The organism is Maritimibacter sp. DP1N21-5, assembly GCF_019218295.1.
In the GTDB taxonomy this organism is placed as follows: domain Bacteria; phylum Pseudomonadota; class Alphaproteobacteria; order Rhodobacterales; family Rhodobacteraceae; genus Maritimibacter.
Genome location: NZ_JAHUZF010000001.1, coordinates 56,879 through 111,707 on the forward strand (window position 1 = coordinate 56,879; position 54,829 = coordinate 111,707).

Sequence of the window (54,829 nt, forward strand, 5' to 3'; positions counted from 1 at the left end):
CCGTGGTGTCGCAGCGCACGATGGACAAGCTCTCGGAGGAGGAACAGGCCATCGTCCGTGACAGCTGGGCGGAAATCGTCGGCTGGGCGGCGGACCATGCGGCCGAGGAACTGGCGCAGGCCCGGGCGGTTCTGGCGGAGAACGGCGTCACCGTCGTGGACGCCGACCCGGCGGAGGTCGCGACCAAACGCGAAGAGCTTCTGGGTCTTCAGAACCAGATCGTCACGGAAGGGGGCATGGACGCCGCTTTCATCGAGCGTGTGACCGCCGCACTCGACGGCAACAGCTGACACCCGACGCGCTGCTCTGTTTCGGCGGGGCAGCGCCAACCACAGGTTTGCCATGATCCCCCGAATCTTGAAGATCTGGTCTCGGGTCGAGGCCGTGCTGATCGGGCTTCTGCTCATCATCTCGCTGGCCATCTTCCTGGGCGGCGGCGCGCTGCGCGTGTTCGCGCCGTCGCTCGCCATCGACTGGGCGACCGAGGTCTCGCTCTACTTCATCATCTGGGCCACCACGATTGCCGGGGCGGCCATCGTCGCGGAAGGGCGGCACATCCACACCGAGGTCTTCGTGGCCACGCTGGCCCCGGGTCCGCGCCGGGTGCTGGCCTGGGCGATGACGATCCTGTCCATCGGCTTTGTCGCCGTCATGCTGATCTACGGCTGGCAGGCCTTCGACTTCGCGCTTCTGCTCGATGAACGGTCAGGCTCCTCGCTGCGCACGCCGCAGGGCTATGCGGTCTTCCTCGCGCTGCCTGTCGGCATGGCGCTCATGCTGATCCGGATCGCCCTGATGCTCCTGAACGGCCAGCAGCCGTTCGCGCATGAAACCGAATACCCGAGCCGCGGAGAATAACGACATGGACGCTTTCCTCGGCCTCTTGGGGATGCTTGTGCTCATGGCAATGGGCGCCCCGATCTTCGTTGCGCTCGGCGCCACGGCGATGCTGATGATCTTTCTTGAAGGCAGGCCGCTCCTGGATGCCGCCGCGCATACGGTTTCGGGGCTGAACTCGGCCACCTTTCTTGCGGTGCCGTTCTTCGTGCTCGCCGCGACCTTCATGCAGAAGGGCGGGATCGCGCGGATCATCATCGACGCGGCGGAAACCTGGGTTGGGCATTTCCGGGGCGGGCTCGCGCTTGTCGCCGTGATCGCCACGACGCTCTTCGCCGCGATCTCGGGGTCGTCCGTCGTCACTGCGATGGCGATGGGGACCTTCCTGATCCCGGCGATGGTCGCGCGCAACTACGACCGACCCTTCGCGCTGGGTCTGGTGGGCGCGTCCGGTACGATGGGGATCCTGATCCCGCCGTCGCTGTCGATGATCCTCTACGGCCTCATCTCGGAACAAAGCGTGCCGCGCCTGTTTATCGCGGGCGTCATTCCGGGGCTCATTCAGGCGCTGCTGCTGGGGGCCTGGGTCGTCTTCTATTCGCGGCGAAAGGGCTATGCCTCGGGCGTGCGGGCGACGCGGGAGGAGTTCATCCGCAAGAACCTTCGCGCGGTGCCCGCCATTGCGATCCCGGCCTTCGTCTTCATCGGGATCTACACCGGCTATACCACCGTCACGGAAAGCGCCGGTGTCGCCGCCATCGCGAGCGTGCTGATCGCGGTCTTCGTCTATCGCGAGGTCAGCCTGCGCGAGATCATGTCGATGACGGCCGAAGGGATGAAGTCGGCTTCGGCCGTGACCTTCATCGTCATGTTCGCGCTGCTCTTCGCGCATTGGATCACCGGCTCGGGCGTGCCGACGAAGATCGTGGAGTTTGCCATCGAGGCGGACCTGAAGCCCTGGCAGTTCCTGCTTGCGCTCAACATCCTGATGCTGATCCTCGGCATGTTCCTCGATGCCATCGCCGTCATGCTGATCGTGACGCCCATCGTGCTGCCGGTGCTCGCGCCCTTGGGGATCGACCCGGTTCACTTCGGGATCGTCCTGATCGTGAACATGGAGATCGCCTTCCTCACCCCGCCGATCGGTCTGAACCTCTTCGTCCTGTCGTCCATCGCCAAGGCGCCCATGTCCGAGGCGATGCGCGGCATGGTCCCCTTCGTCCTGATCATGGCGGCGTTTCTCATCCTTATTACCTATGTTCCAGAGATCACTCTATGGCTACCGAACAGATTGATGAACTGAGGTCCGTGTGGGATCCCCACGATCCCGAAACCATCGAGACCTATCCCGCCGTCTGGCGCGCGCTGCGCGAAAGCCACCCGGTCGCATGGAGCGACAAGTGGGGCGGATTCTTTACCGTCATGCGATATGACGACATCCTGACGGTCGAGAAGGACCACGAGACCTTCACCGCGACGAAGCTGTCCATCGTGCCGGCCTCGCCCAAGCTGGGTCTGCCGCGGCTGCCCCTGCAAAAGGACCCGCCGGATAGCGAACGGTATCGCAAGGCGATGAACCCCTCGTTCAAGGCGAACAAGGTGCGCACCTTCGAGCCGCAGCTGTGCGCGCTGGTGGATCGGCTGTTCGAGGACGCCAAGGCGAGGGACGCGGCCAACGTGGATTTCCCGGTCCAGATCGGCGAGCCCATGAGCCAGGGCTCTCTGGGTCTTCTGGTTGGGTTCGACACGGAGGAGTCGCTCGAGATTGGGCGGCTGTCGGCGACCTATGTCCATGCCATTCAGGACCGCGACATGGGCACCGCCGCGCGGATGTCGAAGGGGGTCGATGCCTTCGCGATCAAGCTCGCGCAAAGCCGTCTGGCCGAGCCGCGCGATCCCGAGAGCGACATGGTCTCCTCGATCCTCGCGCATCCGGCCAAGGGCGAGCCCTTCACCGAGACCGAGCTTGCGGGGATGGTGCGGCTGCTGCTCGTCGGCGGGCATATCGCGTCACGCTGCCTGATGAATTCGCTCGCGTTCCATCTGGCGACGCACCCCGATCACGCGCAGCTTCTGCGCGACGAACCCGAGGTTGGGGCGACCTTCCGCGATGAAATCCTGCGCTTCTACCCGGCGAACCAGAGCCTTGCCCGCGTCGCCGCGAAGGACACGGTTCTGGGCGGCACCTTCATCAAGAAGGGCACGCCGGTCGCGATGAACTATGGCTCGGCCAACCGCGACCCGCGCGTCTTCGACGACCCCGAGACGTTCGACCCGCGCCGCAGCCCGAACCGGCACCTGACCTTCGGCTATTCGACCCACATGTGCATGGGGCAGGCGATGGCCAAGCTTCAACTCGAAGTGATGACCGACGCGCTACTTGCCCAGCCGGGCCTGACCATCGTCGGCACGCCGACCTGGGGGCGCTGGACGGAGTTCGGCATCAACACCCTGACACTCGACCTGCGAGGTAAGGCATGACGCACAAGGCAGATTTCACCGTCCCCGAAACCGAGGATTTCGACAGTCCACACGCACTCTTCGCCGAGTTGCGCAGCCACTGCCCGGTGGCCTGGTCGGACGACATGGGCGGGTTCTGGGCGGTGACGAAACATGCCGACGCGCGGCAGGTTCTCGAGGACTGGGAGATGTTCACGACGACCGTGCAGAACGTCGTGCCGCGTGTCGCCACGACCCAGCGCCGACCGCCCCTGCACCTCGATCCGCCACACAACAAGCCCTATCGCAACGCGATCCAGCGGCACCTCACGCCCGGCAAGCTTGCCACGTGGGAAGCCGATCTGGAGCGGATGGTGGCCCGGTTTCTCGATCCCTGGATCGAGGCGGGTGGTGGCGACATCTGCAAGGACTTTTCCTTCCACCTGCCCATCGCCATGCTCGCACAGTTCTTCAACCTTGCGCCCGACAAGGCCGAATTGATCCGCGAAGTCGGCGCCGAGTTCAACATGGCCCTGCAACGGATGGACTTCGACCTGCTGCGCGCCAAGTCGGACGAACTTTATGACATCGCCGCCGACCTGATCGCGGACCGCCACGCCAATCCGCGCGACCCGGAAACCGATCCGACGGCGAGCCTTCTGGCCGTGCGGGTCGAGGGCGAGCCGTTGCCCGACGACATGATCCTTGGCGCGCTTCGACAGTTCCTTCTGGTGGGGATCATCGCGCCCACGACATTCATCGGGTCGATGGCGGTGCACCTTGCGCGGCACCCGGAGCATCACGCGGAGCTGACCGCGACCCCGGATCTCGTGCCCGATGCGCTCGAAGAGCTTCTGCGCCTTTACACGCCCTATCGCGGGTTTGCCCGCACGGCGCGGGAGGACACCGAGATCGGGGGGTGCCCGATTGCCAAGGGCGACCCCGTGGCGATCGTCTTTACCTCGGCCAACCGGGACGCGGAGGTGTTTCCCGACCCCGACAGCTACCGGCTCGACCGCGAGGCGCGCGATCTCCTGACCTTCGGGCGCGGCCCGCACATGTGCCCCGGCGCACCGCTGGCACGGGTCCTCTTGCGCGAGACGTTGAAGCAGATCACGCAGAAGACCAAACGCCTGGTGCAGGTAGGCGAGATCGAGATGACCAACTGGCCGGAATACGGGCCGCTCAGCGTGTCCTTCGAGGTGGTGAAACGGTAGGCGCGCGGCTCTCGCCCTGTTGAGCGGCTCCGTCCGTTTCTGCCTTGTCAGGGCAACGAAACCGATGGCCTCTCTGCCAGCGCGCTTGCCGCGTCCTTCACCCGCGCGACCAGCCAGCTTGTTCGACTTGAAGGCTTGGCGCGGCAGTCTGTGGCACGAAGGTCAGGTGAATGCCCGGCGCGCGCGTTGCGACACGGGCGTTCAGTTCCAGCATCACTGACATGAGGCTGTAGCCCGAAAGCATCAGGACAAATCTGGGGGTCGAAGTCGGCCGGTTCCTTCACCGTGGCCTCGACCAGATCGCGATGACCAACTTGCGATACCTCAGGCGGGTTCACCTACAAGTTCTGATGATACATGGCATCATGACATAAAATTTTTTGATAGTAATCAGAACCCTTGAGTTGCGTGGACGACCAATGAGCAGGGATTCGTGTTTCAGTAATTTCCGACCAATTACGTATGGGAACTGTCCGTGAACCTGCCGATCCGCAAGGAGGAAGGATTTGAACCCGCGGCGATGGAGCCGGCACAGGATTTTCAGACCGCGATCTCCCCGGTCTCGGTCGGCGTGGGGATCAGCGTCGTGCCGCAAAGCGTTTCGCAGACCACGCGTCCGGGCGTGATCTATCGCGAATGCACCCGGCGCGGACCCCGGCACCGCGCTGGGGGTGATGATATTTTTTAATGCCGCACCCGGTCTTGACGGCGCGCCGATCTCCATCGCACGCTAGTCACCACTGCCTGTTCAATACCGCTCCAGGATCGCTCGGGCCCCTTGGCCCACGGCGGCGTGCAGGAGCACGGTCAGGATCGCCAGCACGATCAGCGCCGCGAACATCAGGTCCGTCTTGGCGCGGCCATTGGCCAGGAGCATCAGGTAGCCCAGGCCTTCGGATGCCCCCACCCATTCGCCGATGATCGCCCCGATGGGCGCATAGACGGCCGCGAGGCGCAGCCCGCTGGCCAGACCGGGCAAGGCGGCGGGAATGCGGATGTGCCACATGATCCGCGTGCGGCTGGCCCCCATCAACCGGGCAAGACCCTCCCAGTCGCGATTGGGACGCAGCAGCGCATCCAGAAACGACGAGGTGACCGGAAAGTAGATGATGATCAGCGCCATCACGATCTTCGAGCCCTGCCCATAACCGAACCAGAGCGTCAGGATCGGCGCCAAGGCAAAGACCGGGATCGCCTGGCTGAAGACCAGAAGCGGGCGCACCAGTTGACGGGCGAAGGACGAAGCAGCCAGCGCGATGGCCGACAGCGACCCCAGAAGCGTGCCCAGAACGAGGCCGACCAGCACCTCTTCAAATGTCACCAATGCGTGTTGGGCCAGCAGCATGCGGCTTTCCCACATCGTCTCGGCCACCAGCAGGGGACCCGGCAAGATGAAGCGCGGCAGGCCGGTGGCCCAGACCACAGCTTGCCAGAGCGCAAGACCCAGCATCGCCGAGAAGAGCAGCGTGCGCGTGCCGCTCATCGTGCCACGCCGAACCCGGCCCAGGCGGCGTCGAAGAAGTCACGCTCCAGCGCCACGGCTCGGTGAAACAGCGCTTCGGCGCGTGCCTGCTCGTCCGGGGACAGGCCGGGCCAGATCCGGTCGAGTTGGTCGCGAAGGTAGGCAACGACCCCGGCAAAGCCTTCGCCGGTGTGCAGGGTGATCCATTCCCCGTGCCAGAAAGGAAGGGACGCGGCGCGCTCGGAAAAGGGCGTGGCCCAATCGAGATAGCTCCACTCGGCCACGACCAGGACGGCCAGCATGCATTCGTAGCGGCCGGTCTCGCGAGCCTCGGCCATGAGGTCCTGAAAGGCGCGGGTCACGGGCGCGGGACGGGCGTCAGGGGATACGCCCAAAGCGTCGAAACTGCGCAGGAAGTAGGTGTTCTCCGGCCCGGCAACTACCGCCAGGAACTGCGCGGCGGGCACCGAGTCGGCGAGGCTTGGCGCCCGCGCTATGGCCGAAGCCAGAAGCCGCACGAAACCGTCGATGAAAAGGAAATCCTGTTGCAGGTAGCCGGCCATTTTCTCCGGCGGCAGGGTGCCCTCCGCCAGCGCACGGGTGAAAGGGTGGTCGGTCGCGGCGGTCCAGTCCGCCTCGGCGCCGGATTTCAGCAGGTCGGTGGGACGCAAGTTTCGTCCTTTCTCAATTCATCGAGCAGCCGGGCCTGCACCTTCAGGGTTTCGGGATCGCCCGACGCGCGCGGCACGCGGCCCGGTGGCGGGGGCAGGTCGTGCATCCCGCTTTCGGTCATCACCACGATCCTGTGGCCGAGGCGCGCAGCCTCGCCCGGGTCGTGGGTGACCAAAAGCACGGTGCGGCCCGCGAGGCTCTCGACCGTCAGTTCCTGTATCCGGGCGCGGGTGCGGGCGTCGAGGGCCGAGAACGGCTCGTCCAGCAGCACCACGGCGCGGTCTTCCATCAGCGTGCGGGCGAGTGCAGCGCGTTGGCGCTGGCCGCCGGAAAGCTCGGCAGGACGGCGCGCGGCCAAGGCCGCCATCCCGACCTGTTCAAGGACGCGCCGCAGTCGAGCGGGATCGGCGCTCTCACCGCGCAGCCGCGCGCCGAGGGTCGCATTCTCCATGACGGTCAGCCACGGGAGCAGCAGGTCGTCCTGCGCCATCAAGGCCACGCGCCCGGCCAGTGGCGCGCCGTCATCCGCGCCGATCCGGCCCGAGAACGCCACCCCCTCTGCCAGGCCCGCAAAGAGCCGCAGGATGGTGGACTTGCCGATGCCCGACGGGCCCAGCAGGCAAGTCCATTGACCCGCGGGCACCTCCAGCGACACCGTGTCGAAGAGGGGTGTTCCGGCAAAGGCGGCACTGCCCTCGATGTTGAGTGAAGGCGCGGGCGTCAAGGGGTCAGACCCATGTTCCAGAAGCCGACCTCCAGCCGTGTCGCGGTGGTGAAGCGCTGGCAAAGCGCGTCCCAGCGCGGGGTCGCCTCCGGAGTCTCGCCCAACCGCAGCGCCATGGCGCCGTCGATCAGGGCGCCCACGCTGTGACAGACCTCCTGATACGCTGCGCCCCCATAAAGAGCGATCCACTCGGCATAGGGTCCGCCGCCGCCCGCCGCCAGAAGCCGCGCGCCGATCTCGCCGTAGCCCAGCACGCAGGGGGCCAGCGCCGCGAGCAGGTCGAGGAAGTCGCCCGAATGACCGGCATCCAGCACGTAGCGCGTGTAGGCGATGTTCTCGGCCCGCTCCTCGGCATCAAGAAGCTGCGCCTCGTCAATAACCTCGCGGGCGCAGAGCGCGACATGCAGCGCGATCTCGTCATTGATCAGCGCGTTCACCGTGGCGGCGCAGTGGCGCATCTCGTCGACCGTTGCGGCCTTGGTGACGCCAAGCGCCCAGGCACGGCTGAAGTGGATGAGGAACAGGTAGTCCTGCACGAGGTAGTGCAGGAAGGTGGGGTGGGGCAGGGTGCCATCCGCCAGCCCCTGCACGAAGGCGTGGCCGGTATAGGCGGGCCAAGTCTCGCCCGCTGCAGCCCGCCAGAGCGGGAATGTCCTGCCGTAAGTCATTGGGCCCCCAGGTCGATGGCAAGCGCGGAGACCGGGCGGGTGCCTTCGACGAGACCGGCCTCGGCCAGGAAGGCCTCGAAACGCGCATAGCGGCCTTCGTCCAGTGCTTCGGGGCGCAGCGCGAAGCGGGGCAGGGTGTCGGCCCAGGCCATCTCGTTCAGATCGTCCTGCAGTTCTGGCGAGCTGGCAGAGAAGAGCTCCCAGCTTTCCTCCGGATGGTTGACGATATATTGCGTGGCCAGCTCAGTGGCGCGCAGGAAGCGGCGGATCAGGCCGGGCTCCATGGTCTCGGGGTTGGCGACATAGACCAGTTCGTCATAGGTCGGCACGCCCTCTTCCTCGATGTAGAAGCACCTGCCTTCGACGCCCTCGATCGTCATCTGGTTCAGCTCGAAATTGCGGTAGGCGCCCAGCACCGCGTCCACCTGTCCCGACATCAGCGAAGGCGAGAGCGACCAGTTCACGTTGACCAGCTCGACGTCGTCCAGCGTCAAACCATGGGTGTCGAGGACGGTGCCCAGGAGCGCCTCCTCCACGCCGGCGACCGAGAACCCCACCTTGCCGCCCTTCAGGTCCGCGACCTGCCGCACCGGACCGTCGGCCAGCACAAGAAGACAGTTGAGCGGCGTGGCGACCAGCGTGCCCACCCGGATCAACGGCAGGCCTTCGGCCACGTGCAGATGGAGTTGCGGCTGATACGAGATGGCAAGGTCGGCCTGACCGGCGGCGACCATCTTGGGCGGGTCCGAAGGATCGGCCGGGGCGATGATCTCGACCTCCAGTCCCTGATCGGCGAAGAACCCCTTTTCCTGCGCCACGATGATCGGGCCGTGATCGGGGTTCACGAACCAATCCAGCATCAGTGTCATCTGGTCCTGCGCGAAGGCAGGAGGGGCGGCCAGGATCAGAGCCGACAAGAGCAGTTTCTTCATTCCGGGGTCTCCTTTCTTGGGGTGTCCGTATCGCCGAGCGCGAGGAGCAGGATGTCGCCCGGCCAATAGGTCCGCAGCCGTTCCGCCGCTTGCCAGGCGCGCAGGCCCGAGCGACAGGCGAAAACGGCGCGCTGACCGGGGGCGGGACGGGGGCCCTGCGGCCCGAACGCGGCGACCTCGTGTCGCGCGGCGCCGGACAGGGCAGGGCCCGGTTCACCGGCACTGCGCAGGTCGACGACGAAATCGGCGTCTGTCAGCTCGGCCAGCGTAATGAAACGGGCGCCGCGCTCCGGCTCTGGTGCGCCGTCGAAGCGGAAGCCACCGAAGCGCATCGTGGCCGCGTCATAGGTTACGATCCGGCCTAGCGGTGAGGGGGTGGCACCGGTCAGCACGGCGATGGACATCTGCGCTTGCAACGCGCCGATGACGCCCACCGAGGGGCCAAGAACGCCGTCCGCGTCGCAGCTTCCCAGCCGCTCGGGCAAGTCGGGAAAGACGGCGCGGAGCGAAGGAGCCGGGCCGCAGAAGCCGCCCGCGTAACCCGCCATCCCCACGACCGAGGCCGAGATGAGGGGCAGGCCCATCTCGTGACAGGTGTCGCTGGCGGTATAGCTGGCGGCGAAGCTGTCGGCGCAATCGAGCACCAGCGTCACACCCGCGCAGGACCGCGCCGCAGTGGCGGGGTCGAAGCGCTCTTCGATGGGTTCCACCCGCGTTTCCGGGTTGAGCGCCGCCATGTGGCGCGCGGCGGCGGCGACTTTCGGCATGCCGGTGTCGGTCTCGCGGAAAAGAGTCTGACGATGCAGGTTCGACAGGGAAACCCGGTCCGGGTCCATCAGCCGGACAGCACCCACGCCCGCGCCCACGAGGTATTGCAGCACCGGCGCGGCCAGACCGCCCGCGCCGATCACCAGCACGCGGGCATCGCGCAGCGCCGCCTGTCCCGAAAGGCCGAAGTCCGGCACCGCGATCTGGCGGGCGTAACGGCTCATGCCGTGACCTCCAGCCACTGCCGCACCCGCGCCTCCGGGTCGTCGTTCAGGGTTATGTCGGTCACGGCGGACACCACGTCTGCCCCGGCAGCAAAGGCCCCCGGCGCGCGGTCCACCGACATGCCGCCGATGGCGACCAGGGGGATGGCACCAATCCGGGCCTTCCACTCGGACAGTTTTTCCACCCCCTGCCGGTGCCATTTCATCGTCTTAAGGATGGTCGGATAGACCGGCCCAAGGGCGATGTAATCGGGGTGCAGCGCCAGCGCCCGGGCCAGTTCCCTGTCGTCATGGGTCGATATCCCCAGCCGCAGGCCCGCCGCCCGGATTGCCTCCAGGTCGGCGATGTCCAGATCCTCTTGCCCCAGATGCAGCCAGTCGCAGCCCAGTTCGATCGCCAGTTGCCAGTGGTCGTTGACCACCAGATGCGCGCCATGATCACGGCAGAGGTCACGCGCTTCTGCGATCTGGGCGCGCAGCGCGTCTTCGGGCAGATCCTTGATCCGCAGTTGCACGAACGTCACCCCCAGTGGCAGCATCCGGCGCAGCCACCGCACGTCGTCGAAGATCGGATAGAAACGCGGCAAGCTCATTCCAGGAACGCCTTTCCCAGAACCGGGGTCGAGGGGGCCGCCATGTCGCGCGGCGGCATCGGGTCGGACCGGTTCGCGAGCGCGCCGGCGGCGACGGCTCCGGCAAAGGCCTCGGCCATGCCCGCCGGGTCGCCCGCCCTGGCGACGGCGGTGTTCAGAAGCACGGCGTCGAAGCCCAGTTCCATCGCATGGGCCGCCTGGCTGGGCAGGCCGAGGCCCGCGTCGATCACGAGAGGCACCTCGGGGAAATGCGCCCGAAGCGAACGCAGCCCATAGACGTTGTTCAGACCAAGCCCGGTGCCGATCGGTGCGCCCCATGGCATCAGAACCTGACAGCCAGCGCCCAGCAGCCGGTCGCAGAGCACGAGATCCTCGGTGCAGTAAGGGAAGACCTCGAAGCCGTCGTCGGTCAGCAGGCGCGCGGCTTCCACCAGCCCGAAGGGATCCGGCTGGAGCGTGTCGGCATGGCCGATCACCTCCAGCTTGATCCAGTTGGTGCCAAAGAGCTCGCGGGCCATCTGCGCCGTGGTCACCGCCTCGCGCACGGAATGGCAGCCGGCAGTGTTGGGCAGCAGGGCCACGCCCAATTGCTCGACAAGCGACCAAAACCTCTGGCCCTGTCCGCCATCCCCCGCCTCGCGCCGGACCGAAACAGTGGCGATCCCCGCGCCGGATCGGCGGAAGGCCTCTTCCAGCACGGCGGGGGAGGGGTATTGCGCGGTGCCCAGCATCAGGCGCGAGGCGATCTCGGTTCCATAAAAGGTCGGCATCTCAGCCGCCCTGCCTTGGGGCGACGATCTCGACCCTGTCTTGCGGATTGAGATAGGTTTCGGCGCGCAGCGTTGCGGGCACGAAGACCTCGTTCACCGCGGTGGCAACCTTGGCCCTGCTTTGGCCGGTCTCTTCCAGAAGGTCGGCCAAGGTAGGGCCCGTTATGGTGCGGGGTTCGCCGTTAAGCGCGATGATCATGCCAAAGCTCCGGTTTTTCCTGGCCGTCCAGCACCGCCGCCGCCATCCGCGCCATCGCGGGGGCGAGCAGGAAACCGTGCCGGAACAGGCCGTTTACATAAAGAACGCCGCCTGCCTCGGTGAGGCGCGGCAGGTGATCGGGAAATGCGGGGCGCGCGTCGGCGCCGATCTCGGCCAGCTCCGCCTCTGCGAATGCGGGGTCGAGCGCGTAGGCCGCCGACAGCAACTCCATGACCGAGCGCACCGTGGCGCGGCCCCGTTCGGCGCTTTCGATCTGGGTCGCGCCCAGCATGAAAACCCCGTCGCCGCGCGGCACGACATAAAGCGGAAACCGCGGGTGCAGCAGACGCACCGGCCGCTTGAGGTGGACGCCGGGCGCGCGCAGCACGACCATTTCCCCTTTCACGCCCCGGAGGTCGGAAAGCGCTTCGGAGGCGGCCAGCCCGGTGCAATCGACTACGCGATCGGCCGGCGTGGCTTCGGTCGTGAAGCGGACGCCTCGCGCGGCCAGCCGGTCGCGCAAAGAAAGCAGCGCGGCGCGCGGGTCCAGGTGCGCCTCTTTGGTCATCAGCAGGGCGCGGTCGAAACGTCCGGCGAGCTGCGGTTCCGCACTGGCGATGCCCTCGCGGTCCAGCCAGCGGTGGTTCGCGGTGCGGCGGGCGAAGATATCGAGTTCGCGCCGATCGCGTCCAAGGGTCACGACCAGCGTGCCCTCGCGATGCACTTCGGCCCCCTGTGCCTGCCACCAGTCGGCGGCGGCGCGACCCAGCCGGAACACCGGTTCCTCGGCCGAGAACCCTTCGCAATCCGGTGCCAGCATGCCACCGGCCCACCACGAACAGGACTGTGCGCCGGGTCCGCCGGCGGGGTCCGTCACCGTGATGCTGTGGCCGCGCCCTGCGAGTTCCGCCGCAACGCATAGCCCGGCGACGCCGCTGCCCCGGATCGTGACCCTCATGACCAGACCTCATGGAAGTGATGCACCGGGCCGTGGCCCCCGCCGATTTGCAGCCCCTCCGCCGCGCGGATCGCGCCCTGGAGCCAGACGTGCGCGCGCCCGACTGCCTGTGACAGGGGCAGGCCCCGTGCCAGCCCGGCGGCAATGGCCGAGGACAGGGTGCAACCGGTGCCGTGGGTGTTCTGGGTGGCGATGCGGTCGGCCTTGAAGGCTTTCGTGCCCGCTGCGGTGACCAGCCAGTCGGTGCAGGTCTCGCCCCTGCGGTGGCCGCCCTTCATCAGCACCGCCCCCGCGCCCATCGCCAACAACCGCCGCCCCTGCTCCTGCATGTCTTCGTCCGTGTCGGCGTGGACTGCGTTCAACAGGCGGGCGGCTTCCGGTAGGTTGGGGGTCAGGACCGTGGCGCGCGGCAGCATGTGGCGGCAGAGCGCCAACACCGCGGTATCTGGCAGGAGCGCATCGCCGGATTTGGCCACCATCACCGGGTCCAGCACCACGGCCCCGGGAAATCCCGAGATGGCCCCGGCCACGCATTCCACCAGGTCGGGTGTGCCCAGCATCCCGACCTTGATCGCGTGAACCTCGATGTCCTCCAGCACTGTCGCGACCTGCGCTTCGATCACCTCGAGCGGGACCGGGTGCACGGCGCGCACCGCTCGGGTGTTCTGCGCGGTGATCGCTGTAATGACGCTGGCACCGTAGACACCCAGGGCCGAAAAGGTCTTCAGGTCCGCCTGGATCCCGGCGCCGCCGCCGCTGTCGGACCCGGCAATGGTGAGAACTGTGGCTGTCACGTCCGTCCATCCGCTTGTCAGGGTCAGGGCGCGACAGGACATCAAGGGTGACCATGGGTCTTCGGACGGTCACGATGACTGTTTCCTACGCCGGTCCTAACCGGTTCAGGTTCAATGGGTTCGCGTGAAAGCGTCTCAGCCCCGAGGGGCACCCCAACAGATCTGCCTACTGTGTAGGAAGGAATGGCCGCAGGGTCAAGGAACGACCATTTTGCGCCTCGCGGCCCGCAAGGGTTCGCTTCGCCGACCGGTCTTGCAGGCTTTTTCAGGCAATCAGGTCTGGCTTGCGACGCGCTGCACCTGACAGTGCGATGCATTGTCGATGGGGCAAGAGGCGGACGCGGCGCCGTGGTCCCGCGACACCCGAACGGTGAAACGCGAGGGGGCCCGGCGTCGGGTGCCGGCAAGGCTCGTCATGAAAACGTCGCGGCGCAGGTGGGACGGTGCGACTGCACGGGTCCGGATCAGTTGGCCCTTGCCGAAAGCGGGGGCAAGTTTCCAAGCATTGCGGAGAAGGAAGCCACGAGAGCGCCTTTCGGCGTGAAACTCGGTAACATCCAGTCTGTGACCGCACCGATGAGACGTGAAACCATCGAAGCCTTCGCCAGACTCCGGATCTTTTCTCAAGGCTACCAAGGGCAATGCGGCACGAGCAAATCCCCGGATCCGACCAGATAAGTGTTCAATCAGCCAGATCGTATGAAGTGCCTAGATGCTCTTGTAGCCCGTGGGTATCGATCCATGACCAGCCATGGTGCAAGTATCTTCGAGCACGACACTCGAGACAGATGGGCTTTGCCTTGCACGCGGCGCAGAACATATCGCCGGACAGCGCGGCTACGCCGGCTTGGTTGCCGCCGGCAACTCGAGCCGAAAGCGCGTTCCACGATCGACGTTCTCCAAGCGTACCTTGCCATTGTTCTTGCGGATCACCTGTTCGACGATTGCCAGCCCCAGACCCGTTCCTTCGCCGTGACGCAGCTGGGAAAACCGGCGGAACGCTGTTTCTTCCTCTTCCGGCGGAATTCCGATGCCATCGTCTTCGACGGTGACGACGATGGTGTCGCCGTCTCGGGCGGTGCTGACTGAGATTCTCCCCATCGTGGGACCACCGTGTTTGAGGGCGTTCTCCACAAGATTGGTCAGCGCCTCGCCGATCAGGACGGGATCGCCCTCGATCTCGAGACGCTCGTCGGCCGGGTCAAGTGAAAATCTCAGATCGCGGGACAGGACGGAGGGGGCGATGCCACGGCAGACTTCTTCGACGATTGTGTTCAGGTCAAACCGCGTCACCGATCCGCCGTAGCCGTAGCGCAGACGTTCAAGCTGGAGCAACTGGCTTGTCAGCCGGGCCGCGGCGCGGGCGGCCGAGATCAGCTCGGCCTGACGGACGGAGCGTTCGGTGTCGTCGCGGACATCCGGCAGGGTTTCCGCGAGTGCCAGCAGCGCTGCGGTCGGGTTGCGCAGCTGATGAGCGGCATCGGAAATGAAGGCTTGATGTGCCTCGATACTGTCGCGGACCTGCCCGAAGAGGCGGTTCAGCGTCGAGACCACCCCGGCGACCTCGGTTGGCACGGGTCTGCGAATCCGACCGAGATCGTCGGGCGATCTTTTCTGGATCGCTTCCTGCAGGTCGTTGAGCGGGCGAAGCCCGACCTGCACCCCGAACCAAACCACGAGGGCCAAGGCGACCATCAGGCCTGCCATGACGGTTATTGCGCGCAGAGCCAATTCCTGGGCGAACGCCTGACGGTCGCTCACCCGCTGCCAGACAGTCACGACCGTTTCGCCGGAGAGATTGTCGATCGTGCTTGCCTCGGTCATACGCAGCACCCGCATGTCTTCACCGCGATAGTTGGCAATGTAGTAGCCGGGTTCGGATTGCGGCATGTGCTGGTCGGGCCGCGGCGGATAGGCATATCCGGTGACATAGTAGCCCCCCGGCCCGGTCACATGATAAAAAACCTCGCCGCCGCCCGCGTCCGAGATGAAATTGCGCGTGCTGGGGGACAGCGCATCGCCGCCCGAGATTGCCACATCGCGGGAAATGGCCAGTGCTGCCGCCAGCAGGCTACGATCGAAAAGGTCTTCGGACGTGCGCTTTGCGGCCTCGAACCGCCACAGGCCCAACAGGACCGACACCACCAGCAGAGGCGGAAGGATGACCAGAAACAGCCGCAGGCGCAGCGACATCGGCCGGTGCCTGACCGGCCTGCGGGTTCTAGCCATTCTCTACTTCCAGCATGTATCCCAGACCGCGCGCTGTCTTGATCCTAATGCCATATGGCTCCAGTCGCTTTCGCAGGCGGGAGATATGCGGCTCGATCGCGCTTTCCTCGGCGTCCGATCCGATCCCGTAGACGTGATTCATGAGTTGGCCTTTTGACACCAGCCGCCCGCGACGTTCCAGAAGGCATTCGAGCGTGGCGATTTCCTTCCGCGGAATGTCAAAGGGCTGTTCGTCGAGAAGAAGCTGCCGCCCGGTGCGGTCAAAGACCAAAGGACCCAGCATGTCCCGTTCGGAAAATTCGAGGTTCTTGCGGCGGGCCATCGCGCGCAGTCGCGCTTCCAGTTCGTCCATATCGAAGGGCTTGGTCAGGTAATCGTCGGCACCCGCATCCAGGCCCGCGACGCGTTCCGCCGTTTCGGAGCGCGCGGTCAGCAGGATCACGGGCGTCCCGTCGCCACGCCGCCGCATCGCACGCAGTACCGCCAGCCCGTCCATCTGCGGAAGGTTGAGATCGAGCACGATCAGATCGGCGCCTTCCCGTCGGAGAAAGGCATCGGCTTCGGCGCCGTCGTGAAGCAGGTCAACCGAATGGCCCCTGTCGCGCAGACGGAAAGCGATTCCGTGGGCCAGCGCCTCGTTATCTTCTATGACTGCAATACGCATGGTCACGCATTTGTCACGATGCGCAAGTTTCACGCAAGCTTGGAACGGCATTGTGCCGGGGTTGGAGGAGGGAATCATTCCCTTGAACGGCTAAAATAGCGCGCCGCGCTCCTGCTCGGCGCCCACAGGGTCTATGGGAGGAAACCAATGACCATCAAGCATCTCGCCAGCTCTGCTGCGGTTCTCGCGATAATGACTGGCACGGCATTCGCCGAGGTCGATTTCGAAGGCAAGACGATCGAATGGGTGATCCCGTTCTCGGAAACCGGCGGGTCGGCCAAATGGGCAAACTTTTTCGCGCCGCTACTCTCTCAGGAATTGCCTGGCCAGCCCACGGTCGTCGTGAAGTTCATGCCGGGCGCCGGATCGACCAAGGGCGCAAACTGGTTTCAGGAACAAGAACACAAGGATGGCACCTTGCTGTTCGGGTCCTCGGGTTCGACACAGTTCCCTTATCTTCTGAACGACCCCCGCGTTCGCTACGAATATGGTGACTGGATTCCAGTTATGGCCACGGGCACCGGTGGCGTCGCCTATCTCAACCCCGAGGATGGTGCGAAATTCGACGGTTCGGCCGATGGCCTGAAGGATGTGAGCCTGATTTTCGGGTCGCAAGGTGCCACGGGTCTTGACCTCGTACCGCTCCTTGCGTGGAAGATGCTCGGCATGAACGTCGAGCCGGTATTCGGCATCAAGGGCCGTGGGGATGGCCGCCTGATGTTCGAGCGCGGCGAAGCGACGATCGACTACCAGACTTCCTCGGGCTATCTGTCGGGTGGCGCGGAACTGGTCGAGGCTGGCACAGCCGTTCCGATGATGTCCTGGGGCGCGCTGGACGAAGACGGCAACATCGTGCGCGATCCGACCTTCCCCGACATGCCGTCCTTCAAGGAAGTCTGCGCGGCCACCGAGGGCTGCGAGACCGAGGGGGTCGCATGGGACGCCTGGAAGGCCTTCTTCATCTCCGGCTACCCGTCGCAGAAGATCGCCTTCCTTCCCAAAGGCACCCCGCAGGATGTCGTCGACACCTATGTGGCCGCCTTCGAGGCGGTTCGGGCGCATCCCGACTTTGCCGACATCTCGTCCAACGAGGTGGGTGAATACCCGATGTTCGTCGGTGAAGGCGCCGAGAATGCGGCCAAGGAAGCCACGACGGTGACCCCCGAGGCGAAAGCCTATGTCATCGACTGGCTCAAAGAGTCCTACGGCGTGACGATCGAGTAATCGTCCGCCCGGCAGGTCCTGCTTCTCCCTGCAGGGCCTGCCACCCCCGCCTCTTAAATCCTCAACAGAAAGAACGGTGCGATGGATCTCTTCGCGACCGCCCTGCCGGCGCTTGCCGATGCCTGGGCTCTCATTCTGCAACCTGTCGTCCTGGGTCATCTCGTTCTGGGCGTCGTCATGGGTCTCGCCGTCGGCGTGTTCCCCGGGCTGGGCGGCATCGCAGGCCTGTCCCTGCTTCTGCCCTTCATGTTCGGCATGGATCCGGTTCTGGGTCTCGCGCTGATGATCGGCATGGTGGCGGTGGTGCCGACATCGGACACGTTCTCGTCGGTGCTCATGGGCATCCCGGGGTCATCAGCGTCACAGGCGACAGTTCTTGACGGTTTCCCGCTGGCGCGCAAGGGACAGGCGGCGCGGGCGCTGGCGGCGGCCTTTACCGCTTCGCTGTTCGGAGGCCTGGTCGGGGCGGTGTTCCTGACGCTCTTCATCGTCGTCGCGCGTCCGCTCGTGCTGGCCTTCGGCCTGCCCGAGATGCTCATGATTTCCATTCTCGGCCTGTCCATGGTCGCCGTCCTCGCAGGTCGGGTCGCGCTCAAGGGTCTGGCAGCCGCCGGGCTCGGTATGCTGATCGGCACCATCGGCGTCGCCGATGCGGGAGGGTCGCTGCGCATGGCGAGCTACGATTTCCCCTATCTGACGGACGGTCTGCAACTGGTCATCGTTGGTCTTGGCATCTTTGCGGTGCCCGAGATCGTCTCGCTCCTGCGGCAGGACCGGTCAATTGCCAAGAACGCCTCGCTCGGTGCCGGTTGGATGGACGGGGTGCGAGACTGGTTCGAGAACAAGTGGCTGTCGGTGCGCTGTTCGCTGATCGGTGTTCTGGTCGGCGTGATCCCCGGCCTTGGCGGCTCTGTCGTCGACTGGATCGCCTATGGTCACGCTGTCCAGACCACCAAGGACAAGTCGCAATTCGGCAAGGGCGAGATCCGCGGCGTGATCGGGCCGGAAAGCTCGAACAACGCCAAGGAAGGCGGCGGGTTGGTTCCGACGCTGCTGTTCGGCATCCCCGGATCGGGCTCGATGGCGATCTTCATCGGGGCGATTGCCCTGCTCGGGTCGGGTGACATCGAGGTCGGCCCCGCCATGCTGCGCGACAACCTCGACATCACCTATTCCATCGTCTGGTTGCTGGCGCTGGCCAATGTCGTGGGCACGCTTCTGTGCATCGGCGTGTCGGGCGGGATCGCGCGGCTCACCACGATCCGCTTCACCTATCTCGCGCCGTTCCTGTTCATGCTGATCGCCTTTGCGGCTTTCCAGTCGGGCCAGAACTTCGAAGACATCCTGGCGCTTTTTGCTATCGGTCTGATCGGCATCTTCCTGCGCCGCTTCGACTGGTCGCGTCCGGCGTTCCTGATCGGCTTCGTGCTGTCCAACCCGGTCGAGAAATTCTCGAACCAGGCTTTCCAGATTGCGTCGTTCCGTTTCCGCAAGTCCTTTGAGGAGGGCATCGATTACATCTTCTCACCGATCGTGATTGTGCTTCTGATCGTGACGGTGGTCTCGGTGGTTCTGGGTCTTCGTCAGGCCAAGACCATCATGGCCGAGGGCGACGTGCAGTCGGGTTCCAAACGGGCGCCGGTCATCTTTCTCTTCGTCATCATGGCCTATGTCGTGGTCGCGCTCATCAATGCGAGCCTGATCCCGAACTACAATATGACTGACAAGATCGTGCCGCTTCTGATCGGTGGGATCACGCTGGTCGCGTTGCTCATCCTGCTCGGGCAGATGATCCGTCGGCCCGAGACGGACGCGATCTTCGCCGACAAGGAATCCTCGGGCGAGGATGCCGATGCGCCCTATGGGCTCTGGGGCACGCTTGCGTGGTTCTCTGGGCTCATTGCGGCGACCTACGTGCTCGGCTTCATCCTCGCGCTCGCACTTTTCCTCGTGACTTTCCTCAGGGTTCGGGCACAGGCGGCATGGCCCAAGACCTTCATCCTCACAGCAGCTGGACTTGCCCTGATGTGTGTGATGGCGGGCGCCTTGAACCGTGATTTCCCGCCGGGGCTCTTGCAGGACGCCATCGATTTGCCCTGGCCGCTGAACTGATGCGCGGAGACATGGACATGACACAGACAGGCATTCCCTACGTCTTCATGCGCGGCGGCACCTCGCGCGGACCCTACTTCAACATGAAGGACCTGCCCCACGACCGTGAAACGCTGGCCGAGGTGCTGCTCGCCGTGATCGGCGCGGGGCACGGGATCAACATCGACGGGATCGGCGGCGGTGTCGCCGTGACCACCAAGGTGGCCATGCTGTCGCCCTCGGAGGACGACTGGGCGGACGTGGACTATTTCTTCGCCCAGGTCTCGGTCGAGGACCGGATCGTGGACTTCAGGCCGACCTGCGGCAACATCCTCTCGGGCGTCGGTCCAGCCGCCGTCGAGATGGGGCTGGTTGCGCCCACCGGCGACGAGACCGAAGTGAAGATCCGCGCCGTCAACACCGGCGCGCGGGTGCTGGCCCGGGTTCAGACTCCGGGCGGCGCGATGCGCTATGACGGCGATGTGGCGATCGCGGGGGTGCCCGGCACGGCGGCCCCCATCGCGCTCAATTTCATGGGCGTCGTCGGCTCCTCTACCGGGGCCTTCCTGCCCACGGGGAACCTGCGCGACAGTTTCGACGGGATTGAAGTCACCTGCATGGATGTCGCGATGCCCATGACCATCGCCCGCGCCGCCGATTTCGGCCTCACGGGATACGAAACCGTGCAGGAGCTTGACGACAACCGTGACTTTTTTGCCCGGATGGAAAGCGTCCGGCGTCAGGCGGGCGCGGCGATGGGGCTTGGGGACGTCTCCCAATCCGTAACGCCGAAATTCGGGCTTCTCTCTCCGGCCCGGAACGGCGGTACCATTGCGACCCGGTATTTCATGCCCTGGACGACACATCCCTCCATGGCGGTGACCGGGTCGCAGTGCCTTGCCTCCTGCGCGCTGACGCCGGGCACTGTGGCGGACGGGCTGCTCGAGCGCCCAGTGACCAGCCCGGCCAATGTGGTGCTGGAACATCCCTCGGGCACCATCGAGGTTCTCGTGGACTTCGAGATGAACAACCACTTCACGCTGAACTCCGCCGGACTGCTGCGGACGGCGCGCAAGCTGGCGGACGGGCGCGTCTATGTCCCCGCTGCCGTATGGAAGGGACTTTGACATGCCGGTGATGAACCTTCTCGTGGCCTTCAACGGGTCCGACGGATCGGTCGCGGCGCTGCGCTACGCAGCCTCGCTCGCCAATCGGTTCGGGGGCCATGTCAACGCCATGTTGGCCCACAGCACCCATGAGGTGATCGACAAGCGCACGCGCTGGATCCCGAAAGAGGCCCGCGTCCTTCTGGACGAAGCGAATGCCCGTATCCTGCGCGAGATCGAGGCGCGGTTCGAGACCGAGCGCGCCGCGCTGGGTCTGCCCGAGGGCCTGCGGTTGCAAGAGGTCTCGGGCCGTGTCGATCAGGTCCTGTCCGAAGCCGCGCGGCATTACGACGTGATGATCGTGGGTGCCCGGTCGGAGGCCGACGACGAACACGTCACGCTGCACCCGGACCGGATCGCGCTCTTGTCCGGTCGCCCGATCATCGTTGTGCCTGCGGGCTATGACGCCGGGGCCGGGCACAGCCACGCGGCGCTCGCCTGGGACGGGGGACGTGCCGCCGCGCGGGCGCTTTCTGACAGCCTGAGGCTGCTCGAGGACGAGGGCCGCGTCAGCGTGCTGACTGTCGGCCCGCGCAACCCCTGGCCGATCAGCGACCTGATGGCGCATCTGTCGCGCCACGGGGTCGAGGCGACGCACGAGGATTTTCCGACGTCCGATCCCGTTGCGGAAACGCTGCTCGGGTGGTGCGATGCGCATAGCCCCTCGCTTCTCGTCATTGGCGCCTACGAACATTCCAAGTTTCGCGAGGATTTCTTCGGCGGTGCGACCACCCACATCCTGTCGCGCACCAGAATCCCCGTTCTGCTGTCTCACTGAGGACCCCACCATGAGTGATTTCGAAAAACTCGCCCGCGCCCGCCGCGATCTCGAGGAAACGCGCAACGACCTGTCCAAGCGGATCGCAGAGGATGCCCCGGACAAGGCCGATCTCGTCGTCTTGCACGAAAGGGTCTGCCGCGCGATCAAGGCGCTCTACGGCAACACCTGAGACGCATCCCATGAAGGTCCACATACTCGACGACTGGTTCGACACGCTGCGGGGTCTGCCCTGTTTCGATCTGCTGGCGGACCATGAGGTCACCGTCTGGACCGACCATGAGCCCGATCCGGCGGCACTGGCCGCGCGGCTGGCCGATGCGGAGGCCCTGGTTCTGTTTCGCGAACGCACGAAGGTCACCCGCGACCTGCTCGCACGGCTGCCCAACCTGCGGCTCATCTCGCAGCGCGGGGTCTGGCCGCATGTGGACGTCGAGGCCTGCACCGAGGCGGGTGTGCTCCTGTGTTCGAACAAAGGCGCCGATGGCGCGAATTATGCGGCGGCCGAGCTGACCTTTGCGCTCATCCTCGCGGCGATGCGCCAGTTGCCCCAGCAGATGGCGAGCGCCAAGGCGGGCCGATGGCAAATGGGCGTGGGCCGGACCCTGCGCGGGCGGCGGCTGGGGCTTTATGGCTATGGCCGGCTCGGGCGCGTGGTGGCCGACTATGCCCGTGCCTTTGGCATGGAGGTGGTCTGGTGGGCCTCCGAGGCGGGGCGGGACCGGGCGATGGCGGCGGGCGAGGCTGTGGCCGAGAGCCGCGCGACGTTCTTTGCCGACAGCGATGTCGTGTCGCTCCACCTCAGGCTCACGCCCGAGACGCGGGGCATCGTCACGACGAAGGATCTTGCCGCCATGGGGCCAAGGTCCGTGCTCGTGAACACCTCGCGCGCGGGGCTCATCGCGCCGGGGGCGCTGCTCGCAGGGCTCGACGCGGGCCGCCCCGGCACGGCCGCGGTCGATGTGTTTGACAGCGAGCCCCTCACCGATCCCGCCGATCCGCTGCTTGCCCATCCGAACCTGATCGCGACGCCCCATATCGGCTTTGTCACCGAGGACGAGTTTGACAAGCAGTTCGCCGATATCTTCGCCCAGGTGAATGCCTATGCCGCGGGCGCGCCGATCCACATGGTCAATCCCGCTGCCCACGGGCGATGATCGCCGCCAGCACGGGAGCGCCGACGATGACGATCACGATGCGCGTCAGGTGATGGGTGATGACAAAGCCAAGATCGGCCCCGGTCACGATGGCCAGCACCGTCATTTCTGCCTGACCGCCGGGGGCGAAGGCCAGGAAGGACGCGACCGGAGTGCCGAGGCCCAGTGCCGTTACCAGCCCCGAAAAGAACGCCGCGAGCATGGCGAGCACGACGACATAGGCGATGCCCGCCGCAACGACGCGGGTCAATTCCTTCCAGGTCACGCCAAGAAATTGCACTCCGATCCCGCAGCCAATCAGAAACTGCGCGGCGAGGATCGCCTCGGCGGGGGGGCGGACGTGGACGATGCCCGACAGCGAAAGCGCGGCGGTCACGGTCAACGGCCCGAGTATCGAGGCTCCGAAAAGCCCGATGCGCTCGCCACCCTTCCAGCCAATCCATGCCGCGGCGACCATGATCAGCAATTCATGGACCGGAAGGTCGGTCACCGGCGCGCCGATCGGATTGGACAGAGGCACACCGTAGAAATGGCTCAGGATGAATGGCGCGAGCGTCACGATGATGAGCACCCGCGTTCCGTGGACGAGCGACAGGATACGCGGGTTGGCGCCTGCCTCGGCTCCGAAAATCACCATGTCCTGTAGGCCGCCGGGCATTGCCGCGTAATAGGCCGTGGGGGCGTCGAATCCCCAGATCCGTCGAAAGAACGGTACGCCCACCAGTGCAATGAGCGCGATGAAGACTGGAATCAGGGCAACCGACAGCGCCATGCGGGGCAATTGGGCCACGACTTCTGGAGTTATCGAGGCGCCAACCGCAACTCCAAGGATCGTGCGTGCTGCGACCGTGACCTGCCCGAACCCCTTGAGGGGCAGGTGAACGAGCGCACCCACGAGGCAGAAGGTCATCGGCCCGAAGAGAAAGGGCAGGGGGAGACCGCAGATCCAGAACAGAGCCGTCCCGGCAGTCGCGAGCAGGAAGGTCAGGCCGCGCTGGCCCGAGACGGGGATGATGAACTGTTTGCGCAAACGGGCCTCCGGGGAACTTGACGCCTTATGGATACACTTGTATCCAACTGCATACAATATGAAACCGGAGGCCCGGATGACCACCGAAGACGAAAGCACACCGCAGGGGAATGTGGCCTATGCCCGGCTGTTGACCGAACTGCGCGAAGGTCGGCTCAACCCCGGCGACCGCCTGCGGGAAACCGAGCTTGCCGAGCGTCTTGGCATGTCGCGCACGCCGGTGCGCGAGGCGATCCGCCTGCTCGAAGCCGATGACATCGTCACCCATATGCCGCGGCAGGGGGCCAGCGTGCGCACGCTTGATTACGCCGAGGTAATGGAGCTTTACGAAATGCGCGCCGTGCTCGAAGGCACTGCCGCGCGGCTCGCGGCGCGGGCGGCGTCGGAGATCGAGCTTGAAGAGCTTTACGAGATGAACCGCCAGATGGCGGCGCTGGGAAACGGGGCCGAGGCGTTCATCCTCAACCGCCAGTTCCACGGCGCGATGCTCGATGCCGCACGCAACCGGTTTCTCGCGCGGTCGATCCGGTCCCTGCAAAAGACCCTGATGATTCTGGGGCCGACGACGCTGACCGAACCCGACCGGGCCGAAAAGGCGGTCGAGGAACATTTTGGCGTGCTGGATGCGATCAAGGCCCGCGACGGGTCCCTAGCCGAAGCCGCCATGCGCGCCCATATCGCGGCGGCGCAGCGTGTGCGGGTGCGCGCCCTGCGCGCCCAGCCTGACCGCACCAGCGGTCATGACGGAGACCTCCTGTGACCCAGACCTCACCCAACCCCGACATCGCCATCATCGGCGGCGGCAACGCGGCGCTCTGCGCGGCGATCACGGCGGCCGAGGCGGGCGCGCGCGTGCTCATCCTCGAGACCGCGCCGAAACCCTATCGCGGCGGCAACTCCCGCCACACCCGCAACTTTCGCTGCATGCACCACGGTCCGCTCGGCCCGCTCGTGGACAGCTATTCCGAGGACGAATATCTGGCCGACCTGATGAAGGTCACCGGCGGCAAGACCGACGAGACGCTCGCGCGGCTGGCCATCCGCACCTCGGAGGAATGCCTGCCGTGGATGGAGGCGCATGGCGTGCGCTTCCAGCCGTCGCTGTCGGGCACCCTGTCGCTCGCGCGGACCAACGCCTTTTTCCTCGGCGGCGGCAAGAGCCTCGTCAATGCCTATTACCGCACGGCCGAGGCGCTTGGCGTGGCGGTGGAATACGAGGCCGCCGTTACCCATCTGGAACTGGACGGCGACCGGGTGGTCCGGGTGGATTACACGCAGAACGGCGAGACGCAGAGCATCACGCCGAAATCCGTGGTCGTCGCCTCTGGCGGGTTTCAGGCCGACACCGACTGGCTCGCCCGTGCCTGGGGACCGGCAGCCAGGAACTTTCTCATCCGGGGCACGCCCTACAACCGCGGCGTTGTGCTGGCCGACCTCCTGGATCAGGGCGTCGAGCAGGTGGGCGACCCCACGCAATGCCATGCCGTCGCCATCGACGGGCGCGCGCCGAAATTCGACGGGGGCATCGTCACCCGGCTGGACTGCGTGCCCTTTTCCATCGTGGTGAACAAGGACGCGCAGCGCTTTTATGACGAGGGCGAGGATGTCTGGCCCAAACGCTACGCCATCTGGGGCCGCCTCGTCGCCGCCCAGCCCGATCAGGTGGGCTATGTCATCATCGACGCCAAGTCGCTGGAGCTGTTCATGCCCTCGGTGTTTCCGCCGATCAAGGCGGACACGCTCGAAGATCTGGCGGCCAAGATGGGCCTGCCTGCGGACGCGCTGGTCGAGACCGTGACGCGCTTCAATGCGGCCTGCGGCGATACCTCGGGCTTTCACCCGACCGAGCTTGACGGCGTGGCGACCACGGGCCTTGAGCCGCCCAAGACGAACTGGGCGCGCCCGATCACCGAGCCTCCGTTCTACGGCTATTCGCTGCGCACCGGGGTCACCTTTACCTATCTCGGGCTAAAGGTGGACGAGCGCGCGCAATGCACCATCGCGGGCCGCAGGGTCCAGAACCTCTGGGCCGCGGGCGAAACCATGGCCGGGTCGATCCTTGGCCAGGGCTATCTCGCCGGGTTCGGCATGACCATCGGAACCGTTTTCGGACGTATCGCAGGCAAGGAGGCCGCCGCCCATGCAAATGCAAACTGATCTGCTGGAAGAGGCCCGGCGTCAGGCCGAGATCTGCAACGCCTGCCGCTACTGCGAGGGCTATTGCTCGGTCTTCCCGGCGCTCCACGCCGAACGCGCCTTCAGCGACGGGAACCTCACGCAGCTTGCCAACCTCTGCCACAACTGCCGGGGCTGTTCCTATGCCTGCCAATATACCGCCCCGCATGAGTTCAACCTGAACCTGCCGCAGGCGCTGGCCAATGTGCGGCAGGACAGTTGGGAGAGCTTCGCCTTCCCCCGCGCCGCCGGCACCGCGTTCCAGAAGCACGGCCTGCGGATCGCGGTGGCGACCGTCATCGGCTTTGCGCTGCTGTTCTGGGTGATCCGCGCGCTGCCCACGGCGGGGGGCGACGGGTTCTATGCCGCCCTGTCGCACAACGCGATGGTGGCGATCTTTCTGCCCGCCTTCCTGTTCCCGCTGGCGAGCATCGCGATCAGCCTGCGCCGCTACTGGCGGCACATCGGGGCGGGTCCGTTTCGCCCTGCCCATCTGGTCGCGGCCTTCAGGCAGGTGGCCAACATGCGAAACCTCAAGGGCGGACATGGCGACGGCTGCAATTTCGAGGATGAAGACCGCTTTTCCCATGCCCGGCGCCGGGCGCATCAGGCGGTGATGTATGGCTTTCTGCTGTGCTTTGCCTCGACCAGCGCCGGGACGATCCTGCACTACATCTTCGACTTGCCCGCGCCCTACGGGTTCTGGTCGCTGCCCAAGCTGCTTGGCGTCTCGGGCGGGCTCTTGCTGGTCGTGGGCTGTGCGGAGATGATCCGGCTCAAGCTGCGCGCCGATCCCGACCTTGGTGCCACCGGTGCCTTCGGCGGCGAGGTCGCCTTTGTCGGACTTCTGGGCTTCGTCGGCCTGAGTGGGCTTGTGCTCTATGCGCTGGGACAGACGGCCATGATGCCCGCGCTGCTGGCGATCCACCTTGGAGCGGTGCTGGCGTTCTTCCTGCTCACGCCCTTCACCAAGATGGCGCATGGGTTTTACCGTCTGGCCGCCCTGACAGCTGATGCGCAAAGGAAAGGATAGGTTACCAAGCCGCTGACTCGGCGCTCGCATTAGGGCCTCGTCGATCTGAACCTCTTGCAGACCATGCTCAGGCATGGCCGTGAGGCGTTGGTATGCGCGTGTCTTACCTCGACTCTGTAGGACTAGCCTTTGGAACTGGTGCTTCAGACGCTGGTAGAAGAAATTGGGGAACTGTGGTATCTTGGCAGTTGTCGTTCACTTTCCAAGCTGTCTCTCTCAGCAGGGTCGTGATGCGGCGATAGCCATAGCGGCCGTATTGGCGGGCCTGCTCGCTGGATCATTTCCGCCACCGGCCGTTCTTCATCAGTGCGTCGCTCAGAGAGTGCGAATGTGCCGCTCAAGAAGCCGTGGGCCGAGCAAGAAGCTGAGTCTCGCAGATTTGGTGACGCCCGCTGTTATGCGCGAGGCGATCGTGCATCTTGTCGGGGCGGATCGCACGGGTGGTCCGCTACAACGCGCGGCGTACGCCGGACATCGAGCGCCGTGAGCAGTTGCGGGCGCTGGCCAACGAGCGCCGACCGCACACGGCACCGTCATCACCTCGACCCGTCACGCCGGATGGATCGCCCGCGGGCTTTCGTCCATCTGGCCGATCATCCGGTCCAGAAGCCGCCGGGTCAGACTGGCCTGAACCTCGGCATAGGCCGGATCGTCCCACTTGTTGTCGATGTTCTCGGGGTCGGCCTTGCGGTCATAAAGTTCGCCCCAACCTTCCCCGCCCGGCACGACCAGCGTCCAGTCCTCGGTGACCAGCGACCTGATCCGGGCAGGTGCCTGATAGCCCTGCCGCGCGTTGGCGTCGTTGTATTCCACCATGATCTCGGTCCGTTCGCCTTCTGCGCCCTCCAGCACAGGCAGGAACGATTGCCCCTGCACGCCATTATAGGGCGTCAGCCCGGCCCGCGCGAGGATCGTGGGCGCGATGTCGACGGTCGAGGTCAGGGCAGCACACCGCGCGGGCTGATCCGCGACGGCAGGATCGCTCCAGACCAGCGGCACCTTGTTGATCGACTCGCGCATCCACGGCCCCTTGAGCAAGAGATCGCTGTCGCCAAGGTAATCGCCGTGGTCCGAGGTAAAGATCACGACCGTGTTCCCGGCCCGGCCCGAAGCCTCCAGGGCATCGAGAATCTCGCCCACCGCGTCGTCGATCATCGTGATCATCCCGGCGGTCAGCGCCATCGCCTCTTTCAGGTGCTGTTCGTCGGCCATGAAGGAAAAGGTCCGCGCGGCGGGCGGCGTGCCTGCCTCGTAGTCGCGTCGCAGATGCGCGAGCGGCACCGGCGGAGCTTTGTGGTCGGCGTAGCGGGCGCCGATCGAGCTGATCCACGCCCTGATCGACCATGGCGCGAAACACCTTACCGTGGTGAACAACAACGCGGGCAACGGCCATGTGGGTCTCGCCGCGCTCATCGAACAGGGACAGGTGGACAAGCTGATCTGTTCCTTCCCGCGCTCGGCCGATCCCACCGTCTTTGTCGAGGCCTACACGGCCGGCAAGATCGCGCTCGAGATCGTCCCCCAGGGCACGCTGGCCGAACGGATCCGGGCCGGAGGCGCGGGCATCCCGGCGTTCTACACACCGACCGCCTTCGGCACCGACGTGGCCGAGGGCAAGCCGGTCGAGGTCTTTGACGGCCGGTCCTATGTGCAGGAGCGCTGGCTCAAGGCCGATTATGCGCTCGTCAAGGGCGAGCTTGGCGACCCGCACGGCAACTTGACCTACCGGATGGCCGGACGGAACTTCAATCCGGTGATGGCCATGGCCGCCAACGTGACCATCGCGCAGGTGTCGAAGATCGTCCCCCTGGGCGGGATCGACCCTGAACATGTGATCACGCCGGGCATCTTCGTGCAGAGGCTGGTCGAGGTCGCGAACGCGGCGCAGGAAGAAGACCTGAACCGGGCGGAGGCCGTCTATCCATGACCGATCTTGACGCCAAAAAGCTTTCCAACGCCCAGATCGCCTGGCGCGCGGCACAGGACATCGAGGACGGCGCTTATGTCAACCTCGGCATCGGCTTTCCCGAAATGGTCGCCCGCTTTCAGCCGCTGGGTAAACAGGCAATTTTCCACACCGAGAACGGCGTTCTCGACTTCGGCGAGGCTCCGGCCCCCGGCGCGGAAGACTGGGACCTGATCAACGCCGGGAAAAAGGCGATCACCCTGAAACCCGGCACCTCCTTTTTCCACCATGCCGACAGCTTCGCCATGGTGCGCGGCGGCCACCTCGACGTCGCGATCCTCGGTGCCTACGAGGTCGCGCAGAATGGCGACCTCGCGAACTGGTCGACCGGCAAGGGCGGCATTCCCGCCGTCGGCGGGGCGATGGACCTGGTGCAATCCGCCAGACGCATCGCCGTGCTGACCGACCACGTGACGAAAAGGGGCGACCCCAAGCTGGTCACGGCCTGCTCCCTCCCCTTGACCGGCGTCGCCTGCGTCACGCGCATCTACACGTCGCTCGCCGTGGTGGATGTGCAGGACGGGCATTTCGTCCTGCGTGAAAAGGTCCCCGCCGTCTCCATGGACACCCTGCAATCCCTGACCGGCGCGCCTTTGCACACCGATGGCAACGTGGCCGACCTGATCTGTCCCGAGGACCTGGCATGACCGACGTCTTTATCTGCGACTATATCCGAACCCCCATCGGCCGCTTCGGTGGCGCCCTCGCCCCGGTGCGCACCGACGATCTGGGCGCGGTCCCCATCACCGCGCTCATGGGCCGCAACACGGGTGTGGACTGGGCCGCGGTGGACGAGGTCTTCTACGGCTGCGCCAACCAGGCGGGGGAGGACAACCGCAACGTCGCGCGCATGTCGGCACTGCTCGCCGGCCTGCCCGACGCAGTGCCCGGCACGACGATGAACCGGCTCTGCGGCTCCGGCATGGATGCTGTCATCACCGCGGCACGGGCGATCCGCGCGGGCGAGATCGACCTCGCCATCGCGGGCGGCGTCGAAAGCATGTCGCGCGCGCCCTTCGTCATGCCCAAGGCGGAAAGCGCCTATTCCCGCGCGAACGCGGTCCATGACACCACTATCGGCTGGCGGTTCATCAACCCGGTGATGAAGGCGCAGTACGGCGTCGAGTCCATGCCCGAAACGGCCGAGAACGTGGCCGATGACTTTGGCGTCAGCCGCGCCGACCAGGACGCCTTCGCGCTCCGGTCACAGGACAAGGCGGCAGCGGCCCAGGCCTCGGGTCGGCTCGCGCGCGAGATCGTTCCGGTGACGATCAAGTCCCGCAAGGGCGATACCGTGGTCGATACCGATGAACACCCCCGCGCCACCTCGCTCGACAAACTCGCAGCGCTCAAACCCATCGTGCGCGCGGATGGCACCGTGACCGCCGGCAATGCCTCGGGCGTGAACGACGGGGCGGCGGCGCTGATCCTCGCCTCGGAGGCGGCGGCGCAAACGCATGGCCTTAGCCCCATCGCCCGGGTTCTGGGCGGCGCGACGGCCGGGGTCGCGCCTCGCATCATGGGGTTCGGACCGGCACCCGCGTCAAAGAAACTGATGGCGCGGCTCGGGCTCACCGCCGACGACTTCGCCGTGATCGAACTGAACGAGGCGTTCGCCTCTCAGGGTCTCGCCACGCTGCGCGATCTCGGCATCGCCCACGACGACCCCCGCGTGAACCCCAATGGCGGTGCAATCGCGCTCGGCCATCCGCTCGGGATGTCGGGCGCGCGGATCACCGGCTCGGCCATGCTCGACCTGAAGCCCGGCGAGATCTCGCTCTCGACCATGTGCATCGGCGTCGGTCAGGGCATTGCCATCGCGCTCGAACGGCTCTGACAGCTTCAGCTGATCCCCGACACCAACAGACCTCCCTCACGTCTCTTCGCCGACGATCCCGCTGATCAGGTTCTCGCGCATCAGGCGTTCAGACAGGGACCCGCGCGGCGTCGCGATCCGGTCCATCGCATCTTTGCGCCGCAGCGCCACGCGCCTGCTTTCGGCAATGGCCTCCTGCGGGGTCACGGGCTTGAAACGCAGTTTCTGGCCCGGCCGGGCCTGCGCCAGTCGGTCGGTATGGTGCATGGGGATCGTCGCGATCTTGGGATAGCCCCCCGTGGTCTGGTGATCCGCCAGCAGCACGCTCGCCACCCCATCGCCCGCGACCTGCACCGCGCCCCGCAGCGCGGGTTCCGAAGGGATCGACAGCGCGTCGGCCAGGTCGAGCGCGGGGCCGTCGAGCCGCATCCCCATCCGGTCGAATACCGGAGTGACCCCGAATGGCCCGGTCACGAAGGCCTCGAGCGCATCGGGCGCGAAGGCCGCTTCCTGCGGGCCCATGACGACGGGGACCTCCACCGGATCCCGGCCAAGACCATCGCTCAGTTCCGTTGCGATAACGCCCTCCCGCTCGGGCACCGTCCGGGCATCGTCAATCGTGATCACGCTGCCGCTCGTCACCACCCCACCCCCTAGGCCCGACGCCGCATGGGTGGCGCCATGACCCAGCCAGCGCTCGGTGCGAAGGCTCCCGGCAAAGGCAAGCGTGCACCAATTGCCAAAGCCTCCGGGCCGGATCGTCAGCCGACCGCCCTCGGTCAGCCGCCCCACCGTCCATGAGCCGGCGCGCTGCCCGTCGACCTCGACGGTGAAACCGCCGCCACAGACCGCGAAAGCCACTTCGCCCCTCTGGCAGGTCAGCAATAGGCCCCCCATCGACACCTCGATGGCCGTCGCATCGGCACTCAGTCCCAACGCGGCGAGCGCGGCATCATGTGCGAAGCGGTCCATCGGCCCGGAGGCCGGAACCCCGAAGCGCAGGTATCCCACGCGACCCCGGTCCTGATAGGACACATGCGGCCCGGCCTGAGTGACCTTCAGCACCGCCTCAACCATGGCCCTCACCCATCCGCACCTCATACTCCGCGCGTGAAATCCGGCGAAACCGGACCGGGTCGCCGACGTCGAACAGGAAAGGTCGCTCGGAACCCCGCGACAGGACCTTCGTCGGCGAGCGGCCGATGATCGACCATCCCGTCGGCATCGTCAGCGTGGTGACGAGGCATTGTTCGCCCGCGATGATCACGCTGCCCGCGGGCACATCGCGCACCGCGGCGGACTTGCGCGGCACGCGGATCGCCTCGGGCACGCCGGACATGTAGGCGTAGCCCGGCGCGAAGCCGTACATGCGCACCCGGAAATCGCCGTTAAGAAACCGCTCGCAGACCGCCTCTTCCGACAGGGATTTGGCCGTGGCCACCGCCCGCAGATCGGGCGCGAAATCGTCGTCGAAGCAGACCTCCACCACCCGCTCCGTTCCGGCCAGATCGTCCGTCGCCGCGTCACGGGCAAGCGCGCGGACAGACTCCGTCAGGCTGTCATGATCCGTCACGAGCGGATCGAACACCACGAGGAGATTGACCATCGCAGGCACGACCTCGCAAACGCCGGGGGGCGGCGCTTCTGCGATCCTGCGGTCGAGGGTGAGGATTTGCTGCGCGACGGCGTCAGAAGATACGGTGCCGTATGTAACTAGCAGCCCGCAATCTCCGACCGCGCGAAAGCTGGGGAAATCCTCCTGTTCTGGGGGCGCTTGCGTCATCCCTCCACCGCCACGAAGGGCGCGACACTCACGCCCGCCCCTTCAAGCGCGCGGCGAAGAACGCCGGCCGTGTCTAGAGCACCCGGCGTGTCGCCATGGAGACAGATCGAGTCGGCCGCCAGCCGGATCCGCCCGCCTCCCAGCACCGGCATCTCGCCGCTTTCGAGCATCGACAACATCCGCGCAACGATCTCGTCCGTGTCGTGCAGCACCGCGCCGGGGGTGCCGCGCGGCACGAGCTGACCGTCGGCTTGATAGGCCCGGTCGGCGAAAACCTCGGAAAAGGTCGGATGCCCCGCCTCCCGCGACAGCCTGTCCAGCACGGTCCCCGAAATCGCAAGGATCGGAAGCGCGGTGTCAATGGCCCTCACGGCACCAAGGATCGCGCCCGCCACCTCCCGGTCGGCCGCCGCCAGATTGGCCAGCGCGCCATGCGGTTTGACATAGCGCACCTGGCCCTGCGTCAGGCCCGCCGCCCCCTTCAGCGCCCCGATCTGGACCGCGACCATCGCCGCGATCTGATCCGGCGTCATCGGGATCACCCGGCGGCCGAACCCGGAAAGGTCCGCATAGCCCGGATGCGCCCCGATCACGACGCCCTTCTCCCGCGCGACACGGGTCGCTGTGGCCATCGTGTCCGGATCGCCCGCATGGCCGCCACAGGCGATATTGGCGCTGGTCACGATGTCGAACATCGCGGCGTCCTCCGCCATCGCCCAGGCCCCGAAGCCTTCGCCAAGGTCGGCGTTGAGGTCGATCTTCATCGGTTCTGTCCGCCTTTTTCCAGTCCTGCCTCACAGCCCGAGTAAAGACCGCGACCGGAGCAAGGGCAAGCCGGCGTCGCCCGACCCCTCAGGCGTCCATGGGGACCCGCTTCGCCTCGGTATAGGTCAGATAGGCGGCGAACCCTCCGCCGGACAGGGCAAGCGGTTCGAGGATCGGCCCCTCCGGCGCCAGAAGATCGGCGGCCCCCGCGCCAAGGGGCAATTCGGCAAAGAGGAACCAGCCGGGAACCTCGCCCTTCTCTTCGGCGGCATCGGGGGTGTCGATGCGGCCCACGGTGCGTTCGCCGTGACAGGCAACCACCTGCCCGATCCGGGCGAGAGCCGTCTCGACCGCGACGTCCTCTGCTTCTGACACATGGGCCACGACCCGGCGCAGGCTCGGTGCCTGGCTGTCCTCCTGGCGGACCGACCAGCACCCGAGCCGGTTCGACAGGAACCGCGCCTCGTCGGCCCGAAGCTCCGCAACCCGGTCCCAGCCCTCGATCTTGTCAAGGATCCCCGCGCTCACGCCATAGGCGATCTCGGCGATCCCGTCGCAGGTCGAGTTTATGCCCGGACTGGACGCAAGTGGCCGGATCACGTGGTTCTGGATATACCAGACGAGGTCCGGCAGCTCCCGCGCGATGTCGGCATGAGGTCCGGACCAATGCGCGTGGAAGGCGGCGGGCGTCATGTCGTCCCTGCGCCAGATGATCGTGTTTCGCTTGTTGGGCTGGGTCACGTCACGCCTCCTCGAACGCCGCAGCCATCGCGATGCGGGCCATCCGGATCGCCTCCGCCGCCTTTTGCGCGGGCGTCCATCCGGCGAGGCGCGGATGCGAACAGGGCGCTTCGATGTCGATGCGCACATCGTCGGGCAGGCCACGCAGAAACCGGATCACGTCAAACTCGCCGTCTCCCGGATAACGCCGGTCCGCCACCGCCTCGTGCAGCCATTCATCCTCGGGCCGGGACAGGGGGCCGTCGCAGAGCTGGCCGTGCCCGATAGGTGCGCGGCGCGGCGCATAAAGCGACTCGAGCCCGCCCTCGTTGCGGTAGAAATGCAGGATGTCGGCGGAAATCGTCGCCGGGTAGTCGATCGACAGCAGGAAATCCTCGGCCTGCGGCAAGGTGTTGATCAGCCCAAAGGCGTGGAACTCCAGATGCGGTTCGATCCCGCGGTCCTTGGCGCGCAGGGCAAAGGCATCGAAGGTGTCGCGCGCGCGGCTCAGGTCCTGCTTTTCCAAGGTGACCGTGATGCGCTTGCCGCCAAGGATCGCGGCCACGTCGAGGTTCGCGTCGAACATGTCGGGGGTGTAGCTGTCGGGCAGCGAGAATACGTCCATCCCATAGAACTCGACGCCCAGCCGATCCGCCTGCGCGCGCAGGGCCTTGGCTTGTGTCTCGGTCTCGACAAAGGGGCTGCCTGAACGAGCCGAGCGTGTCACGAAGAGCGACACGGCAGGCACGCCGTTCTGTGCGGCGATGTCCACAAGCTCTTCCGGCTGGCTCCCCGCGGCGGCAAGCTGGTGAAGGCAAAGTCGGTCCATGTTTCTCTCCATGATTTTGCGCCATCCTCGCAGTTTTGCATATTTATAACCACCAATTTGTATTATTGAGAGTGGATTAAGATGATTGGACAGGAGGAACCAGATGAGTGACGAGAACGACATTCGCCGGCGGATCGAACTCTATTGTGACGCGGTGAACCGGCGTGGCGGGGCGGCTTGGATCGACTGCTGGTGGCCCGACGCTCTCTGGACGATCTACGACCGCAGGATCGAGGGCGCGCAGGAGATCCTGACGACGTGGGAAGGGGCCATGGCGGGCTATTCCCAGATCCATTTCTTCGCGCAGGTCGGGACGATGGACATCGACGGCGACCGGGCACGGCTCCGCGTCTATACGACCGAATATCTCACGACGATCGAGGGTGCGCAGCGTCTTCAGGTCGGGGAATACGATGACCTGATGGACAAGCGTGACGGCCACTGGCGTTTCGCGCACCGCGCCTACAGGGTGCGCGAGCAACGCCATGTGCCATCAGGCGAGCGCGGGTAACTCCTGCCGCGCCGCCCAGTCTTCCAGCGAGGTGAGCGTCACCGGCAATTCGGCCAACACAGGCCCCATGTCGACCGAAAAGGGCTTCGCCACCGGGTCATTGTACCAGGTGTATTTCTTCGTCATCTCGCGGGCGAGCGTGTCGCGCTCGAGCGTCGCGGTCTGCGAGAACACGTTCGCCATGACCTCGCCGCAGGTTTCGACCGGCATCGACTTGAACCGAAGCGGCATGTCCCAGACCCGGCCCAGACGGCGTGCAAGGTCCGGTCCCCGGATCGCCTCCGGCCCGCCGACCGGGAAAATCCGCCCGGCCAGGTGCGGGCGCTCGGCAGCCGCGATCATCAGTTTTGCCAGATCGTCATGGCAGATCCAGCAGACGTCGAGGTCTTCGCGGTGTGGATAATGGATCAGGTGATCCCCCGCGATCTCGGGCCAGGCCCAGGCCTTCAGCAGGTTGTCGAGATAGACGACCGGCTGGATCGTCACCGCAGGCACTCCCGCCCCCATCACGATATGGCGCATCTCGAGCCGCGCATCCTGCGCCTTGATGTCCATCATCTCGTCGGGCAGCGGCATCGAGGTGTTGAAGACGAGCATCTTCACCGTAGGGTTCTCGGAAGCCGCCTTCGCGATCACCTCGGTCGCGGCCAAAAGCGGCTCGGCGGCTTGAAACGAGGTCGAAGGCAGGTTCAGAAGGACGGCATCCGCCCCCTCCATCGCCGCGACGAGGCTCTTGTGATCGTCGTAATTCACCGCGCGCGGCACCGCGCCCTCGGGCAGACCGGCGCCCGCCGGATTGCGCGCGATGGCGATGGGCGTGTGACCGGCGGCGAGCGCGGCCTTGACCTGCGCCAGCCCCTGATCCCCGGTGGCGGAAAATATGGCGAGCTTCATGGTCTCTCCTCCTCAATTCATCAGGTTCGGCAGGAACAGCACGACACCCGGCACCGCGATGATGAAAAAGAGCACCACGATATCGGCAATCAGGAACCGCGTCGTGCCCTTGAAGATCGCGCCCAGCGAAATCCGCTTGTCCACCACGTTCTTGAGCACGAAGACGTTGAGCCCGATGGGCGGCGTGATCATTCCGACCTCGAGCAGCTTGGCAAGGAAGATGCCCAGCCACAGCTCATGCACGCCCAGCGACGCGGCGACCGGCAGCACGATGGGCAGCGTGATGATCATCGCCCCGGTGGGCTCCAGGAACATGCCGAGGATCAGGTAGACCACCATCAACGCCATGAGGAACAGGAAGGGCGACGAGGACACCGCGCTCACCACGTCCGAGATGTAGCCATCCACACCGGAGAGCGCCACGAAGCGCGCCAGAAGGTTCGCGCCGATCACGATGAACAGAAGCGCCGCGGTGGTGATGAAGCTCTCGCCCACCGACAGCCGGAACGTCCGCCATGTCAGCTTGCGCTGCGCCAGCGCGATGAGCGTGCAGAGCGCGGCCCCCACGGCCCCGGCCTCGGTCGGGGTGAAGAGCCCGGCGAAGAGACCGCCAAAGACCAGAAGCGCCAGAAGGAGCGCAGGTGTCACACCGGCCAGCATGCGGAATTTCTCGCGCATGGTGAAGGCCTCGGTCGCGCGCGGGGCGACGCCGGGAACCATCCAGGCCCAGCCCACGACCACGATGACATAGGACAGCGCCGACAAGAGCCCGATGCCGACTCCCCCAAGGAACAGAAGGTTGATCGGCACCTCGGCGATGATGCCGTAGAGGATGAGCAGGATCGACGGTGGAATGAGCGCCCCGATGGTGCCCGAAGCCGCAACCGTGCCGGTGGCAAGTCGCGGATCATACCCGTGGCGCAGCATCTCCGGCACCGCGATCTTGCCCATGGCCGCAGCCGTGGCGACCGACGATCCGGTCACGGCCGCGAAACCCGACGCGCCAAAGATCGACGCGACAGCAAGACCGGCAGGAAGCCGTGACAACCACGCCCGCGCCGCCTCGAAAAGCCCTGCCGTGATCCCCGTGTGATAGGCGAGATACCCCATGAGCAGGAACATCGGGATCGACGACAGCTCCCAGCTTGCCGCGAAGTCGTAGGGGATCGTCTTGAGCGCCCCGATGGCCGGCCGCCAGCCGAACATCGCGTAGATGCCCGCGAAAGGCACGAGGAACAGCGATACAGCGATCGGAACGCGCAGAAGGATCAGCAGAAAAAGGACACCCAGCCCGATCAGGCCGATGTCGACATTGGTCAGTTCGGTCATTGCGCCTCTCCGATCTCTTCCGAGAAGGCACGAAGTCTCTGACCACCATCCTGCGCATTGGCGCCGAAGAGATAGGCGATGAACTTGAGCGCGAAGAGGAGCGACAGGAACCCGTATCCCAGCGGCGCAGAGAAGCGGACCGGCCAGGTGATGATCTTCTGGCCGCGCTCGATCTCGAACGTGCCCGCCGCGTATTTCGACAGCGCCTCGTCCCAGACGGCATAGGCGATAAAGCCGGTGACGATCATGCAGACGAGAAAGATCCAGCCATAAAGATGCTTCTGCACGCCGCCCGGAAAGGCGGCCGTGAGCACCTCGACCGACACGTGCTTGTCGATCCGTTCGACAAAAGCCAGCGGCAGGAACGTGATGAGAGGCATGTAGTAGTTGGACACGAGCGTGAGCGTGGCGGGCACCGGGGCGTTGAAGAGGTTCTTCATCACCACGTCCGCCGTCACCTGCACCATCATGACGATGACCGCGATGGCCGCCACCCAGCTCATGACGAGCGTGGCCGCGTCGATTATTCTTAGAACTGCGCGCATGGTCCGCCCGTCTTCCTGGTCTTGTCTAGGAACGATGCGGGCCGGGGACTTGCCCCGACCCGAAACGGATGTGCCTTATTCGACGCCGTAGGTGGCGACATCGACCTTGGAGTAGATCTCGTCGATGTAGAGCTGACGAAGGGCTTCGATGCTGCCATCGGTCTCGTTCGTGAGGCCTTTCCACTTCTCGATCAGGTCGGTGATCGTGGCGATCTTCTCGTCCACGTTTTCAAGCCCGTACTGGTTCACGTATTGCTCACGCACGACCGGCTGGTCCAGCGCCACGAACTCGGTGATCAGGGCCTTGTCCTCGTCGGTCGCACGGAAGACCGTCTTGCCGGCTTCCTCGAAGGCCTGAACACCCGCGGCATTGCGCTCCACGTTCAGCTTCCACGAGGTCAGAGCCAGCGTGCCACCCGCATGCATCACGGCGCGCCGCTGGTCTTCGCTCAGGTTGGCCCACGTGTCCCGGTTGACGTTGGCCGTGCCTAGACCGGCGAACATACTGCCCGGAATACCGTCGAGGAAGTAATCGGCAATCTCGATGTAGCGAAGCCCGACAAGGTTCTCGGCCGCATTGGCGGAACAATCGACGTTGCCGGTCGAAAGCGCGTCATAGATTTCGTTGCCCGACAGCGCCACACGGGTGCCGCCAAAATGCTCGACGAACCGCCCCGCATCGGCCGCACCGGTGCGCACCTTCATGCCAGACAGATCGGCGATGGTCGCCACCGGCTTGTTGCAGACGAAGCCGTAGTCGATCGCAGCACCACCCGACAGGTAGACCGTGTTCAGCCCCTTGAGCTGTTCCTGGCAGTCCGGACAGTTGAGCATGATGTATTCCATCGACGCCCCGATCATGGCCGGGCCGGCATAGGTGGCCTGCGTCCCGGAAGTGGCCAGCATGCCAAGATCCGCGGCGAGGTTCAGTTCCGAAAACTCCGCCGGAAAATAGGGGAAGAGCGTATAGCCCACATCCGCGAGCCCGTCCCGCACGCCGCCCAGCATCTCGCCCAGCGAGAGGAGCGACATGGAGAAGACCTTCACGTCCATATCGGCCGTTTCCTTGAGCTCCTCGGCAAAGGCGAGCGCCCCGTCATAGTTGTAGCTGCTTTCCGGAAGTCCGACCGCGTAGCGCAGATCCTGTGCAACGAGCGGCGTGGTCATCGCGACGGCGGTAAACCCGAAGGCGCCGAGGCGCAGGGCTGTCTTGACAGATTTCATGTGAGTTCCTCCCTTGTGAAACGCCGATCCACCCCTCTCTCCCCGAAGGTCTACGGATCAGCCTTGTGCATTCTGCCCGGAGCGCCGACCGTGCGGCTGTCAGAGCGAATACGGAATGCTGCGACATCGTCTAAAAATACACAGCATATGTAAATTGTATACGCAAGTGTTTTCTGCAATCTCCGATATTGCTTCACAAGCGCGCCGGACCTGCCTATCGCGCGAGATCACCGACCAACGGATCGCGGCCCCAAGCGGCGAGTAAACGGCTTGAATGGCACAATTTGTTTGGACCGATCGCCGCAGTGTCGTTTTGGCCAAATCGGGTCCCGTGCTTCATAGAGGGTGCGCGAGAACGCGCGATACAAGCCTTTAACTACTGAATCTCGAGCCTATCGTCGCAGCACTGGCGCGACCGCAGAGGTGCAATATGACCCATTGACGAAACCTCTACCCAATCGACCGACGCTGTCGGGACGGATCGGACCTCCACTCGAATCCGGGACCTCGAGTTTTGTATACGCGATGCCACCAAAGATACGCGCAGCGCGTCAGGAATGCCGCCTCACCCGCCCCGCAACGCTGAAATTGTCGTGCGGGTCGAGATCCGGTCGGGGTCCGTCATCAGTTCGATCACCGTCGGCCCGTCATGGTCGAACGCGGCCAGAAGCGCGGGCTTGAAGGCTTCGGTCGTCGTCACCCTCGTATGTGCGGCACCCAGCCCCGTCGCGATCTGCCCGATGTCCGTGGTCATGATCCTTGTGCCCGACACCCGGCCGGGATGCTCGCGCTCCTGATGCATGCGGATCGTCCCATAGGTCCCGTTGTTGAAGACCAGCACGATAGGTCGCGCGCCGTGTTGGACCGCGGTCGCGATCTCCATCCCCGACATCATGAAACCGCCGTCGCCGACAAAGGCCACGACCTGCCGCGAAGGGTCTGCGAGCGACGCAGCCACGGCCGCCGGAACCGCATAGCCCATCGAGCCACAAGTCGAGCCGATCTGCCGCCCGGGCCGCCCGAAACGCAGGAACCGCTGAGGCCAACCGGTGTGGTTGCCCGCGTCCAGCGTGATGACCGCATCCGCCGGGATCAGATCGCGCACCTCCGCCATGGCCTGCCCCATGTCGAGCGGGAAGTCATGCGGCGGAGGATCAATGTCGGCAAGGTGCTCGCCGCGCAGCGTCTCCCTCCATACGCCATCGGATGGTCGCGGTGCCTGCGCCCTCAACGCCTCCACCGCGGCTTCCGGCCCGGACACGACCCCAAGGTCCGGGGCATAGACCCGCCCGATCTCGTTCGCATCGACATGGATATGGATAAGCCTCTGCGCCGGGTTGGGCACCGAGAGCGTCGAATAAGTTCGTGTCGTGATCTCCCCCAGCCGCGCCCCGATGACCAGAAGCAGGTCCGCCTCGGCCACCCGGCGGATGAGTGCAGGCGCGACCCCGGTCCCGAACTCGCCGACGTAATGATCCGACCGGTTGTCGATCACGTCCTGCCGCCGGAAGCTCGTCGCGACCGGCAGGTCATTGGCCCGCGCGAAGTCCAGAAGCGCCGCCGTGCCGGCATCGCTCCACCCCGACCCGCCCGCGATCACCAGCGGCCGCGCGGCACCGGCGAGCGTGTCCATGACCGCCTCCGCCTCGCCCGCCGTCATCCCCGGCACGCTCGGCGTAAAGGGCCGGGCATCCGCGACGCGCACCACCTCGGTCAGCATGTCCTCGGGAAGCGCCAACACCACCGGACCCGGCCGGCCCGAGGTCGCCATCCGAAAAGCCCGCGCCATGTATTCCGGGATCCGCTCGGCCCGGTCGATCTGCGCAGCCCATTTCGCGACCGGGGCGAACATCTGGCGATAGTCGATCTCCTGGAAACTCTCCCGGTCCATCGTGTCGCGCCCGACCTGCCCCACGAGCAGGATCATCGGCGTCGAATCCTGAAAGGCGATATGGACCCCCACCGCCGCATGACAGGCCCCCGGCCCCCGCGTCACCATGCAAATCCCGGGCCGTCCGGTCAGCTTGCCATAGGCCTCGGCCATGTCTGCCGCCCCGGCCTCGTGCCGCGCATTGTAAAGCGTGAAGCGGTCCTTCACGTCATGCAGCGCGTCCAGCACCTCGAGGTAGCTCTCCCCCGGCACGCAGTAGGCACAGTCGGCCCCATGGATCAGAAGCTGATCCACCAGCACCTTGCCGCCGGTCCGTTCCTGAATGTCCGTCATGGGACCCTCCCGTTTTTCGCCATGCCGCACGATCCGGCCCCGATTGTCCAGTGCCCCGGGGGGAGAGGCCTCTGGACAGGCGTGGGCCCATGGCCGACCTTGCCCGCCAGAAGACCGCTCAAGGAGACCCCGCATGGACACGCTGCCGATGAGCCTCTGGCTCGACCTTCTGGGCACCTTCGTCTTCGGTCTCTCCGGCGGCATGCTCGCGGTGCGCCGCAACCTCGATCTCTTCGGGATCGCGGTGCTCGCCGGGGCGGCGGCGCTCTTCGGCGGAGTGATCCGTGACGTCACGCTGGGCGCGACGCCGCCCGCCGCGCTCTCCGACAGCCGCTATGTGCTGGCGGCCCTCGCCGCCGCCGCGCTCGCCTTCTTCGCCCATCCCCTGATCGACTGGGTGGCCAAGCCCGTCATGGTCCTCGATGCGATGGGGCTGGGGCTCTTCGCCGTCGTCGGTTGCCGCAAGGCGCTCGATCTCGGCGTAGGTCCGCTGCCCGCGATGCTCCTCGGCGTGGTCTCTGCCGTCGGTGGCGGGGTGATCCGCGACCTCCTCGTCACCGAAGTGCCCCGCGTCCTGCGCGAGGAAATCTACGCCCTCGCCGCGATGCTCGGCGCCGGTATCGTGGTCCTCGGACAGCTTCTCGACCTGCCTCAGGGCCCCACCGCGCTTGCCGCCGCAACGCTCACCGCGCTTTTCCGCATGGTCAGCGTCTGGCGCGGCTGGCACCTGCCCCGCGCGGGGAGCTGATCCCCGACCGGACCCGGTCCGCGCATCCTGCGCCCGAGCGCCCGACCCACCTTTGCATTCCCCCCGATCCGGCCTATTGAGGTGGGGATATTGACTCGCAGTCAACAAACCACTCAACAGACCACTGGCCCGGAGCCCCACATGCGGATGCGCGACACCTTCCTCAAACCGATGCACCCCGAAGGGCGCCGGTTCGTCGCGATCTTCGCCGCCGTCACACTCGTCCTATTCGTCCTGTCCGAGTATCTGGGCTGGATCGGCGTCGGCCTGACCGTCTGGTGCTACTACTTCTTCCGCGACCCCGAGCGCGTGACCCCGGAGCGCGAGGGCCTCATCGTGAGCCCTGCCGACGGCATCGTGTCGCTCATCGAACTCGCCGTCCCGCCCGCTGAACTGGGTATGTCCGACCAGCCGCTTACCCGCGTGAGCGTCTTCATGAGCGTCTTCAACTGCCACGTGAACCGCGCCCCCATCGCGGGCGAGGTCATGGCCATCGCCTACCGCCCCGGCAAATTCTTCAACGCCTCGCTCGACAAGGCGAGCGTGGACAACGAGCGCAATTCCCTGCGCATCCGCACGGCGCAGGGCGTGGACATCGCCGTGGTCCAGATCGCGGGCCTCGTCGCCCGCCGCATCGTCTGTTTCGTGAGCGAGGGCGACAGCCTGTCCACCGGCGAACGCTTCGGCCTCATCCGCTTCGGCTCCCGGCTCGACGTCTACCTCCCCGAAGGCACCGCCCCCATGGTCCAGATCGGCCAGACCATGATCGCGGGCGAAACCCCCATCGCCCGCCTCGGCAGGGCGGACTGACCATGGCGAATGTCTCCGGCAAGCTCCCGACAGAGTTCCCGCTGATCCAGCTTCTGCCCAACATGCTGACCATCACCGCGATATGCGCCGGTCTCTCGGCCATGCGCGAAGGTTATCAGGGCGATTTCGTCACCGCCGTGCAGCTGATCCTCGCCGCCGCCATCCTCGACGGCCTCGACGGGCGCATCGCCCGGCTTCTGGGCAGCGACAGCCGCCTCGGGGCCGAACTGGACTCGCTCGCCGATTTCCTGAACTTCGGGGTCGCGCCGGGGCTGGTGCTCTATTTCTGGGTGCTTCAGGACCTGCCAAGCGCGGCCTGGCTCGCCGTGCTGGCCTATGCCGTCTGCTGCGTCATGCGCCTCGCCCGGTTCAACGTGACGGACAAGATCCCCGACAGCCTCGACGACACGGATCCCGACCGGCCCTGCCCCCAGAACGCCTATTTCACCGGTGTCCCCGCCCCGGCCGGCGCCATGCTTGTGATGCTCCCCATGTTCCTGTCCTTCGCCTTTTCCGACGCGCCGATCCTGCCCGGCATCGTGATCTGCTTCTACATGATCGCCGTCGGCCTCCTGATGATCAGCCGGATCCCCACCTGGTCCTTCAAGAAGACCACCATCTCGCGCGCCAACGTGAAGCCCTTTCTCGTCGTCTTCGGCGTGGTCGCGGCGGCGGTCATGATCCAGCCCTGGAGCACGCTGGCCTTTCTCTGCCTCGCCTATGTGGGCATGGTCATCTGGGGTCTCGTCTCGCGGGGCCGGGACGCAAGGACCAAAAGGATCTGACGATGGACATCAAGGCGGTTCAGACATCCTATGCCCGCTGGGCGCCGGTCTATGACCGGACCTTCGGGGCGGTGACCAACACCGGACGCCGGCGCGCCGTGGCCCATATCAGCACGCGGTCCGGCACCGTACTCGAGGTGGGCGTCGGCACCGGCCTGTCACTGGCCCATTACAAGCCCGACCTCTCCGTCACCGGCATCGACTTCTCGGAAGAGATGCTGGGCAAGGCCCGCCAGAAGGTCGAGGACCAGAACCTCACCCACGTAAAGAGCCTGCGCCAGATGGACGCGCGCACTCTCGACTTCCCCGACGCGAGCTTCGACACCGTCGCCGCCATGCACGTGCTCTCCGTCGTCCCCGAACCCGAGCGTGTCATGTCCGAAATCGCCCGCGTCCTGAAACCGGGCGGAGAGGTCGTCATCACCAACCACTTCAAACGCGACACGGGCTTTCTCGCCGCCGTCGAACGCGTCGCCGCGCCCCTCTCGAACGTCCTGGGCTGGCATTCGGACTTCGAAATCGAAACGGTCCTTCAGGAACCCTCGCTCGTCATCAAAGAGCAAGGCACCCTGCCGCCCCTCGGCATGATGACCTTCCTTGTCCTCGAAAAATCCTCTGACTGACCCCGTCATCCCGCACGGACCCTGCCCCCTTCTCTGGTCCAGAAATATCCCGGGAGGGTCCGGGAGGGCAGCGCCCTCCCGGCCGGTCGGATTTCGCGAAGCGAAATTCGAACCAAACTCAACCAGTCGGATTTCGCGAAGCGAAATCCGAGCCGAACTCAACCAGCCGGACGTCGCGAACCGAAAGCCGACCCGCTCACAAAGCCCTCACAACACCGGCCCGGCAATCGCAACCGCGTTCTGCCAAAGCCGCCGGACCGGATGCCAGCCCGCGATGGTCTCCGACGTGACCTCGACACAGTCGGCAAGATAGTCCTCCTGCCGCCGGCGCAGCGCCGTCGCGGGTTCCGCCCCCACGAAGAGGATGTTGTTCTCGAAATTGAGGTCGAAACTCCGCCGATCCATGTTCGCCGAACCGATGAGCCCATAGGTCCCGTCCACGATCACCGTCTTGGAATGCAGAAGCCCGGGCCCGTATTCAAAGATCCGCACCCCCGCCATGATCAGGTCGTAGTAGTAGCTCCGGCTCGCCGAACCCACGAGGCGGCTGTCGTTGCGCGCCGGGAAGATCATCTTCACCGCCACCCCCCGGTTCGCCGCCGCCACCAGCGCCGACTGGATCGCCTCCGAGGGCACATAGTAGGGCGTCGTGATGAAAAGCTCGTTCTGCGCCGAATAGATGAGCGAGGTGAAAAGCTCCGGCATCGCCGAGGGACGCAGCCCGGGCCCCGTCGCGATCACCTGCGCCGCGACACCCTCGGGCGCGGTCAGCCCGTTGCCTTGGGTCGGTCGGTGGTCTTCGAGCAGATGCCCGATCTCGTCGCTCTCGTCCTTGTTCTCGAGCCAGTCCGCCAGGAACACCGCCTGGTTCTGCCAGGCCACCGGCCCCGTGAAGCGCATTATCACGTCAATCCAGGGCGCATAGCGGCGCTTCTGCACGAAGGACGGATGGGCGGCGTTCTGGCTGCCACAGTAGGTGATGGTCCCGTCGATCACCACGATCTTGCGGTGATTGCGCAGGTCGATCCGCCCCACGATCACCCGGAGGAGCGGATTGCCCACCTGCGACGCCCGCGCGAGTCCGACCCCGGATTCCGCCATCCGCTGCCAGATCGGCGCCCGGATAAGCCGCCGCGACCCAAGGTCGTCGGCAATCGCGCGCACCGTCACCCCGCGTTCGGCGGCCCGGATCAGCGCCTCGGCCAGCCGCGTCCCGCTCTCGTCCGCGACCCAGATGTAGAACTCCACATGCACATGGTCTCGCGCCGCGTCGATGTCCTCGATCATCGCGTCGATGCTCGCGATGCTGTCGGGCAGAAGCGTCGCACTGTTGCCAAACGAGGGCGCGAAGCCGCTGATCGACTGTCCCACGCGAAAGAGCGCCGCATGGCCCGGCGACATGGCCGGATAGGGCGTCGCCATCTTGGGGTCGGAGGCCTCGATCCGGGGCAGGTTGCGCGCGAGGTTGCGCCTGACCCGACGCAGCCGCTCGCTCCGGCGCCGCCCCAGCCGGATCTCTCCGAACATGACATAGGCCACGACACCGACGAACGGCAGCGCAAGCACCGTCAGAACCCAGGCCGCCCGCGCCGCCGGATCGCGGTGGGGACGTTGCAGCACCCTGAGGATGGTAGCAGCGTGAATGAGATAACCGGCGACGATCCAGAACATGCCCAAGCTGTCACCGGAAGCCGTCCGCCGTGCAAGAGGAAGTGGCACGGGTCCCCGCATTTCTGAGCACCCGCGACGAATTGTTGTATTCACAAGCGGTATATCCGTATACAAATGCGCCATGGAGGAGTTCACGATACCCGAAGGCCAGTTCGCGCTGACCGCCGAGATGGACGACCGCCTGCGCCAGATGGCCGGGGCCGGTCCCCGCGCGGGCGACGGCGCGCATCCGATCTTTGCCTTGGTCGGCGCCTTGGGCGGGCTCGGCCTGCGCATCGCCGAGCTATCGCGCGCGCTCGGACTCGACTTCGACGCAGGCCCCGTCCTTGCCCGTTGCCGGCTCGACTACGACGATCGCCTGCGTGTCGGCACGACCTACCGGGTCGCGGCCCGCGTGGACGAGATCACCCGCAAACCCAGCCGGGTCTTCGGCCAGGCCGATCACCTGCACCTCTCCATCATGCTCCACGACGACCGCCCTGTCAGCCGTGCCCGGCTCCACATCGTCTTTCCCGTGAGGACCCCATGACCCGCCGTTTCAAGGATATCTCCGGCCCCGACATGGCCGTCTGGTGCGAGATGCTCGCCGACGACAACGCCATCCACCTGTCGCGCTACGCCGCCCAAGCCGCGGGCTTCGGGCCACGCCGCGTGAACCCGGGACCCGCCAACCTCGCCTGTCTCATGTCGCTGGTGGGCGAGGATATTGCCCATGTGGACGCGCGCTTTTCCGGCAACGTCTTCGAAGGCGACGACCTGACCGCCGAGGTCACGTCCCACACCACGACCGAGACCGAAACCCGCCTGATCCGCGACGCCGACGGCGGCACCGTCGTCACTGCCACCTTCACCCGATCCAAGGACAAGTCATGAGTGCTGAAGAAGCCTCCCGAACCACCGTCTACGCCCTCATCGCGATGCGCGCCCGCGTCACCCCCGATGCCCCCGCGCTGGAATGCGGCGGTCGTCGCCTGACCTTCGCCCAGACCGTCGAGGCGGCCGACCGGATCGCCGCCGATTTCACCGCACGCGGTCTGACCCGGGGCGACCGGATCGCGGTGATTTCAGAGAACCGGATCGACTACACGCTCGTGCAACTGGCCGGGGCCAAACTGGGGCTCATCGTCGCTTGCCAGAACTGGCGCCTTCTGCCCGCCGATCTCGCCTATTGCGTCGCGCTCATCGACCCCGCGCTGGTGATCGCTTCCGAGCGTCACATGGCGCTCGCGACCGAGGTGGCCGGCAATGTCCCGGTGGCCCCCATCAACGGCCTCGGCGCATCCGGCGCGACCCCCTGCGCCGCCGAACCCGAGGACGGGCTCTTCATCATCTACACCTCCGGCACCACCGGGCGGCCCAAGGCGGCGGTCATCTCGCACCGGGCCCAGATCGCCCGGATGAGCGCCCTGCGCCTCGACATGGGGATCCTGCCCGGTGATGGCTATATTTCCTGGGCGCCCATGTTCCACATCGGCGGCACCGAGCATGTCATGTCGACCCTGATGAGCGGCGGCCCCAACGTGATCGTCGACAGCTTCGACCCCGACGCCGTCATCGACGCGCTGGAGACCCACCCCATTGGCTGGCTCATGCTGGTGCCCGCCACCATCGAGCCGCTCATCGCCCGGATGAAAGAAAGACGACCGAAAATCAAAGGCGTGCGTGGCGTCGGCTGCATGGCCGATCTCGTGCCGCTCGCCGTGGTGAACGAGATCACGACTTTGGTGAATGCGCCCTTCGTCAACTCCTTCGGCGCGACCGAAACCGGGATGGCGCCCCTTTCGGGCGGCATGATCCCCGTCGGAAAGGCGCATGACAGCCTGGCCAAGCAGCTCTCGATTCTGACCGAACTGCGCCTCGTCGGCCCAGACGGGCAGGACGTCGCCCCGGGCGAGGCGGGCGAGGCTTGGGTCCGGGGCCCGACGCTCTTCTCCGGCTACTGGAACGCGCCCGAGGTGAATGCCAAGGAATTCGCTGGCGGCTGGTTCCACATGGGGGACCTCTTCCGCCTTACGGCGCGCGGCTACGAATTCGCGGGCCGGTCGAAATACCTGATCAAGTCGGGCGGCGAGAACATCTATCCCGCCGAGATCGAGCGCATTCTCCTCGCCGACCCGCGCGTCGCGGATGCCATCGTGGTGAAGAAGGCCGACGACCGCTGGGGCGAAGTGCCAGTGGCCGTCATCGCCCGCCAGGACGAGACGCTGACCGAGGATCAGGTCAACGCGCTCTGCGCTGCGGAACTGGCAAGCTACAAGCGCCCACGAGGCGTGGTCTTCGTCGGCCTCGAGGACCTGCCGCGCAACGTCTCTGGCAAGATCCTGCGCGAGGCGGTCGAGGGCATGGTCTAGGGACCAACACCACGCCCTGCCTATGGTCCCGCTCAGCGCTTGAGCGTCGCCAGCATGGTCTGCCGCGTTGTCTCGCGCGCGGCCATCCGCAGCACCGCCGCGCGTTCCAGATCCCGCATCTCGGCCTCCGGCAGGGGGCGGGCGGGGTCGCCCTCCGGACCCCCCGTCAGCACCGTCGCCAGATCCGTCGCAACCGCGAGCGCAACGTCATCCAGCCGCCCCGCCGCGTGATGCGCCCGGGTCGCGGCAAGCGCCCCCGCCATCCCCGCCGGACCAGGAACCGACAGAAACGCCTCGGGCGGCGCAACGTAACCCTCGATCATCGCCCGCGCCCGCTCCATCGCCACCGGTTCCACATCGTCCAGATGCATCACGATATCGTCCGTGGGCCGGATCAGGTGGAGCCCCTGCGCCTCGGCGGCCGAGGTCGCGGTGGGGCCGGGGAGCAGAAGCTCCACCGTCCGGCCGGCAACGGCGGCAGGGCCCACCGCGCCGGTATCTGGGTTGGACAGCCGCTCGAACATCCGCGTGCATCCGCCCCAGCCCGGCAGGATGCCAAGCTTGGGTTCCGGAAGGCCAAAACGCGCCTCGGCATGGGCGACGACGTGATCGGCATGGAGCGTGATCTCGCATCCCCCGCCATAGGCAAGGCCGTGCACCGCCGCCACGACCGGCATCGGCGACTGGCGCAGCGCGGCAAAGGCGCTCTGGCCACGGGCGAGGAAGGCCTCAAGCCGCTGGGGATCTTCCGCGAGCGTCAGGAAGCTGGCGAGGTCGGCCCCCGCCGAAAACGCCCGCGCCGACCCCGGCGCCAGAACCAGCGCCTTGAGCCGGCCCCCGGCAAGCTCGGTGGCATGGTCGAGCACGTCGAAGACCTCGGGTGAAAACACCCCCATCTTCGTCAGTATGCGGAAGATGCCGATCCCGTCGCCGGCATCTTCGAGCCGCGCCGCGCCGTTGTCCGCGATCACCGGCAGGGCGGGCTTCGCGGCCGTCGTCCCGATGAACCGCCCCCGCGCCGCCGCCTCTGCGACCAAGGCGGGAACCGGCCCGCCTTCGCGCTCCAGACGGGCCGCGATGTAGTCGGCCCCGATCCGGTCGGCCTGCGCAAAGGGCCCCTCGCGCCAGCCGTAGCCAAGCGCCACCGCCGTGTCGATCGACGGCAGGTCATGGGCAATTTCGTCGGCCACCTCGGCGGTATAGGTCACGAGCCGCGCGAGCACCGTCCAGGCGTAATTGCCCAGTTTGCCCCCGCCCTCGATCAGCGCCTTCAGATCGCGCACCCGCTCGGGTCGGGCCTCGGGACGATAGTCGCGGGACGCGAGGTCCAGCGCCTCCCGCGCGCCCTCTGCGGTCCGCCGATAGAACCCGCCACCCGCCTTGCGGCCGAGCCGGCCCTTGGCGACCATGTCCTGCGCAAGCGGGGAGCCAGCAAGGTCATAGGCCCGAAACCCGTCCGATGCCGGGAGCGACCGGATCAGGCTGCCCCAGACCAGCGGGATAAGGTCGATCCCGATCAGGTCCAGTAGCCCGAAGACCCCCGTCGCGGGCACCCCGAAAGACGCAATGACCGCGTCGGCCTCTTCCACGGTCAGCCCCTGCGCCTCGGCCTCGAGCACCGCCATGGCCATCCAGTAGCAACCGATGCGATTGGCGATGAAACCGGGCGTGTCGCGGCAATCGACCGTGGTCTTGCCAAGGATCGCCCGCCCCGCGCGATGCGCCCGCGCGACGCTCTCGGGGTCGGACTCGGGACCCGCGACGATCTCGAGCAACTGCATGTGGCGCGGCGGGTTGAAGAAATGCGAAATGACGAAGTCCCGCCCGAAGGCGTCGGACAGCCCCGCCACCAGATCGGCACGCTTCAGCGTCGAGGTATTGGACGACACCGTCGATCCCGGTTTGCGCAGCGCATCGAGCCGGGCATAAAGGTCGCGCTTGGCACCCAGATCCTCGATGATCGCCTCCACGATCCAGTCGGCCTCGGCCACCCGGTCGAGATGCGCGTCCGTGTTCCCGGTGCGCACCAGCCTCGCCGCCTCCGCCGACATGAAGCCGCCCACCTTGATCTGCCGGGCGAGCCCGCCTTCGGCCGGACCCGATCCACCCTCGGCATCGGGGATGTCGAGCAGGTCCACGGGAATACCCGCGTTCGCGAATTGCGCCGCGATCCCGCCCCCCATGGACCCCGCGCCGATCACGCAGGCCCGTTTCACACCGGTCGCTTGGGCTCCGAACACCTGACCGTCCATCACGCCGCCTCCAGAACCATGGCGATACCCATGCCGCCGCCGATGCACTGGGTGGCAAGCCCGTAACGTTTGCCGTCCCGCTTGAGGAGCGACGCGGCCTTGCCGACGAGCCGCCCACCGGTCCCGCCCAAGGGATGACCAAGCGCGATGGCACCACCATCGACGTTGAGCGTCGCGGGGTCGATCTCGAGCTCCCGACGACAGGCCTCGGCCTGCGAGGCGAAGGCCTCGTTCATCTCGACGATGTCGATGTCCTTGATGGTGAGCCCCGCCCGTTTCATCGCCTTCTTCGAGCTTTCGACCGGCCCCATCCCCATGATCCCCGGCGCACAGCCCGACACGCCGAAGCCCGCGATCCGCGCGAGCGGGGTCAGGTCATGCCGCTTGAGGAAGGCCTCGGAACAGACCAGGAGCGCCGACGCGCCGTCGGTCATCGGCGAGGACGTCCCCGCCGTCACGCTGCCCCCGTCAAGGAAAGCAGGCTTCAGGGTGGACAGCTTGTCGAGCGAGGTCTCGCGCGGACAGCCGTCGGTATCGACCACCCCGGCGGCCGTTTCGACCGGAGTGATTTCCCCGGCCAGCCGCCCCTCGGCCTGCGCCGCCACGGCCTTTTGCTGGCTGACCAGCGCGAAGGCCTCCTGCGTCTCACGGTCCACGCCGTATTGCCGGGCCACCCGCTCGGCGGTCAGGCCCACGTTGATGAAGTCGGCCACGTGATCCGCCGGCCATTCCGGCGGCGGTGCGATGTTGAAGCCCATCATCGGGACCCGCGTCATGCTCTCGGCCCCGCCCGCGACGAAGGCCTCGCCCGCGCCCATCAGGATCATCCCGGCGGCGACCTGAACCGCCTGCACCGACGAACCGCACCAGCGGTTCACGGTCATACCCGCCGTCGCCTCGGGCAGCCCGGCAAGAAGCCCGGTGATCCGCCCGATGTTGAGCCCCTGCTCGCCTTCCGGAAAGGCGCAGCCCCAGACGACATCCTCGATCTCGTCTCCCGGCACGCCGGTCCTTGCCAGAAGCCCGCGTATGGCCGCAGCCCCAAGGTGATCGGGCCGCACGCCGGCCAAGGCCCCCTTGCGGGCAAAGGTGAAGGGTGTGCGGGTATAGGCGGCGATATAGGCGGTCTGCATGATTTTGTGTCCCGTTATAGGTTCATCTGTATACAAGGAAATTGGACGCGCGACGATAGGGCATGCGTGTCATCTCCTCTCAGGCGGTCGCGGATATGGTGAGAAGTTTGCGCGTGGCGCGGACAAGACGTGCGGCACGGTCGGCGGGGCTTACCCCGGTGTCGGCAAAGCGCTTCAGCGGAACCTCGATGTCGAGCGGACAGCCCTTAGGCAGGGCAGCAAGGAACTCGGGCAGGGGAAACTCGCCCTCGCCCGGAATGCCCCGGTTCTCCACCGCCTCGCCAAAGGGGCTTTCGGGCGCGCGGAGCGGCCCGTCACAGATCTGCGCCGCCCCGATGAGCGACGGATTGGTCCCCGCAAGGTCGGCAACACTGCCGCCCGTGCGAAACAGATGAAGCGGATCGACCAGCAGGCTCAGATTGTCATGCCCCGCCTCGCGCAGGAACTCGGCCCCTGCCCCGATCGACCGGCATTCGGAGAACTTCATGAACTCGACCGACACCGCGATGCCGCGTTCGCCCGCCAGATCCGCAAGCCCGCACATATTGGCCACGGCCCGCCTCCGGTCGGCATCCTGCACCAGCGCCGTGAGCCGCGTCGCGCCGAGCTCGGCGCCCAGATCCAGCGCCGGGAGGAAATCCTCGGGCACCGTCTCCGGCCCGACCGAGAAAACCTCGACGTTGTGCACCCGTACGCCATGGTCGTCGCAGGCCGCCACGAAATCCCGCGCGCCCTGCCCGGCCTCGACCCTCGGGAAGATATCGAGTTTCGGCGACGGCGCGACGACGAAGACCGACACGCTGTCCACTCCCGCCCCCCGCGCGATTCCCGGAAGGTCCACCGGAGCCACGTCGCGCAGGCACAGTTGATGCAGGGTCAATCGGGTCATGCGCCCAGATAGCTCTCGATGATCGACGGGTTCTCGGCAATCTCGGCCGAGGTGCCCTCGTGCGAAATCACGCCACGTTCGAGCACATAGGCCCGCCGCGTGATCTCCAGCGCCCGATGCGCGTTCTGTTCGACCAGAAGCACGGTCAGCCCCTCGGCGTTGAGCTTCTTCAAGGCATCGAAGACCTGATCGGTGATCAGGGGTGACAGGCCCAGCGACGGCTCGTCGAGGAGAAGCAGCTCCGGCCCCCCCATCAGCGCCCGTCCAATGGCCAGCATCTGTTGCTGCCCGCCCGACAGCGTCCCCGCGATCTGGTTCCGGCGCTCTTCCAGCACGGGAAACAGCTCGTAGACATGATCGAGCGTATAGCGCGTCTGCCGCCCGCCCAGGGCGATCTGCCCGACCTGAAGGTTCTCGTAGACGCTCATGTCACCCAGAATCTGACGCCCCTCGGGCACATGCAAAAGCCCCCGGCGCGCCACGGCATGGGGATTGAGCCCCCGCGTCTCGGCCCCGTTGAACACAATCTCGCCGGACTTGCGTTTGACCACGTTGGACAGCGCGTTGAGCAGCGTGGATTTTCCCGCGCCGTTCGAGCCGATCAGCGCGACCATCTCGCCCTCTTCGACCGTCAGCGACACGCCGCGCAGCGCCTTGATGCCCTTGTAGGAGACATGAAGGTCGGTGATGGACAGTTTCTCGTTCGCCATGATGCCCTAGTGCCCCTTGGTTCCGATGTATGCCGCGACGACCTTGGGGTCGCGGGTGACGGTATGCGGATCACCAGCCGCGATCATGCGGCCAGAGTCGAGCACATAGACCTGTTTGCACAGTCGCGTGACGAAACCGACGTTATGTTCGATGAGCAGAAGCCCCATGCCGCTTTCGGCCAGTTCGCGAAAGATCACGGCGAGCTCTTCGCTCTCCACGTCGTTCATCCCCGCGACGGGTTCATCCAGCAGCACGATGTCCGGCTCGCTCGCAATCGCGCGGGCCATCTCGACCCGGCGCTGGTGGCCATAGGCGAGGTTGCCCGCCTCAAGGTCCGCATATTCCTCGAGCCGGAAGCGCTTGAGAAGCTCATGCGCCTTTTCCCGGAACTCGCGGTTCTCACGAAGCGCCCGTGGCAGCCCCAGAAGGCTCGCCACCACGCCCGCCTGCTCGCGCCGGTGAAAACCGATCAGCACGTTCTCCAGCACGCTCGCCTCGGGCAGAAGACGGATGTTCTGGAAGGTCCGGCTCACCCCGTGCCGCGCCACGATATCGGCGCGGTCGGTCGAGATCGACCTCTCCCCCAGCCGGATGTCCCCATGGGTGAGCGAGAGCACGCCCGAGATCATGTTGACCACGGTGGACTTGCCCGCGCCGTTGGGTCCGATCAGCCCCGTGATCTCGCCCTTCGGGACGACCATCGTGACATCATCGACGGCTTTCAGGCCACCGAAATGCTTGGACACGGCCTCAAGATGAAGTGACGGCATCGCGGGCCTCCTTGTCGGTCAGGGCTTGTGCCTTCTTCGCGGTCTTGCGGCGGCGGAACCAGAACACGATCTCGTCCCCGACGCCGTTGGGCAGGAAGGTGATGACGAGGATCAGGATGATCCCGTTCACCGCCGGGCGATACTCGGCCAAAGGCCGCGCCAGCTCCGGCAGGATCGCCATGATCGCTGCCCCCATGATCGGGCCGAGAAGTGTGGTCCGCCCGCCAAGGATCACGACCGTCAGGACGTTGACCATGAAGGCGAAACCGAAGTTGTGCGGCTCGATCTGGAACACGTAAAGCGATTGAAGCCCGCCAAAAAGCCCGCCGACCGCGCCCGACAGGATGAAGGCCAGCGCATGGTAGCGCCCGATGTTCACCCCCAGCGACGAAGCCACACTTTCCTCCTGACGCAGCGCGTCAAAGATCCGGCCAAGCCCGGTGCGCCCGATGGACCACATCACATACATGGTGACGACGACCACCGCGAGCAGGGTCCAGGTGTTCATGACGCGCGGAATTCCCGTGACGCCAAGCGCGCCGCCGGTGAAGTCCTCGCCATAAAGCAGGAGCGACAGCACGATCTGCACGAAGGCGAGCGTCGCGATGGCCTGAAACGCGCCGCGCAGGCGGGCGAGCGGCAGCGACAGCAGGAACCCGACGGCCCCCGCGATCAC

Annotated in this window: 58 protein-coding genes, 2 pseudogenes and 1 riboswitch (2 of these 61 cut by a window edge); of the genes and pseudogenes, 26 read left to right on the top strand and 34 right to left on the bottom strand. The window is 66.0% G+C overall.

The features are described from left to right. The 5 genes in view from dctP to KJP29_RS00260 are tightly spaced (at most 52 nt apart) and all read left to right on the top strand, a layout consistent with a single transcriptional unit that may run on beyond the window. Positions 1-290 carry the end of a TRAP transporter substrate-binding protein DctP gene (dctP, locus tag KJP29_RS00240; protein ID WP_218461529.1) on the top strand. It extends 724 nt beyond the left edge of the window, so only the last 290 of its 1,014 coding nucleotides appear in the window; its start codon lies beyond the left edge, outside the window; it ends in the stop codon at positions 288-290. Between the two features lie 52 nt (positions 291-342). After that, positions 343-858, top strand: coding sequence for a TRAP transporter small permease (locus KJP29_RS00245; protein WP_218461530.1), 516 nt, complete (start codon positions 343-345; stop codon positions 856-858). Positions 859-862: 4 nt separating this feature from the next. Then, positions 863-2,140, top strand: coding sequence for a TRAP transporter large permease (locus tag KJP29_RS00250; RefSeq protein ID WP_218461531.1), 1,278 nt, complete (start codon positions 863-865; stop codon positions 2,138-2,140). Beyond that, positions 2,113-3,318 (top strand): cytochrome P450, encoded by a 1,206-nt coding sequence (locus KJP29_RS00255; RefSeq protein ID WP_218461532.1) that lies wholly within the window; start codon positions 2,113-2,115, stop codon positions 3,316-3,318. The genes KJP29_RS00250 and KJP29_RS00255 overlap by 28 nt, the downstream gene beginning before the upstream one ends. After that, positions 3,315-4,493 (top strand): cytochrome P450, encoded by a 1,179-nt coding sequence (locus KJP29_RS00260; RefSeq protein ID WP_218461533.1) that lies wholly within the window; start codon positions 3,315-3,317, stop codon positions 4,491-4,493. The genes KJP29_RS00255 and KJP29_RS00260 overlap by 4 nt, the downstream gene beginning before the upstream one ends. Before the next feature lie 97 nt (positions 4,494-4,590). On the opposite strand, the gene KJP29_RS00265 is transcribed toward KJP29_RS00260, so the two are convergent. Then, positions 4,591-4,737: a hypothetical protein gene (locus KJP29_RS00265; protein WP_218461534.1), complete on the bottom strand. Its 147-nt coding sequence runs from the start codon at positions 4,735-4,737 to the stop codon at positions 4,591-4,593. A gap of 231 nt (positions 4,738-4,968) precedes the next feature. On the opposite strand from KJP29_RS00265, the gene KJP29_RS00270 reads away from it, so the two are divergent. Continuing rightward, positions 4,969-5,181 carry a hypothetical protein gene (locus KJP29_RS00270; RefSeq protein ID WP_218461535.1) on the top strand — a complete coding sequence of 71 codons (213 nt, stop codon included), beginning with the start codon at positions 4,969-4,971 and terminating at the stop codon, positions 5,179-5,181. 60 nt (positions 5,182-5,241) lie between these two features. Here the strand turns inward: KJP29_RS00270 and KJP29_RS00275 are convergent, their stop codons facing one another. The 13 genes from KJP29_RS00275 to KJP29_RS00335 all read right to left on the bottom strand — a co-directional run bounded on the left by KJP29_RS00275 (position 5,242) and on the right by KJP29_RS00335 (position 16,150). Then, positions 5,242-5,976: an ABC transporter permease gene (locus tag KJP29_RS00275; protein ID WP_218461536.1), complete on the bottom strand. Its 735-nt coding sequence runs from the start codon at positions 5,974-5,976 to the stop codon at positions 5,242-5,244. Beyond that, positions 5,973-6,626 (bottom strand): TenA family protein, encoded by a 654-nt coding sequence (locus KJP29_RS00280; RefSeq protein ID WP_218461537.1) that lies wholly within the window; start codon positions 6,624-6,626, stop codon positions 5,973-5,975. The genes KJP29_RS00275 and KJP29_RS00280 overlap by 4 nt, the downstream gene beginning before the upstream one ends. Continuing rightward, positions 6,605-7,351: an ABC transporter ATP-binding protein gene (locus KJP29_RS00285; RefSeq protein ID WP_218461538.1), complete on the bottom strand. Its 747-nt coding sequence runs from the start codon at positions 7,349-7,351 to the stop codon at positions 6,605-6,607. The genes KJP29_RS00280 and KJP29_RS00285 overlap by 22 nt, the downstream gene beginning before the upstream one ends. Continuing rightward, entirely contained in the window at positions 7,348-8,019 is a 672-nt protein-coding gene (locus KJP29_RS00290) for a TenA family protein (RefSeq protein ID WP_218461539.1), read from the bottom strand. Before KJP29_RS00290 ends, KJP29_RS00285 begins: the two co-directional genes overlap by 4 nt. Further along, a complete protein-coding gene (locus KJP29_RS00295; RefSeq protein WP_218461540.1) occupies positions 8,016-8,951 on the bottom strand; it encodes an ABC transporter substrate-binding protein in 936 nt (311 codons plus the stop codon). The genes KJP29_RS00290 and KJP29_RS00295 overlap by 4 nt, the downstream gene beginning before the upstream one ends. Then, complete coding sequence (locus tag KJP29_RS00300; RefSeq protein ID WP_218461541.1) at positions 8,948-9,943, bottom strand: HesA/MoeB/ThiF family protein; 996 nt, start codon at positions 9,941-9,943, stop codon at positions 8,948-8,950. Before KJP29_RS00300 ends, KJP29_RS00295 begins: the two co-directional genes overlap by 4 nt. After that, positions 9,940-10,536, bottom strand: coding sequence for a thiamine phosphate synthase (locus tag KJP29_RS00305; RefSeq protein ID WP_218461542.1), 597 nt, complete (start codon positions 10,534-10,536; stop codon positions 9,940-9,942). Before KJP29_RS00305 ends, KJP29_RS00300 begins: the two co-directional genes overlap by 4 nt. After that, complete coding sequence (locus KJP29_RS00310; protein ID WP_218461543.1) at positions 10,533-11,306, bottom strand: thiazole synthase; 774 nt, start codon at positions 11,304-11,306, stop codon at positions 10,533-10,535. The genes KJP29_RS00305 and KJP29_RS00310 overlap by 4 nt, the downstream gene beginning before the upstream one ends. A 1-nt stretch (position 11,307) precedes the next feature. After that, entirely contained in the window at positions 11,308-11,505 is a 198-nt protein-coding gene (gene thiS / locus KJP29_RS00315) for a sulfur carrier protein ThiS (RefSeq protein WP_218461544.1), read from the bottom strand. Further along, the gene (locus KJP29_RS00320) at positions 11,489-12,463 is read right to left on the bottom strand and encodes an FAD-dependent oxidoreductase (RefSeq protein ID WP_218461545.1); all 975 of its coding nucleotides are present in this window, start codon (positions 12,461-12,463) and stop codon (positions 11,489-11,491) included. Before KJP29_RS00320 ends, thiS begins: the two co-directional genes overlap by 17 nt. After that, the gene (thiD, locus tag KJP29_RS00325) at positions 12,460-13,257 is read right to left on the bottom strand and encodes a bifunctional hydroxymethylpyrimidine kinase/phosphomethylpyrimidine kinase (protein WP_370630746.1); all 798 of its coding nucleotides are present in this window, start codon (positions 13,255-13,257) and stop codon (positions 12,460-12,462) included. The genes KJP29_RS00320 and thiD overlap by 4 nt, the downstream gene beginning before the upstream one ends. A 65-nt stretch (positions 13,258-13,322) precedes the next feature. After that, positions 13,323-13,423, bottom strand: a riboswitch (TPP riboswitch). Between the two features lie 671 nt (positions 13,424-14,094). Next, positions 14,095-15,486 carry a sensor histidine kinase gene (locus KJP29_RS00330; protein ID WP_255553367.1) on the bottom strand — a complete coding sequence of 464 codons (1,392 nt, stop codon included), beginning with the start codon at positions 15,484-15,486 and terminating at the stop codon, positions 14,095-14,097. Then, on the bottom strand, positions 15,479-16,150 hold the full coding sequence (locus tag KJP29_RS00335; protein ID WP_218461547.1) for a response regulator transcription factor: 672 nt from the start codon (positions 16,148-16,150) through the stop codon (positions 15,479-15,481). Before KJP29_RS00335 ends, KJP29_RS00330 begins: the two co-directional genes overlap by 8 nt. 147 nt (positions 16,151-16,297) lie before the next feature. Between KJP29_RS00335 and KJP29_RS00340 the strand changes: the two genes are divergently transcribed. The 6 genes from KJP29_RS00340 (at position 16,298) to KJP29_RS00365 (ending at position 22,566) form a co-directional block, all read left to right on the top strand. Beyond that, positions 16,298-17,374, top strand: coding sequence for a tricarboxylate transporter (locus KJP29_RS00340; protein WP_218461548.1), 1,077 nt, complete (start codon positions 16,298-16,300; stop codon positions 17,372-17,374). An 81-nt stretch (positions 17,375-17,455) separates the two neighbouring features. Beyond that, positions 17,456-19,486 carry a tripartite tricarboxylate transporter permease gene (locus KJP29_RS00345; RefSeq protein ID WP_218461549.1) on the top strand — a complete coding sequence of 677 codons (2,031 nt, stop codon included), beginning with the start codon at positions 17,456-17,458 and terminating at the stop codon, positions 19,484-19,486. Between the two features lie 17 nt (positions 19,487-19,503). Beyond that, positions 19,504-20,592, top strand: coding sequence for a 4-oxalomesaconate tautomerase (locus tag KJP29_RS00350; RefSeq protein ID WP_218461550.1), 1,089 nt, complete (start codon positions 19,504-19,506; stop codon positions 20,590-20,592). Position 20,593: 1 nt separating this feature from the next. Beyond that, complete coding sequence (locus KJP29_RS00355; protein ID WP_218461551.1) at positions 20,594-21,409, top strand: universal stress protein; 816 nt, start codon at positions 20,594-20,596, stop codon at positions 21,407-21,409. A gap of 10 nt (positions 21,410-21,419) precedes the next feature. Further along, the gene (locus tag KJP29_RS00360) at positions 21,420-21,581 is read left to right on the top strand and encodes a hypothetical protein (RefSeq protein ID WP_218461552.1); all 162 of its coding nucleotides are present in this window, start codon (positions 21,420-21,422) and stop codon (positions 21,579-21,581) included. A 10-nt stretch (positions 21,582-21,591) separates the two neighbouring features. Next, on the top strand, positions 21,592-22,566 hold the full coding sequence (locus KJP29_RS00365) for a D-2-hydroxyacid dehydrogenase family protein (protein WP_218461553.1): 975 nt from the start codon (positions 21,592-21,594) through the stop codon (positions 22,564-22,566). Here the strand turns inward: KJP29_RS00365 and KJP29_RS00370 are convergent. Then, entirely contained in the window at positions 22,541-23,596 is a 1,056-nt protein-coding gene (locus KJP29_RS00370; protein ID WP_255553368.1) for an AbrB family transcriptional regulator, read from the bottom strand. The genes KJP29_RS00365 and KJP29_RS00370 overlap by 26 nt on opposite strands. A 76-nt stretch (positions 23,597-23,672) precedes the next feature. Between KJP29_RS00370 and KJP29_RS00375 the strand changes: the two genes are divergently transcribed. From KJP29_RS00375 to tcuB, 3 genes are read left to right on the top strand one after another with little or no spacing between them, the layout of a single operon-like run. Next, complete coding sequence (locus KJP29_RS00375) at positions 23,673-24,356, top strand: GntR family transcriptional regulator (protein WP_218461554.1); 684 nt, start codon at positions 23,673-23,675, stop codon at positions 24,354-24,356. Then, positions 24,353-25,753 (top strand): FAD-dependent tricarballylate dehydrogenase TcuA, encoded by a 1,401-nt coding sequence (gene tcuA / locus KJP29_RS00380; protein ID WP_218461555.1) that lies wholly within the window; start codon positions 24,353-24,355, stop codon positions 25,751-25,753. Before KJP29_RS00375 ends, tcuA begins: the two co-directional genes overlap by 4 nt. After that, the gene (gene tcuB, locus KJP29_RS00385) at positions 25,743-26,804 is read left to right on the top strand and encodes a tricarballylate utilization 4Fe-4S protein TcuB (RefSeq protein ID WP_218461605.1); all 1,062 of its coding nucleotides are present in this window, start codon (positions 25,743-25,745) and stop codon (positions 26,802-26,804) included. Before tcuA ends, tcuB begins: the two co-directional genes overlap by 11 nt. A 190-nt stretch (positions 26,805-26,994) precedes the next feature. Here tcuB and KJP29_RS19275 read toward each other — a convergent pair. Both KJP29_RS19275 and KJP29_RS00390 read right to left on the bottom strand, forming a co-directional pair. Next, a pseudogene (locus KJP29_RS19275) lies at positions 26,995-27,115 on the bottom strand (IS3 family transposase); the annotation flags it as partial. 238 nt (positions 27,116-27,353) lie between these two features. Beyond that, positions 27,354-28,217 (bottom strand): sulfatase/phosphatase domain-containing protein, encoded by an 864-nt coding sequence (locus KJP29_RS00390; RefSeq protein WP_255553369.1) that lies wholly within the window; start codon positions 28,215-28,217, stop codon positions 27,354-27,356. Here KJP29_RS00390 and KJP29_RS00395 point away from each other — a divergent pair. The 3 genes and pseudogenes from KJP29_RS00395 to pcaF all read left to right on the top strand — a co-directional run. Further along, positions 28,114-28,731 (top strand): annotated as a pseudogene (locus KJP29_RS00395) (3-oxoacid CoA-transferase subunit A); the annotation flags it as partial. The gene KJP29_RS00390 and the pseudogene KJP29_RS00395 overlap by 104 nt on opposite strands. After that, positions 28,728-29,417, top strand: coding sequence for a 3-oxoacid CoA-transferase subunit B (locus KJP29_RS00400; protein ID WP_218461557.1), 690 nt, complete (start codon positions 28,728-28,730; stop codon positions 29,415-29,417). The pseudogene KJP29_RS00395 and the gene KJP29_RS00400, both read left to right, overlap by 4 nt. Then, positions 29,414-30,607, top strand: a complete 1,194-nt coding sequence (gene pcaF / locus KJP29_RS00405; RefSeq protein WP_218461558.1) for a 3-oxoadipyl-CoA thiolase — start codon at positions 29,414-29,416, stop codon at positions 30,605-30,607. Before KJP29_RS00400 ends, pcaF begins: the two co-directional genes overlap by 4 nt. 36 nt (positions 30,608-30,643) lie before the next feature. Here the strand turns inward: pcaF and KJP29_RS00410 are convergent, their stop codons facing one another. From KJP29_RS00410 to KJP29_RS00430, 5 genes are all read right to left on the bottom strand, one after another. After that, complete coding sequence (locus KJP29_RS00410; RefSeq protein ID WP_218461559.1) at positions 30,644-31,663, bottom strand: biotin-dependent carboxyltransferase family protein; 1,020 nt, start codon at positions 31,661-31,663, stop codon at positions 30,644-30,646. Continuing rightward, complete coding sequence (locus tag KJP29_RS00415) at positions 31,656-32,369, bottom strand: allophanate hydrolase subunit 1 (RefSeq protein ID WP_218461560.1); 714 nt, start codon at positions 32,367-32,369, stop codon at positions 31,656-31,658. Before KJP29_RS00415 ends, KJP29_RS00410 begins: the two co-directional genes overlap by 8 nt. After that, positions 32,366-33,133 (bottom strand): LamB/YcsF family protein, encoded by a 768-nt coding sequence (locus KJP29_RS00420; protein ID WP_218461561.1) that lies wholly within the window; start codon positions 33,131-33,133, stop codon positions 32,366-32,368. The genes KJP29_RS00415 and KJP29_RS00420 overlap by 4 nt, the downstream gene beginning before the upstream one ends. Positions 33,134-33,221: 88 nt before the next feature. Next, positions 33,222-33,875 carry an EthD domain-containing protein gene (locus KJP29_RS00425; RefSeq protein ID WP_218461562.1) on the bottom strand — a complete coding sequence of 218 codons (654 nt, stop codon included), beginning with the start codon at positions 33,873-33,875 and terminating at the stop codon, positions 33,222-33,224. A gap of 1 nt (position 33,876) precedes the next feature. After that, complete coding sequence (locus KJP29_RS00430; RefSeq protein ID WP_218461563.1) at positions 33,877-34,683, bottom strand: sugar phosphate isomerase/epimerase; 807 nt, start codon at positions 34,681-34,683, stop codon at positions 33,877-33,879. Positions 34,684-34,786: 103 nt separating this feature from the next. Between KJP29_RS00430 and KJP29_RS00435 the strand changes: the two genes are divergently transcribed. Beyond that, on the top strand, positions 34,787-35,194 hold the full coding sequence (locus KJP29_RS00435; RefSeq protein ID WP_218461564.1) for a nuclear transport factor 2 family protein: 408 nt from the start codon (positions 34,787-34,789) through the stop codon (positions 35,192-35,194). Here the strand turns inward: KJP29_RS00435 and KJP29_RS00440 are convergent. The 5 genes from KJP29_RS00440 to KJP29_RS00460 form a co-directional block, all read right to left on the bottom strand. Beyond that, complete coding sequence (locus KJP29_RS00440; RefSeq protein ID WP_218461565.1) at positions 35,177-36,088, bottom strand: SDR family oxidoreductase; 912 nt, start codon at positions 36,086-36,088, stop codon at positions 35,177-35,179. The genes KJP29_RS00435 and KJP29_RS00440 overlap by 18 nt on opposite strands. Positions 36,089-36,100: 12 nt before the next feature. Continuing rightward, positions 36,101-37,417: a TRAP transporter large permease gene (locus KJP29_RS00445; RefSeq protein ID WP_370630747.1), complete on the bottom strand. Its 1,317-nt coding sequence runs from the start codon at positions 37,415-37,417 to the stop codon at positions 36,101-36,103. Further along, positions 37,414-37,962, bottom strand: a complete 549-nt coding sequence (locus KJP29_RS00450) for a TRAP transporter small permease (RefSeq protein ID WP_218461566.1) — start codon at positions 37,960-37,962, stop codon at positions 37,414-37,416. Before KJP29_RS00450 ends, KJP29_RS00445 begins: the two co-directional genes overlap by 4 nt. A 75-nt stretch (positions 37,963-38,037) precedes the next feature. Then, positions 38,038-39,186: a C4-dicarboxylate TRAP transporter substrate-binding protein gene (locus tag KJP29_RS00455; protein WP_218461567.1), complete on the bottom strand. Its 1,149-nt coding sequence runs from the start codon at positions 39,184-39,186 to the stop codon at positions 38,038-38,040. Positions 39,187-39,751: 565 nt separating this feature from the next. Next, positions 39,752-41,410 (bottom strand): thiamine pyrophosphate-dependent enzyme, encoded by a 1,659-nt coding sequence (locus KJP29_RS00460; protein ID WP_218461568.1) that lies wholly within the window; start codon positions 41,408-41,410, stop codon positions 39,752-39,754. 133 nt (positions 41,411-41,543) lie between these two features. On the opposite strand from KJP29_RS00460, the gene KJP29_RS00465 reads away from it, so the two are divergent. The 4 genes from KJP29_RS00465 to KJP29_RS00480 all read left to right on the top strand — a co-directional run bounded on the left by KJP29_RS00465 (position 41,544) and on the right by KJP29_RS00480 (position 44,376). After that, the gene (locus tag KJP29_RS00465; protein ID WP_218461569.1) at positions 41,544-42,158 is read left to right on the top strand and encodes a trimeric intracellular cation channel family protein; all 615 of its coding nucleotides are present in this window, start codon (positions 41,544-41,546) and stop codon (positions 42,156-42,158) included. Positions 42,159-42,299: 141 nt separating this feature from the next. Next, entirely contained in the window at positions 42,300-42,968 is a 669-nt protein-coding gene (locus KJP29_RS00470) for a phosphatidylserine decarboxylase (protein ID WP_218461570.1), read from the top strand. Between the two features lie 2 nt (positions 42,969-42,970). Further along, positions 42,971-43,753, top strand: a complete 783-nt coding sequence (locus KJP29_RS00475) for a phosphatidylcholine/phosphatidylserine synthase (protein ID WP_218461571.1) — start codon at positions 42,971-42,973, stop codon at positions 43,751-43,753. Between the two features lie 2 nt (positions 43,754-43,755). Beyond that, a complete protein-coding gene (locus tag KJP29_RS00480) occupies positions 43,756-44,376 on the top strand; it encodes a class I SAM-dependent methyltransferase (RefSeq protein WP_218461572.1) in 621 nt (206 codons plus the stop codon). A 207-nt stretch (positions 44,377-44,583) separates the two neighbouring features. Here KJP29_RS00480 and cls read toward each other — a convergent pair whose 3' ends face one another. Continuing rightward, positions 44,584-46,047 (bottom strand): cardiolipin synthase, encoded by a 1,464-nt coding sequence (cls, locus tag KJP29_RS00485; RefSeq protein WP_255553371.1) that lies wholly within the window; start codon positions 46,045-46,047, stop codon positions 44,584-44,586. 121 nt (positions 46,048-46,168) lie between these two features. On the opposite strand from cls, the gene KJP29_RS00490 reads away from it, so the two are divergent. Genes KJP29_RS00490 through KJP29_RS00500 form a run of 3 tightly spaced genes read left to right on the top strand, consistent with a single transcriptional unit; the run spans position 46,169 to position 48,398 of the window. Beyond that, the gene (locus tag KJP29_RS00490; protein WP_218461574.1) at positions 46,169-46,576 is read left to right on the top strand and encodes a hypothetical protein; all 408 of its coding nucleotides are present in this window, start codon (positions 46,169-46,171) and stop codon (positions 46,574-46,576) included. Beyond that, complete coding sequence (locus KJP29_RS00495; protein WP_218461575.1) at positions 46,573-46,920, top strand: MaoC family dehydratase; 348 nt, start codon at positions 46,573-46,575, stop codon at positions 46,918-46,920. The genes KJP29_RS00490 and KJP29_RS00495 overlap by 4 nt, the downstream gene beginning before the upstream one ends. Continuing rightward, on the top strand, positions 46,917-48,398 hold the full coding sequence (locus KJP29_RS00500; RefSeq protein ID WP_218461576.1) for a class I adenylate-forming enzyme family protein: 1,482 nt from the start codon (positions 46,917-46,919) through the stop codon (positions 48,396-48,398). The genes KJP29_RS00495 and KJP29_RS00500 overlap by 4 nt, the downstream gene beginning before the upstream one ends. 32 nt (positions 48,399-48,430) lie before the next feature. On the opposite strand, the gene KJP29_RS00505 is transcribed toward KJP29_RS00500, so the two are convergent. The 6 genes from KJP29_RS00505 to KJP29_RS00530 all read right to left on the bottom strand — a co-directional run. Then, positions 48,431-50,650, bottom strand: a complete 2,220-nt coding sequence (locus tag KJP29_RS00505) for a 3-hydroxyacyl-CoA dehydrogenase/enoyl-CoA hydratase family protein (protein WP_218461577.1) — start codon at positions 50,648-50,650, stop codon at positions 48,431-48,433. Further along, positions 50,650-51,783 (bottom strand): thiolase family protein, encoded by a 1,134-nt coding sequence (locus KJP29_RS00510; protein ID WP_218461578.1) that lies wholly within the window; start codon positions 51,781-51,783, stop codon positions 50,650-50,652. The genes KJP29_RS00505 and KJP29_RS00510 overlap by 1 nt, the downstream gene beginning before the upstream one ends. Before the next feature lie 79 nt (positions 51,784-51,862). Beyond that, entirely contained in the window at positions 51,863-52,672 is an 810-nt protein-coding gene (locus KJP29_RS00515; protein WP_218461579.1) for a sugar phosphate isomerase/epimerase, read from the bottom strand. After that, positions 52,669-53,382 (bottom strand): ABC transporter ATP-binding protein, encoded by a 714-nt coding sequence (locus KJP29_RS00520; protein WP_218461580.1) that lies wholly within the window; start codon positions 53,380-53,382, stop codon positions 52,669-52,671. Before KJP29_RS00520 ends, KJP29_RS00515 begins: the two co-directional genes overlap by 4 nt. Before the next feature lie 6 nt (positions 53,383-53,388). Next, complete coding sequence (locus KJP29_RS00525) at positions 53,389-54,153, bottom strand: ABC transporter ATP-binding protein (RefSeq protein ID WP_218461581.1); 765 nt, start codon at positions 54,151-54,153, stop codon at positions 53,389-53,391. Beyond that, positions 54,134-54,829, bottom strand: partial view of a branched-chain amino acid ABC transporter permease gene (locus tag KJP29_RS00530; protein ID WP_218461582.1) — the 3' portion only. 204 nt of this gene lie beyond the right edge of the window; 696 of the gene's 900 nt are visible here — the last part of the coding sequence; the start codon falls outside the window, past its right edge — the gene reads right to left on this strand; the stop codon is at positions 54,134-54,136. The genes KJP29_RS00525 and KJP29_RS00530 overlap by 20 nt, the downstream gene beginning before the upstream one ends.

Bases quoted from the DNA above. Each gene is read 5' to 3' on its own strand.
- KJP29_RS00245 (WP_218461530.1), top strand. From the start codon at position 343: ATGATCCCCCGAATCTTGAAGATCTGGTCTCGGGTCGAGGCCGTGCTG.
- KJP29_RS00250 (WP_218461531.1), top strand. From the start codon at position 863: ATGGACGCTTTCCTCGGCCTCTTGGGGATGCTTGTGCTCATGGCAATG.
- KJP29_RS00255 (WP_218461532.1), top strand. From the start codon at position 2,113: ATGGCTACCGAACAGATTGATGAACTGAGGTCCGTGTGGGATCCCCAC.
- KJP29_RS00260 (WP_218461533.1), top strand. From the start codon at position 3,315: ATGACGCACAAGGCAGATTTCACCGTCCCCGAAACCGAGGATTTCGAC.
- KJP29_RS00265 (WP_218461534.1), bottom strand. From the start codon at position 4,737: ATGCTTTCGGGCTACAGCCTCATGTCAGTGATGCTGGAACTGAACGCC.
- KJP29_RS00275 (WP_218461536.1), bottom strand. From the start codon at position 5,976: ATGAGCGGCACGCGCACGCTGCTCTTCTCGGCGATGCTGGGTCTTGCG.
- KJP29_RS00290 (WP_218461539.1), bottom strand. From the start codon at position 8,019: ATGACTTACGGCAGGACATTCCCGCTCTGGCGGGCTGCAGCGGGCGAG.
- KJP29_RS00295 (WP_218461540.1), bottom strand. From the start codon at position 8,951: ATGAAGAAACTGCTCTTGTCGGCTCTGATCCTGGCCGCCCCTCCTGCC.
- KJP29_RS00300 (WP_218461541.1), bottom strand. From the start codon at position 9,943: ATGAGCCGTTACGCCCGCCAGATCGCGGTGCCGGACTTCGGCCTTTCG.
- KJP29_RS00305 (WP_218461542.1), bottom strand. From the start codon at position 10,536: ATGAGCTTGCCGCGTTTCTATCCGATCTTCGACGACGTGCGGTGGCTG.
- KJP29_RS00310 (WP_218461543.1), bottom strand. From the start codon at position 11,306: ATGCCGACCTTTTATGGAACCGAGATCGCCTCGCGCCTGATGCTGGGC.
- thiS (WP_218461544.1), bottom strand. From the start codon at position 11,505: ATGATCATCGCGCTTAACGGCGAACCCCGCACCATAACGGGCCCTACC.
- KJP29_RS00320 (WP_218461545.1), bottom strand. From the start codon at position 12,463: ATGAGGGTCACGATCCGGGGCAGCGGCGTCGCCGGGCTATGCGTTGCG.
- KJP29_RS00330 (WP_255553367.1), bottom strand. From the start codon at position 15,486: ATGGCTAGAACCCGCAGGCCGGTCAGGCACCGGCCGATGTCGCTGCGC.
- KJP29_RS00335 (WP_218461547.1), bottom strand. From the start codon at position 16,150: ATGCGTATTGCAGTCATAGAAGATAACGAGGCGCTGGCCCACGGAATC.
- KJP29_RS00340 (WP_218461548.1), top strand. From the start codon at position 16,298: ATGACCATCAAGCATCTCGCCAGCTCTGCTGCGGTTCTCGCGATAATG.
- KJP29_RS00345 (WP_218461549.1), top strand. From the start codon at position 17,456: ATGGATCTCTTCGCGACCGCCCTGCCGGCGCTTGCCGATGCCTGGGCT.
- KJP29_RS00350 (WP_218461550.1), top strand. From the start codon at position 19,504: ATGACACAGACAGGCATTCCCTACGTCTTCATGCGCGGCGGCACCTCG.
- KJP29_RS00355 (WP_218461551.1), top strand. From the start codon at position 20,594: ATGCCGGTGATGAACCTTCTCGTGGCCTTCAACGGGTCCGACGGATCG.
- KJP29_RS00360 (WP_218461552.1), top strand. From the start codon at position 21,420: ATGAGTGATTTCGAAAAACTCGCCCGCGCCCGCCGCGATCTCGAGGAA.
- KJP29_RS00365 (WP_218461553.1), top strand. From the start codon at position 21,592: ATGAAGGTCCACATACTCGACGACTGGTTCGACACGCTGCGGGGTCTG.
- KJP29_RS00375 (WP_218461554.1), top strand. From the start codon at position 23,673: ATGACCACCGAAGACGAAAGCACACCGCAGGGGAATGTGGCCTATGCC.
- tcuB (WP_218461605.1), top strand. From the start codon at position 25,743: ATGCAAACTGATCTGCTGGAAGAGGCCCGGCGTCAGGCCGAGATCTGC.
- KJP29_RS00390 (WP_255553369.1), bottom strand. From the start codon at position 28,217: ATGAGCGCGGCGAGACCCACATGGCCGTTGCCCGCGTTGTTGTTCACC.
- KJP29_RS00400 (WP_218461557.1), top strand. From the start codon at position 28,728: ATGACCGATCTTGACGCCAAAAAGCTTTCCAACGCCCAGATCGCCTGG.
- pcaF (WP_218461558.1), top strand. From the start codon at position 29,414: ATGACCGACGTCTTTATCTGCGACTATATCCGAACCCCCATCGGCCGC.
- KJP29_RS00410 (WP_218461559.1), bottom strand. From the start codon at position 31,663: ATGGTTGAGGCGGTGCTGAAGGTCACTCAGGCCGGGCCGCATGTGTCC.
- KJP29_RS00415 (WP_218461560.1), bottom strand. From the start codon at position 32,369: ATGACGCAAGCGCCCCCAGAACAGGAGGATTTCCCCAGCTTTCGCGCG.
- KJP29_RS00420 (WP_218461561.1), bottom strand. From the start codon at position 33,133: ATGAAGATCGACCTCAACGCCGACCTTGGCGAAGGCTTCGGGGCCTGG.
- KJP29_RS00430 (WP_218461563.1), bottom strand. From the start codon at position 34,683: ATGGACCGACTTTGCCTTCACCAGCTTGCCGCCGCGGGGAGCCAGCCG.
- KJP29_RS00435 (WP_218461564.1), top strand. From the start codon at position 34,787: ATGAGTGACGAGAACGACATTCGCCGGCGGATCGAACTCTATTGTGAC.
- KJP29_RS00440 (WP_218461565.1), bottom strand. From the start codon at position 36,088: ATGAAGCTCGCCATATTTTCCGCCACCGGGGATCAGGGGCTGGCGCAG.
- KJP29_RS00445 (WP_370630747.1), bottom strand. From the start codon at position 37,417: ATGACCGAACTGACCAATGTCGACATCGGCCTGATCGGGCTGGGTGTC.
- KJP29_RS00450 (WP_218461566.1), bottom strand. From the start codon at position 37,962: ATGCGCGCAGTTCTAAGAATAATCGACGCGGCCACGCTCGTCATGAGC.
- KJP29_RS00455 (WP_218461567.1), bottom strand. From the start codon at position 39,186: ATGAAATCTGTCAAGACAGCCCTGCGCCTCGGCGCCTTCGGGTTTACC.
- KJP29_RS00460 (WP_218461568.1), bottom strand. From the start codon at position 41,410: ATGACGGACATTCAGGAACGGACCGGCGGCAAGGTGCTGGTGGATCAG.
- KJP29_RS00465 (WP_218461569.1), top strand. From the start codon at position 41,544: ATGGACACGCTGCCGATGAGCCTCTGGCTCGACCTTCTGGGCACCTTC.
- KJP29_RS00470 (WP_218461570.1), top strand. From the start codon at position 42,300: ATGCGGATGCGCGACACCTTCCTCAAACCGATGCACCCCGAAGGGCGC.
- KJP29_RS00475 (WP_218461571.1), top strand. From the start codon at position 42,971: ATGGCGAATGTCTCCGGCAAGCTCCCGACAGAGTTCCCGCTGATCCAG.
- KJP29_RS00480 (WP_218461572.1), top strand. From the start codon at position 43,756: ATGGACATCAAGGCGGTTCAGACATCCTATGCCCGCTGGGCGCCGGTC.
- cls (WP_255553371.1), bottom strand. From the start codon at position 46,047: ATGTTCTGGATCGTCGCCGGTTATCTCATTCACGCTGCTACCATCCTC.
- KJP29_RS00490 (WP_218461574.1), top strand. From the start codon at position 46,169: ATGGAGGAGTTCACGATACCCGAAGGCCAGTTCGCGCTGACCGCCGAG.
- KJP29_RS00495 (WP_218461575.1), top strand. From the start codon at position 46,573: ATGACCCGCCGTTTCAAGGATATCTCCGGCCCCGACATGGCCGTCTGG.
- KJP29_RS00500 (WP_218461576.1), top strand. From the start codon at position 46,917: ATGAGTGCTGAAGAAGCCTCCCGAACCACCGTCTACGCCCTCATCGCG.
- KJP29_RS00505 (WP_218461577.1), bottom strand. From the start codon at position 50,650: ATGGACGGTCAGGTGTTCGGAGCCCAAGCGACCGGTGTGAAACGGGCC.
- KJP29_RS00510 (WP_218461578.1), bottom strand. From the start codon at position 51,783: ATGCAGACCGCCTATATCGCCGCCTATACCCGCACACCCTTCACCTTT.
- KJP29_RS00515 (WP_218461579.1), bottom strand. From the start codon at position 52,672: ATGACCCGATTGACCCTGCATCAACTGTGCCTGCGCGACGTGGCTCCG.
- KJP29_RS00520 (WP_218461580.1), bottom strand. From the start codon at position 53,382: ATGGCGAACGAGAAACTGTCCATCACCGACCTTCATGTCTCCTACAAG.
- KJP29_RS00525 (WP_218461581.1), bottom strand. From the start codon at position 54,153: ATGCCGTCACTTCATCTTGAGGCCGTGTCCAAGCATTTCGGTGGCCTG.